We start from the raw sequence: 57671 nt of genomic DNA, 5'->3' as shown, positions 1-57671 counted from the left end.
ATTCCGTCATTAAAAATAGCATCAAACAATGTGTTTGGCTATTACATTGAAGTTAGAAATACGCACAAAGATAAAGTACCACAAGAATGGGTACGAAAACAAACCTTAGTAAGCGCAGAGCGTTACATTACTGAAGAGTTAAAAGAATACGAAGCAAAAATATTAGGTGCCGAAGAACGCATTTTAGCCATAGAGCAACAGTTGTTTGCTGAGTTGGTAAGCTGGATGCATCAATTTATCATCCAAGTACAGCAAAATGCGCAATTAGTTGGCCAGCTAGATTGCCTTTGTGGTTTTGCAAGCTTGGCAAAGAGTAATAACTATTCTTATCCTCAAATTGATGATAGTTTTGAGCTAGATATTAAGGAAGGTCGTCACCCTGTTATAGAAAAACAATTACCATTAGGTGAAGCTTATATTGCAAACGATGTCTATCTCGATAGAGAATCGCAGCAGATTATAATGATTACTGGGCCAAACATGTCTGGTAAATCGGCAATCTTAAGACAAACGGCATTAATTGTGTTACTAGCACAGATTGGAAGTTTTGTGCCAGCAGAACAAGCCAGAATTGGACTTGTAGATAAGATTTTTACACGTGTTGGAGCAAGCGATAATATCTCTATGGGAGAATCTACGTTTATGGTAGAAATGAATGAAACAGCTTCTATTCTTAATAATATATCAGACCGAAGTTTAGTCTTGTTAGATGAAATTGGGAGAGGTACAAGCACCTATGATGGTATTTCTATAGCATGGGCAATTAGCGAGTATTTGCACGAGCATCCTGCAAAGCCAAAAACACTTTTTGCAACACACTATCACGAACTTAATGAAATGACAGAAACCTTTGCCCGGATTAAAAACTTTAATGTGGCTGTTAAGGAATTAAAAGACAATGTGCTTTTTGTTAGAAAGCTCGTTGAAGGTGGAAGCGAACATAGTTTTGGTATTCATGTTGCAAAAATGGCTGGTATGCCAAAACAAGTGATAAGACGCGCAAATAAAATTTTAACCAAACTTGAAAAATCACATTCAAGTGAAGAACTAACGGATAAGGTAAAATCTCTAAAGGATGATGTGCAGTTAAGTTTCTTTAATTTAGATGACCCTCTTTTAGAGGAGATCAAAGACGAAATCTTACACACAGATATTGATACTTTAACGCCAGTTGAAGCTTTAATGAAACTTAATGAAATAAAACGAATGATGGTGAATAAAAAACAGGCTTAAAATAAATTGTATTTATTTTTAAAAAAGGCTTTGCTTTTATAAGATTTATTTTAAATTTGCATCCGCTTTTACAGCGAAATAGTTCTTAAAAAACTGCGAAAGTAGCTCAGGGGTAGAGCATCACCTTGCCAAGGTGAGGGTCGCGGGTTCAAATCCCGTCTTTCGCTCTACAATAATATATACCAATTAAGTTACAGTCTGTAACTTGGATGCTGAAGTGGTGGAATTGGTAGACACGTTGGACTTAAAATCCAATGGCCATTATGGCCGTGCGGGTTCAAGTCCCGCCTTCAGTACAAAAGAAAAGCCGAAACTCTAGTTTCGGCTTTTTGTTTTCCATTTTTTTAATTTTAGATCCTATTATATTAAAATCTCATTTTTTTTAATTATAAAAATCATTGAGAGTATTAATTATCTCACAAAAGGTTTAAACTTTTGTTCTCGAATGACATCTAAGAATAAAAAAGGCTTCTCAGTGAGAAGCCTTTTTGCTCAAAAAAACACTTAATAATTAGAGCTTGACTAACTTAGTTGTCATAGTTCGCTTGTTGTCATTTTCAACTTTCACAATGTACATTCCAGAGTTTAAGTTCGAAATATCAAACACATCTGTTCGGGTAAAACTACCGCTAAACGATTTTACAAGCTTTCCTGTTAAGTCATAAACCTGTACATCAGAAACATTAGCACCAATGCTAAAAGATGTACGAGAAGGATTAGGGTAGATAGTGAAACCATTAAGCTCATTATCTTCTATGCTTAAAACATTTGATGGTCGATTACCTAATATTCTAAACTGACCAGGTGGTATGGTAATAGATAGCGTTAAGTTACTTACAGTGGTGTTTCCAGTAGGATCCATAAGGTCATACCAAGTAGATGTAAGACCAAAAGGAAAATCAGTATTCATACTTGTTGTAGTTACACCAAAATTGGCATAAATGATAACATTTCTCAATTGATTAGTAGGTATTGATGTATCAAAAATATCGATTCTTTGTGTAAGGTTTCCGCTTCCTCCAGTAATACTATAATCACCTTCAAATACAGGTTCTTCAGTTTTTAATGTATGTAGTTTAGACCAATCATCATAAATTTGACTTCTTAATGCATCCGAAAGCCAATTCTCAGTCCATTGTGGTTGAGGTTTTGTGGCTAGCTTACAGCCATCATTTCCTACCTGAACAGTAACTCCATCTGAACAAGTCCATATTGAATCATCCATTCCTAGATCAGCAAAGTGCCAAATCATTTTAGGTCCTGGAATCATTGTTGATACAGCACCAATAGCAGAAATTCTCGAAAGAGCAGTATTTAAGTCTCTTACATTATGTGAAGCATTTGAGTTGTTTCCAAAGGTGACAGCTTCATACATTACGCGCTCTTCGTCATGACTTTCTGGATAACCGATCAAACGCGGGCCATTAAACCCACGACTCTCGTGTCCCATACGGTTGATACTGGCACCAAAACCTTGAGCTAAATCTGTATATTCACTTGTCATTTTGCCCCACATCATAATCCCCTTTGGGGTGGATTCATTTAAGCGATAATTTGCCCATTGTTGTTCTTCAAAATCTTGTCCTAAATGCTCAAAAATTACGTAGTGGGTTTCGTCTAAAGACCATGAATAATCTGCATAGGACCTAAGTACATCTACTCGATCTTGTTGATAACCATCTGTACAGCCTCCTGGAGACCCAGGACCACAATTTTGAGTAAACCCTTTTGTTAAATCCCAACGGAACCCATCAATTTTGTACTCTTCTATCCATTGACGTACCACTCTTTTCGTATAATCCTGAGTCAAAGTACTCTGATGGTTAAAATCGTTAAAAACATTGTAATCATGTTGGGCTTCAGTATTAAAATAAGGATTTTCAGAGCTGGGTCCTCCCCAACCGTCACCATCGGCATCGTCCATCCACATGCGTACTAGAGGATTTCGGCCTGTAGCATGATTAAGTGCAATATCTAATATGACTGCAATGCCATTTTGATGGCATAAGTCAACAAATTCTTTAAACTTATCTGGTGTACCATAATATTTATCTAAAGCCATATGAAAAGAGGTATTATAACCCCAGCTTTCATTACCATCATATTCCATAATTGGCATCAATTGAATAGCATTAATATTGAGATTTTTGAAATAGTCCATTCGGTCTATTAAGTCTTGATAGTTTCTATTGGCATCAAAATCCCTTATTAATACTTCATAAATAATAAGGTCTTCCTTACTTGGTTTATTAAAGTTAGTGACCTGCCAATTGTAAGGGGTTTGACCTGTTTGTAATACAGTTACTTCGCGTTCTTGACCACTTGGGTAAGCAGGAAGGTTTGGAAAGGATGACGCAGGTACACCACCATCATCAAAAGGAGACAATACCAAAGTAGAAAATGGATCAGCGGTTTTAACTAATGCAGGAGAATTGGCAATAGGTGTTTCATCGAGTACCCAGTATTGGTATGTTTCGATCTCTCCAGGTGTTAGACCAGTCAATTCCAACCAAAACTTAGTTGAACTAGGGTCTTTCTTCATAGCATACGTAGATGTAGGTTGCCAATCATTAAAACTTCCCGCTATATAGACAAAATCTTTAAGTGGTGCATCCAAAACAAGAGTAGCTTTTGTTGCATCCCCAGAGTTATAATTAATACCTTCACTTAGTCCTGCAGGTAGAGCGGCATTATTACTGCCTGGATTTACAATCGCAGAAAATGACTTAGTAATCGTAGTACTGTTTTGTGTTACATCAAGACTAAAAAACTGATTAGCTGTAATATTATTAAAATTATAATTGTAGCTCGATATATTGTTTTGAGTATCAATCACAGCTCCATTAGATGAAAGTACATAATCTGCATTACCATTAGTATTTGTTGCAGAGATTGAAATATTTGAACCGGAGGTAACAACCTGAGCTTCATTTTCAACGGGTGAGTTTAAAGTCACTTGAAATGAGCCAACCTCTACTAAAATATCCTGGCTTTTTTTGTCACCAGATCCATCTTTAGCCTTTATTAAAAATCCTATACGACCTATACCTGTTCTTTGATAGAACGTGGTAGGTACAAAGCTTATAGAATAAGTATCACTTCCACTATTGTAAGTGAGTACATTATCTTCACTAGAATTCGTCCAAGATCCATTTGTAGGGCAATCTTGTTCATTAGTATCATTAATGTCATAGGACCACGACCAAAGATATAATTGATTGTTTGTAATACCCCACAAACTTTCGTTGATAGAAGCACCATCGAAATTTAGCGTAATGACATCTGTTTCTTCAAAAGCTGAAGGAACTACACTATATGTAACTGTTTGTTGTTGCCCATATATAAAACTGGCAATAAGCAAACAGAAGATTTGTATAATTTTTTTCATAGTAAGTTTTTTAAAAAATTAATAAAAAGGGCTGTCGATTAAAACAGCCCTTTTAACAAAAAATATTATTGATTAATTAGGAACAATAACATAGCTACCATCTATGTCATTAAACCAAAAATCATAAGAGCCGGTAGGTGCAGTAAATGGGAAATTATCACCACTGCCAGCTAAATTTGCCTGACCATGAAGCTCTTCAGACCCTGTATATCTCCAAACACCATTACCCCAGTCATCATTTGGTCTTATTAAGAATTCTTGTCCATTTTCGAAACTCACATTCAAGGCGTACCATAAGTGAGGATTGTTAGGATCTTGAGTCAAGTCTATTTCATCTCCGTCTCCCCAACCACCGATAGCTGCACCAATTAATCCAATTAAGTTATATGTTGGATCGCTAGAAGCATCATATGGAGTTACTGTGAAACTACCTCCTTCACCTACAATGGTAAAATCGTAAGTATAATAACCTGCAGTGGCTACACTGAAAACATTAGGGTCTGAACCACCACCAGGATTTACAGCTAACGTAGAACCATCATTAGTTCCCCATTGTGGTTGCCATTGTCCTGGAGTTTCTAGAAGCTTAAATGCACCTGCATTAAAATATCCTGTGTAAACATAATTATTGGCAACATTTTGATTTCTAAAAACTACAGTATTGTTGTTATTGTTATTCCAACCTGGAGTAGTAGCGTCACCAACTAAGTATAAATTTGGAAATGCTACTGAGTATGGAGTAATAGAAACTGTAACAGATTCAGAAGTACGGGTATCTGTAGCTCCAGAACTATTAGTACTAATAGAAACTATTCTAATATCTACATCACTAGCTGTGTCAGATGCAAGACCTAAGCCAAGTGCAACGGCATTTAAATCACCATGAGTAGCTGATAGACTATTATCATCTGTAACACTTCCCAAAGGAACAGGACTTGTAAAATTTGTTCCAGAAACTGCTAGTTGTACCTCGTGAGTAGTAGAACTGGTATTTGAGTCTACCCAACTTACAGTAATCGCAGTATCATCTATAGTAGATAATGATAGAACGAAGCTATCATTTGCAGCTGGACCAGTAATTTCAGCACCATCAATAGGATAGGCTGTTACAGAAAAACCAATAACATTACTTAGAGTACCTCCAGCACTAATCCTAACATAAAGAGACACATTTTCTAATGAACTAGTTCCTAAAGAATTTAAAATTGAATTTAATTCGGAAGTAGAAAGAGAAAATGAATTAGTTGACGAAGTACCTACTGTGGAAGCATTGTTAAAATCCTCTTCAGTATCCACTTGCACATCATATGAGCTACTTCCCGTAATTTCATCGGTCCATGTCACTGTAAGAGCTGGGTTATCTGGTAAACCAAAATTCAATACTACACTAGTAGACGTTGGTGAGTCTAATACTAGCGCAGGATCCGGTTCAGTAATATTAACAGAATCATCTTCCTCACATGCTGTAAATGCAGCTGCAACAATAAAGAAGAATCCGATAAATTTATAAAGTTTATTTTTCATAATTATTTTTTTAGAGAGTTAATGGGATCATAATATAGTCACCAGTAAGGTCGCTAAACCAAACTTCATAATCATCACCTACAATAACAGGGATACTATCTGATCCCTCTGTAGCTTGTCCAGAAAACTCTGTAGTTCCTGCCCAAGTTGAACCTGTATTCGTCATAAACTGTAATTCACCAGGTACTAAGGTTATACTACTGATGTACCACAAATGAGAATCGAAAGATGATTGCTGCATACTCGTACTAGCTGATAGAGCAGAACCTTGAATTGTCATGCTTGTAAAATCTGCTGCGCCACTGGCATCAAAAGGATTCATGGTATAGGTCATAGCATCAAAGTCAATAGTAAAGGTGTAGAAACCGTCAGCATCAACTCCAAATCTTCCTGGATCGCTATCTTGAGTTGCAGGGTTACCAGCTATAGAACCTGAATTCTCAATATTATCTGATCCTTCGTCGGCAGAAACTCCCCATTGTGGTTGCCATTGACCGCGAGACTCTAGGACTTTAAAGCGGCCATCATTAAAACCACCACCACCTTTAGTAAAATAGCCTGTAAAGGTGTAGAAATCACTATCAACAGGATCTCTGAATAAAGCAGGATTATTATTGTTGTTATTCCAATCTGCAGAAGTACCATTACCAACTAAATAGAAGTCTTTAAACGAATAGTTGAAGAATGGTGTTACATTAAAACTGATTGTATTTGACACTACAGGTAATTGGCTTTGATCTCCTATTGACCCAATAACACGAACATATACTGGGCTTGACACTAGTGGTGCGAGACCAGCATTATCAGCTGTTGAATTGAGTTGACTCATAGTCATAGTTACAGAACTAGTACCGGCAGTACTCGTACCTTCAACTGGACTTGTAAAAGCTTGATCAGATGAAAACTCAACGGAATAATTTTCCACAACAGCTTCAGAAAAATCTGCATTAGTCCAATTAAAGGTTACTGCAGGATTATTTGGATTAGAACCATCAATTACTACATCAGAAATTGTCAAATCTTCTAGTGCAATAGGAGTACTATTTGAAGCTACAAATTCTGAATCTTCTTTTTCACAACTCGTGGTAACAAAAAATACAAGCAGTAATGACAGTGGTAATACTTTTATTAATTTCATTGTATTTATATTTAATTTTAGTTATAACCTGGATTTTGCTCTAAGTTAGTGTTGATACCTAAATCGGTCTGAGGTAAAGGCATCACATCTCTAAAGGCTTCAGTGGTTGTGCCTTGTTGTACATTACCTTTCCACTGCCAAACGCCATTACTAGAGAATTGATTAAATCGTATAAGATCCGTTCTTCTGTGTGCTTCCCAGTATAACTCTCTAGAACGCTCATCTAGAATAAAGTCTAAAGTAAGATCACCAGCAGAAATATTACCACTAGTATTTCCATAGGCACGCTCTCTTAATTCGTTAATATAATCCACAGCAGTACTTGTAGAGCCGCCGCCGCCGCGTAATACAGCTTCAGCATACATTAAATACACATCTGCCAATCTAAACATTGGGAAATCAATATCAGTGTGGTCACCAGAACTATCAGAACCTTGATTACCTAGTGTATCAACATTTCTGAATTTTGCAACAGCAAATCCTTCAGTAAAGGTACTAACGTCTGCAATATCTTTGTTTTGACCATCAGTATATAATAACTCTCTACCATCTAGAGAATTTTCTTCACCAGGAAATTGTTCAACGAAAGTAGGCGTAGTTCTAATACCAAACCATCCACCGTTGATACCAAAATCAGCAGGGTCCATAGTACCGCCAACGGGAGCATGTGTTAAAAACGTCATACCTCCAAAAGCCTGCGTTCTTAATCCATCAAAGGGAATAGTAAAAATCACTTCGTTTTGAGCACCGTTAGAATCATTATCCGCTAAAAATGAGAAGAAGTAAGGTACATCTGGTATAGAATAGCCAGCATTAATAATATTGTTAGTATAAGTAATAACATCTGCATAGCGCGATGTCCCAGTGTACACTTCTGCATTAAGATATATTTTTGCCAACACCATCCAAGCTGCAGCTCTATCTGCTCTACCATAATATGTAGCTGGATCTGCATTAGGTTCAGCTAAATCATCTAAGATATCTAAAAGTTCAGATTCTACGTAATTAAATAAATCAGCTCTTTGAATTTGAGGTGGAAGAAAAGCCCCAATAGGATCATCTTCCGTTACAAAAGGTGGATTCGCGTATAAATCCATGGCATGCCAGTACGATAAAGCTCTCATAAATCTGGCTTCTGCACGATATTCTTGAATTTCGGCACGTAAGTCACCATCAACACCTCTACCATCTAATTTAGAATCTGTAGTTTGTCTTAAAAATTCATTACATAATGCGACTTGGTACATAATACGACTATACATGGTACGTATAAATTCGTTACCAGCGGTCCATGTTTGTGTATGCAAATCTTGAATAGTACCATCATTCCATGCAATAAGCGCTTCATCAGTCGTTAACTCTTGCATTTTCCAATACAAACGCAAGTAATTTGAAAACCCTTCATCTAAACCAGCTAAATCTGCTGAACCAGAAGGTCCTTCTTGTCCACTCAGTGAAATCCCAGCATAAAGTTTTCCTAGAAATTCTTGGTAAGCTTCTGGATCTTCAAAAGCTGCATCGGCAGTAAGCCTTGCATCTTCAGGTTGTAGGTCTAGTCGGTCTTCACAAGATTGCATAAATAATACAGTTGTGAAAACAAACAAGACAGTTTTAATCATTCTTGTCATCATAGCTTTGTTTGTTTTTGTTATATAATTTTTCATCTTTCTTTAAAATGTAAAGTTCAAGCCTAAAACAACATCTCTAGTACGAGGATAGAAATTGTTCTCAATACCATTACCAATTTCAGGGTCTAAGCCATCATATTCAGTGATGACGAATAAGTTGGTTGCCGTTAAGGAAGCTCTTAAGGTCATTTTTTCAAAAGGTAAGGTATAACCTAATGAGATATTATCTAATCTAACAAAATCTGCACGCTCTATATAATGATCAGAAAATAATTGTTGATTTTCAAAACCAGTATCCAAGAAGCTAGCATGGGCGTTGGCTTGATAACCCGCTTGGTTGACTACGGCATTTATATTACCTGATTGAGAAGCACTGTTATTATACACATAGTTTCCGAAACTTCCTCTAAAGGTAAAGTTTAAATCAAAATCTTTGTATCTAAAATTATTGGTAAAACCAATAAAAGCATCTGGAGTCGCTTTTTTGAAAGGTTGTCTATCTGCCTCAGTAATTTGATTATCTCCATTAACATCAACATAAGCTCCTTCTATAGGATCACCATTACTATCATATACTTGGCGGAAGACAAAGAATGTTGTTGGGTCAAATCCTTCTCTTAGAATTTGAATGTTGTTTCCAACACCACCAGATATACCACCAGTTAAAATAAAATAGTTAGGGTCATTGTTTAAACTCAAACTAGTAATTTCTTGGTCTTGGAAAGTTAGGTTAAAATTGGCATCCCAACCAAAATCCTCTTGCTGAAAAATGACACCATTTAGAGTAAATTCTAAACCACGACTAGTAACCTCACCAACATTGGTTGTAAGTAAGTCAGTTAAATTTGAACCAGCAGCGGTAGGGATGGTGGATAATAAATCTTTTGTTTCCCTGTAATAGGCATCAATAGTACCGTTTAATCTATTATTAAAGAAACCAAAATCTAATGCAACGTTATACTGATCTGTTTGCTCCCATTTAAGATTTTCATCAAATCCTTCAGGACGTAAAGTTTGTATAAAGATAGGATCTGTTAAATCAACTTGTCCATTAACTTGGTTGTAGCCAAATTGTACATTGGCTGCATTGTTGCGCGAAGGAGTGTAAATTCCTAAATACCCATAATTACGATCATTAAGCTCTTGCTGACCCGTTTGTCCCCAACCTGCACGAAGCTTTAAATTAGAGAAGAACGAATCTTTTAAAAATGATTCGTTAGATAAAATCCAGCCAACAGATACACCTGCAAAATCACCCCAACGGTTATCTTCACTGAATCTAGAAGAACCATCACGTCTGTAAGTAGCAGAAATCAAATACTTATCAGCGATATCAAAACTTGCTCTTGCAAAATACGACTCTAAGGCGTTTCTATTGATATCGGTCTGGCTAATAGGCGCATTAGATACTCTATCAAAGAAACCTTCTATATAAAATTCCTGAAATGAGTGACCGGCTGTAATATCTATGGTTGTATTTAAAGATTCGATATTCTTTTTATAATTGAGATAGAAGTCTAATAAGGTATTTCTATTAAGACCAGAAGATACTTCATTTAAAGGAACACTATTATCTACATTTGGTCTTGCCTCTTCAAAACGGTGACCATTATTCTCAGCATAATCAATACCAGCATTTAAATTAAAACGAAGTTCCTTTAAAAACCAAAATTTATAATCAATGTTAAAGTTAGTGATAGCACGCTTAACGGTTTGTCTATCATTGTCATTTGCAGGATCTAAATACCATAATGGATTGACTGGTGCATTAGGATTCGAAGGATATTGTGTAAAATTACCATTCTCATCAAAAACCGATTGGGTTGGGTCAAACCTAACGGCACTTCCAATAGCACCTTGGTTAGCAAAATCAGACTCACTTTGAGTAAGATTAGATGTTAATGTTAACTTTAAATCGTTATCTAAAAAACGATGAACAAAAGCCATATTAGCACCAGTTTGTTCAAATAATCCATCTAAAGGACCTTCTTGAGAGGTGTGGTTAAGGTTAACCCTAAAATTAAAGTTTTCATAACCTTTGGATACCGTTACATTATGTATCATACCAACACCAGTCTGGTAGAGTTCGTCTTGCCAATCTGTGCTAGCATCTCCTAAAGTAGATGTATCAAAGCGTGGATCAGAAGCTAGAGCTCTGTACTCGCTTGCAGACAATACGTTTACCGTGTTTGCAACATTACGTACAGATGCTTGCAAGCCATATTCTACTTTAAACGGTTGGTTAGCCTGTCCTTTTTTCGTGGTAATTAAAATAACACCGTTAGACGCACGAGAACCATAAATTGCAGTAGCCGAAGCATCTTTTAACACTACAAAATCTTGAATATCTGCTGGATTAACCGAGTTTAGAGCATTGGTGATTCCTTGGGCTCCACCTCTTTGATCTATTGGTAAACCGTCGATGACAATAAGCGGATCGTTTGTAGCGGATAATGATGCGCCACCACGAATTCTAATTTCACCACCCTCTCCTGCGGCACCACCGCCAGTAGTAATACGGACACCTGCAGCTTTACCAGCGATTAGTTGTTGAGGAGCTACAATGGCTCCACGGTTAAACTCTTCGTCTCCTACCTTTTCAACAGCGCCAGTGGCATCTTGCTTCGTTGTAGAACCATAACCAATGAGGACTACTTCGTCTAATTGTGCTGCATCTTCTTCAAGTGCAATATCAAGATTAGATTGACCATTAAAGGTTACTTCTTGAGTTTTGTAACCAACATAAGAAACTACGATAGTTTCACCTTGGTTAACCTCTAAAGAGAACTTACCGTCAAAATCGGTAGATGCACCTCTAGAAGTTCCTTTTACCAGCACATTTACACCTGGTAAAGGCATAGCGTTTGCTTTATCTGTTACTGTACCCGAAACGGTTGTTTGTGCCATTAATGTGGCAGGGACCATTATTAAACAGAACAATAAGGCATTTAAGAATGTTTTCATACAATATTTTTAAGTTAATTGCTTAGTTAATTGATTTATATTTTCACTTCTTGGGTTAAATCTATGTAAAATTAGTGTGATTTGAGTGTTAAAAAATATGACATATGTCACGAAAACGTTTTCGTGTTAAAAACTTTTTAACAATCGTTAACATTTAAAGAAAAATACCAAAAAAATAAGAAATTCGCAATTACCTATAGTTAAAATTGAGAAGTTAAGAATTTAATTTATTTAAATAAGGTTATCTTCGCTTACTGATTTATAGCCTAAAAGATGAAAAGAAAAATAACATTAAAACAAATAGCCAGAGAGTTAGAGGTATCTATTTCTACAGTTTCAAAAGCATTAAGAAATAGCGCAGAAATAAGTGAAGATACTAAGCAGAAAGTGCAGGCTTTTGCAAAGCTATATAATTACAGGCCTAATAATATTGCCTTAAGTCTAAAGAACCGTAAAACTAACACTATAGGTATTATTATTCCTGAAATTGTACATCATTTCTTTTCTAAAGTTATTAGAGGGGTAGAGTTGGTTGCTAACAAAAGAGGCTATAACGTCATTGTTGGTCTTTCTAATGAGTCGTTTTCTAAAGAGGTAATTAACATGGAAATGCTGGCTAATGGTAGTATTGATGGGTTTATATTATCAATTTCTAAAGAAACACAACAATTGCAGGATTATCATCATTTTAATGAGACAATGAGTCAAGGAATGCCTATAGTAATGTTTGATCGTGTGGTGTCTGATATGAACTGCGATAAAGTTATTGTAGATGATTTAAATGGTGCTAAAAATGCCGTTGAAAAACTCTTACGTAATGGTTGTAAATCCATTGCATTAATAACTACTAAGGATTATGTAAGCGTCGGTAAATTAAGAACTCAAGGATATCTAGAAGCTTTAGAGAAACATCAAATACAACCTAAAGCGGATCTTATTCTGAAAATTGACGATACATTAGATTATGAAACACGTTTAGATGCCTTAGAAAATGAAATAAAACAGTTGTTTAAGGCTAATAATGGTATTGATGGAGTGTTCGCTGTAAATGAGTTGTATGCGCTATCTGCTATGAAAGTGGCAAGAAAATTAGGTTTAAATATTCCTGAAGATGTTCAGGTTATAGGCTTTACAGATGGTGTGCTTTCAAAACATTCTACTCCAAGCTTAACAACGGTCAGCCAACATGCGCAACAAATGGGCGAGAAAGCTGCGGATTTACTGATTAATAAATTAGAAAACAATATAGAAACTGAGGAAGAGTATTTTCAAACCGTTATCATTGCTACAGAATTGATCGAGCGCGAATCCACTAAATAGAAATTTAACATTGGTGTTCTAAAATCTTTTATATCTTTACCGACAATTCAAGACTTATATTTTCACTTCTCACAATAAGTTTTGATAAGCCTTGCTTGTCAGAATAGTATTAATTAAATATACTATTTTATGAAAAAGCGTATTCTCGGATTCTGGGAAATTTGGAACATGAGTTTCGGTTTCTTAGGTATACAGATGGGTTTCGCCCTTCAAAATGCCAATGCTAGCAGAATTTTACAAATTTTTGGTGCAGATGTTCACGAACTCTCATGGTTTTGGCTCATTGCGCCAATTATGGGATTAATCGTACAGCCTATTATAGGTCATTACAGTGACAATACCTGGACACGTTTTGGTAGAAGAAAGCCTTTCTTTCTCCTAGGTGCTGTGTTGGCTTCTATTGGTATGGTGCTCATTCCGCAAGCAGATTTTATGATTGCAATTCTACCTGCCTTATGGGTAGGCGCTGGTATGCTCATGATAATGGATGCCTCATTCAATATTGCTATGGAACCGTTTAGAGCTTTGGTAGCAGATAATTTGTCTGACGAGCAAACGACCAAGGGTTTTAGTATCCAAACAGCCCTTATAGGTATCGGTGCTGTTATCGGATCTTGGTTGCCTTGGATGCTTACCAATTGGTTTAATTTTGAAAAAACGTCACCAGAAGGCACTGTTCCCGAAAATTTATTATGGTCATTTATCATTGGTGCCATGGTGCTTATTGGTTCAATATTGGTAACCATATTTACAACCAAGGAATACTCGCCAGAAGAACTGCAACAATTTGAAAATGCAAAGCATATACAGGATGAAGCCGTAAAAATTGAAGGCGAACAGCCTAAAGCAAAGCTTACGGATATTTTTGAAGATTTTGTTAAAATGCCAGAGACAATGCGTCAACTGAGTTGGGTACAGTTTTTTTCTTGGTTTGCCCTTTTTGGTATGTGGGTTTTTGCAGTGCCAGCCATAGCACAGCACATTTATGGTCTGCCAGCAGACGATTCTAGTAGTGAACAATACCAAGAAGCAGGAAACTGGGTAGGTATTTTATTTGGTATTTACAACGGTATATCAGCAATAGTCGCATTTTTGCTTCCTATAGTTACCAAACGTATAAGCCGAAAAAAAACACATGCTTACGCATTATTTGCAGGTGGTTTAGGCTTAATTCTTATTTATTTTACATCTAACGAATATGGTCTTATTTTACCTATGGTTTTAATCGGTATTGCTTGGGCAAGTATTCTATCCATGCCTTACGCTATGTTAGCCGGATCTATATCTCCAAAAAAGATGGGTGTATACATGGGTATTTTCAATTTCTTCATTGTAATTCCTCAAATTATCAACGGAATTATAGGTGGCCCTTTGGTAAAGTATGTTTACGGTAACCAAGCTATTTTCGCCATTGTAATCAGTGGTGTAAGTTTAATTGTGGCTGGCTTGTTGTCTTTCAAAATTAACGATACAAAAGATAAAATTACAACAGTAAATTAATGAATAAAAAAGGCTTCATATTCGACCTAGATGGTGTCATTGTAGACACTGCAAAATACCATTTCCTAGCTTGGAAAAAACTAGCTAATGATTTAGGTATAGACTTTACCGAAGAAGAAAACGAACAACTAAAAGGAGTAAGCCGAGTAAAATCGCTTGAAAAGATTTTAGCTTGGGGAAATAAAACCCTTTCAGAAAAAGAATTTAATGCGCAAATGGCTAAGAAAAATGATGACTACTTAAGCTATATTGCTAAAATGGACGAATCTGAAATTCTTCCAGACGTGCCAAAAGTACTCAACTTTTTGAGTGAAAATAAGCAGCCTATATCCTTAGGTTCTGCAAGTAAAAATGCCAGAACTATTTTAGAGCGTGTTAACCTAAAAGAACAATTCGATGCTATTGTAGATGGTAACGATGTTACCAAAGCAAAGCCAGATCCAGAAGTGTTTTTAATAGCAGCAAAACTGTTAAATGTAGTGCCAGAGAACTGCGTTGTTTTTGAAGATTCAGTTGCTGGTGTAGAAGCGGCTAATGTTGCTAATATGATATCTATAGGTATTGGTAGCAAGGATGTATTGGGTCACGCAAATTATGTCTTCAAGGATTTTACTGAAATCTCAGAAGACTTCATAGAACAACTTATAAACAAATAAAAATTAAGCCTTTTTCTTGGCTCAAAAAAGAAATAAATGAACTTAGATTATATCATACCTAACGCTTGGTCAATCATAGAAGAAGGATTTGACCCAAACAAAGTAAAAGCTTCAGAAAGTATCTTCAGCTTAGGAAATGGTGCAATGGGACAACGTGCCAATTTTGAAGAGAGGTATTCCGGACCTTCGTTTCAAGGAAGTTACATCGCAGGTGTTTACTATCCAGATAAAACTCGTGTTGGTTGGTGGAAAAACGGTTATCCAGAGTATTTTGCTAAGGTATTAAACGCACCAAGTTGGATTGGTATCAACGTTATGATTAATGATGAGACCTTAGACTTGCATACCTGTAAAAAGATCGAAAACTTTAGGCGTGAACTTAATATGAAAGAAGGTTGGCTGTCTAGAAGTTTTACGGCAACACTTCAAAATGATGTAGAAATCGAAGTGAATGTAAAGCGTTTTCTAAGTCTTACTGAAGATGAAGTTGGTGCCATAAATTATGAAGTAAAACCACTAAATTCTGATGTTAAGGTAACCTTTCAACCCTATTTAGATAGCGGAATTACAAATGAAGATACCAACTGGGACGACCAGTTTTGGGATACGCAAGATGTGGTTCAAGATGGTGAAAAGGCATTCATCAAAGCCAAAACGATGAAAACGGAATTCCATACTTGTACGTTTATGGAATCTCGAATTTATCTTAATGGGACTTTGGTTGAAGCAAATGCAGAGGTTGATAAAACGTCAAACAAAATAACATTTACTTACGCACAAGATGCTAAACAAGGTGAGAGTGTTTCTATTCATAAATTTGGTGGTTATACGGTTGATAGAAACCACGATAAAGACCAATTAATCAATGCTGCAAGTTCAGTTTTAGATACAGCCGAAAATGCTGGTTTTTCAAACCTGTTAGAATCTCAAAAAGAAGCTTGGGCTAAGATTTGGGATATGGCAGATATCACTATAGATGGTGATTTAAAAGCGCAACAAGGTATTCGATTTAATATCTTTCATTTAAATCAAACTTATTTAGGAACTGACCCACAATTAAACATAGGTCCTAAAGGATTTACAGGCGAAAAATATGGTGGTAGCACCTATTGGGATACCGAAGCATATTGCATTCCATTCTATATGGCAACCAAAGACCAAAGTGTTGCCAGAATGTTGTTAACCTACAGATATAAGCACTTAGAAAAAGCCATTGAAAATGCCGAAAAATTAGGCTTCAAAAATGGTGCGGCTTTATATCCAATGGTAACCATGAATGGTGAAGAATGCCATAACGAGTGGGAAATTACCTTTGAAGAAATCCACAGAAATGGTGCGATAGCGTTCGCTATTTACAACTATTTCCGTTATACAGGAGACTTTAGTTATGTGCCAGAAATGGGACTAGAAGTATTAATCGGTATCGCAAGATTCTGGCATCAACGTGCTACATTTTCAACATACAGAAATAAGTATGTCATTCTTGGTGTAACAGGTCCAAACGAATACGAAAACAACATCAATAATAATTGGTACACCAACTACATTGCACAATGGTGTATAAAGTATACTGCAGAATGCATAGACAAGGTTGAAGCTGATTATAATACTGATTACACACGTATTATGAACAAAGCTAAACTCTCAAAAGCTGAAGTTAAAGAGTGGCTAGAAGTGTCAAATAATATGTACTTCCCTTATTCTGAAGAACACAATGTGTATTTACAACAAGATGGTTTCTTAGATAAGGAATTAATCACTGTGGCAGATTTAGACAAGTCGCAACGCCCAATTAACCAAAAGTGGTCTTGGGACAGAATTTTACGTTCGCCATACATTAAGCAAGCTGATACATTACAAGGATTCTATTTCTTTGAAGACCATTTTACAACCGAAGAATTAGAACGTCATTTCGATTTTTATGAGCCATTTACGGTTCACGAAAGTTCGTTGTCGCCTTGTGTACACAGTATACAAGCAGCGAAGTTAGACCGAATGGAGCAAGCATACACGTTCTACTTAAGAACATCGCGTTTAGACTTAGATGACTATAACCACGAAGTACACGAAGGGCTTCACATCACATCAATGGCAGGTACGTGGATGAGTATTGTAGAAGGTTTTGGAGGTATGCGTGTTAAGGATAATATGCTAACTTTTGAACCTCGCATTCCTGAGCAATGGGAAGGCTACTCATTCAAAGTGAATTTTAGACATCAAATCTTGAAGGTTATCGTTAATCAAGGTAAAACTCACTTTGAAGTTGACGGAGACCAAGATTTACAAATTGTAGTAAATGGTGAAAACGTAACCATTTCGCCAAACAACTTAGTAACAGTTTAAGCTGCTAAATTTTACAAGAACATTAAACTTATTATTATGAAGAAACTATCATTAGTTATTACACTTTTTTCAATCGTTTTAATGTGGTCTTGTAAAGAACAGGCAGAGTCTACTACGACTGAAACTGAAGACCAACCAGTAGTTGAAGCGAATGACATTGAGAAAATTGAACCGCCGTTTTGGTATACAGGTTTCAAAAATAAATCGCTTCAACTTTTGGTTAAACATCCAAATATTGGTAGTGCCAAAGTGGATATTTCAAAATCTGGAATTTCACTCAAAGAAGTTCATAAAGCCGATAGTCCAAACTATCTGTTTTTAGATTTAGAAATTGCTGAAAGTGCAAAGCCAGGAAAATTCAATATTGTTTTTAAACAGAAAGATGGTACCGAATTAACTCAAACGTATGAATTAAAAGCTAGAGAAAAATCAGCAGAAGACTATATAGGTTTCGATAGCTCAGATGCCATTTATCTTATTACGCCAGACCGTTTTGTTAATGGCATCACAGCAAATGACACACCAGCTGGTATTGAAGGGCAACCACAATTGCAAGAGCAGACCATTAATAGAAGTGATGATTATGCAAGACACGGAGGCGATATTGCTGGTATAACATCTCGAATAGACTATATCAACGATTTAGGGTTTACAGCAGTTTGGCCACAACCTCTATTAACCAACGATATGAAACGAGGGTCTTATCATGGTTATGCGGTAACAGATCTGTATCAAATTGATCCTCGTTTTGGAACGCTAGAAGAGTATAAAGAGCTATCTACTAAGCTTAGAGAAAAAGGAATGAAGCTGGTAATGGATCAAGTTGCCAACCATTGTGGATTATACCATTGGTGGATGAAAGATTTACCATTTAAGGATTGGGTAAATCTTCAAGAAAATTACGAGGAAAACATAGAAAATTGGGGCAACGATTTCAAAATTAATTCTAATCATAGACGTACAACAAATCAAGATATTTATGCTTCAAAAGCCGACCATGATGGCATGTCTCAAGGTTGGTTTGTAGCGACAATGCCAGATTTGAATCAAAAAAATCCTTTTATGGCCAAATACATCATTCAGAATAGTATTTGGTGGATTGAAACTGCCCAACTTGGTGGCATTCGTCAAGACACTTATCCTTATCCAGACAAGGATTTTATGAGCGATTGGGCAGGAGCGATTATGACCGAGTATCCAAATTTTAGTATTGTAGGCGAGGAATGGAGCTACAATCCGTTATTAATTGGGTATTGGCAAGAAGGTGCCAATAACAGAGATGGTTACGATTCTAATTTGCGTTCTACAATGGACTTTGCGATGCAAAAGCTCGTTGTTGATGGTATAAAGGAAGATGAAGCCTGGGACAAGGGTTTGGTAAAAATCTACGAAGGTTTGGCAAACGACTTCCATTATGCGAGTCCAAAAGACATTATGGTTTTTGAAGGTAACCATGATAAGAGCCGAATATTCACAGAAATGGAAGGTGATATTACCGATACCAAAATGGCAATGGCAACATACGCAGTATTGCCAAGAATTATGCAGATGTATTACGGAACTGAAATCTTAATGGACGATTTTGAAAAACCTGGTGACCATGGTTTAATCAGAACTGATTTTCCTGGTGGTTGGGAAGGAGATGCTGTTAATGCATTTACAGGAGAAGGCTTAACAGATGAACAGAAAGATATGCAGACGTTCATTAAAAAGCTCTTCAATTACAGAAAAAATAGTAAAGCCATTCACGATGGAAAAACAGTGCATTTTGCACCATTCGTAGGTACGTACTTTTTGTATCGTACATTAGGAGATGAAACCGTTGTTTTAATTTTGAACAAGAACGAAGATATAATCACAATCGACCTTAATTACCAAGAGGAAATGGGATTAAAAGGCAAGACGCTTAAAAATGTAATTACTGGCGAAACAATAAAATGGGGAGAGGTCATTGAATTAAAAGAGAAGGGAATTACACTTTTAACAACAAAGTTATAGTTATGAAAAGCTTTAATTCTCTAACTATATTAATTCTGTTGTTAATGTTTTCATGTAAAGAGAACACTAAAAATCATGAGACACTAACACCAGCCCTGGAAGCTGAAGAACAGTCTATGGTTGAATTCAAAACGGTTGAAGATGCTAAACTAGCTTCAGGAAGACTGTTGCGAGTAGAAGATTTTCTGTCAGAATACATCAAACCGAGACCAGTTGATGTTTGGTTGCCAGAAGACTATTCCGAAGACAAAAAATACAATGTACTATATATGCACGATGGCCAAATGTTATTTGATAGTACTTCAACTTGGAACAAGCAAGAATGGAAAGTAGATGAGTGGGCTTCAAAATTAATCTCAGAAGGAAAAACTAAAGACTTTATTGTTGTAGCAATTTATAACATTGCAAACATTCGATGGTTTGACCTTTTTCCAGAAAACGCTCACGAGTTTTTATCTCAAAAAGACAAGGATAACTTGAAAGCTAAAAATGGAGATGCTAAAATTAATTTTAGCGGGAATGATTATTTAAAGTTTTTGGTTGAAGAATTAAAACCAACCATTGATAGCACGTATTCAGTTTATAAGGATAAAGAACATACTTTTGTAATGGGTTCTAGTATGGGAGGTTTAATGTCTATGTACGCGATTAGTGAATATCCAGAAGTGTTCGGAGGTGCAGCCTGTATATCCACACATTGGGTTGGTGCAATGCCAATGGACAATAATCCATATCCAGATGCCATTTTTAAATATATGGAAGTCAATTTACCACAAGCTGGACAACACAAATTGTACCTCGATTACGGTAACAAAACTTTAGACGAACATTATCCAAAATACGCACCAAGAGTAGACGCTATTTTAAAACAAAAAGGATACACAGAAGACAACGCCAAGAACCTGTTTTTTGAAGGTACAGACCATTCGGAAAATTCTTGGAATGCAAGGTTAGACCAACCTTTATTGTTTTTGTTAGGAACTAATTAATCGGCTTTGTCATTCCACACTGTCCCACTGAGCGTAGTCGAAGTGTGATGCGGAATCTATTTTATTATATATGAAACATATCATCCTACACATCTCAATTTTCTTCATAACGGTTTCAATAGTTGCACAAAACCCAAACCGAAAATATCAATCACATAATGAAGAAAACGGAATTTTTTCGGTAGTCACTAACGATGGAACGTATAAGTTTCAGTTTTACACGTCAGAAATTATTCAAACAAGTTTTATTCCAACAAATGAAAAATATAACACAGACTCTCATGCTGTAACACTTCAACCTGAAGTAGTTAAAGCAAATTACAGTTACGTCGGTAATGACATCAAATTTGGAACGGAGGATCTTTCAATAAAAGTGACTACAGAACCTTTCCAAATCTCATACTACTATAAAGACAAATTTATCACTTCCGAAAAACGTGGTTACTACAAAAGTAAGCACGAACCAATGGATATGGTAAAAGGCAATATCGTTGCCGATTCCACTGAAAAAATAGAATTCAACCTGTCAAAAAATGAAGTGTTGTATGGAGGAGGAGCAAGAGCATTGGGTATGAATCGTAGAGGACATCGTTTGCCATTGTTTAATAGAGCGCATTATGGCTATGAAACGCATAGCGAATTGATGAACTACACAATACCAATCGTTCTGTCGTCCAATCAATATATGATTCACTTTGACAATGCGCCAATTGGGTATTTGGATTTGGACAGCAAAGGCGACAACACTCTAACTTACGAAACCGTTTCTGGTCGTAAAACCTATCAAATTATAGTTGGAGATACGTGGTGCGATATGTTGAATAATTACACCAATCTCACAGGAAAACAGCCAATGTTGCCACGTTGGGTTTTAGGTAATTTTTCGAGCCGATTTGGATACCATTCACAAGAGGAAGTAGAACAAACTATAGCTAAATTCAAAGAAGAAAAAATTCCCGTTGATGCTATCATTTTAGACTTATATTGGTTCGGGAAAGAAGTTAAAGGCACTATGGGAAATTTAGAAGTCTTCCGAGATTCATTTCCAGATTTTGAAGGCATGGTAAAACGCCTCAATGATAAAGGAGTCAAGACCATTCCGATTACAGAACCTTTTATATTGACGACCTCTAAAAAGTGGGATGAAGCTGTGGCTAAAAATATATTAGCTAAAGATTCTTTAGGAAATGATGCTAGGTACGATTTTTACTTTGGGAACACTGGCATAATTGATATCTACAAACCAGAAGGTGAACAATGGTTTTGGAATATTTATAAAGATTTAGCCAACAAAGGTGTGGCTGGTGTTTGGGGGGATTTAGGTGAGCCAGAAGTGCACCCAGATTGGGTACAACATCATACAGGTTCGGCTTCCGAAGTGCATAATACTTATGGTCACGATTGGGCGCGATTAATCCATGAAGGCTATCAACGCGATTTTCCAGAAACCAGACCATTTATTTTAATGCGAGCTGGTTATTCTGGTAGTCAGCGTTACGGCATGATACCTTGGTCTGGCGATGTTAACCGAACTTGGGGAGGACTGCAAATTCAGCCAGAAATTGCATTGCAAATGGGAATGCAAGGCTTGGCATTTATGCATAGTGATTTGGGTGGTTTTGCAGGCGCAAATTTAGATGATGAGCTTTATGTACGTTGGTTGCAGTATGGAGTATTCAATCCAATTTTTAGACCGCACGCTCAAGAAGATGTACCAAGTGAGCCAATTTACAGAAGTGAAAAAGCCAAGCGATTAGCGAGTTTTGCCATTGCAATGCGATACAGATTATTACCATATAACTATAATTTGGTGTACGAAAATCACAAGTATGGCAAGCCATTAATGCGTCCATTGTTGTTTGAAGAACCTAGCAATCCTAAATTATTCAATTATACCAAAACTTATTTATGGGGAAATGATATTTTGGTATCGCCAGTTTTAGAAGCAGGCAAAAAAGAGCAAAACGTTTACTTCCCAAAAGGTTCAAAGTGGTTTGATATTGAGACTGATGAGATTACAGAAGGAGGCACAACAAAAACCGTTCAGTTACGAGAAGATTTTATTCCCGTTTATGTAAGAGCAGGCGCTTTTATTCCATTAACCGATATGGTTCAGACTACAGAAGATTATGATGATAGTACGTTTCAATTACAATACTACCATGATGATTCTATTGCAGAATCTGAGCGAGAACTGTATTTCGATGATGGAAAAACAGCCAATCCAATTGCGAATGAAGCTTTTCAAATTTTAGAGTTTGAAGCTGAAGTTGATGGTAATTGGTTAGAAATAGAATTTGAAGCTGAAACTGGCAAAAACTATTCAGCTAAAACAAAAACGATTGCTTTAACTATTCACAACATTCAGAGCAAGCCTAATAAAATCAAAGTAGAAAAAGAAAAGGTTAATGGAACTTATAATTCAAAATATAAAACCTTAACGCTTAATGTGATTTGGAATACTACAACTGAAAAAGAAATTAAAATAAAGCTTAACAAATAGTATGCGTTCAAAATATATAATTGCTTTAATTTTACTAGTATCGCTTGTTTTTAGTTGCAAAAACGAGCCAAAACAAACTATAAAAACTGAAGAAACTAAATCAGTGATGAAAAAGAAAGAAGTCGTATATCAGGTGTTTACACGTTTATTCGGAAATACCAATATCAACAACAAACCTTGGGGAACTTTAGAAGAAAATGGAGTTGGTAAATTCAACGATTTCACGGATAAAGCACTTGCTGAAATTAAGGATTTAGGAGTGACACATATTTGGTACACAGGTGTACCACATCACGGTGTAATTACTGACTATTCAAAATACGGAATTTCTAACGACGATCCAGATATTGTAAAAGGTCGCGCAGGTTCGCCTTATGCGGTTAAGGATTATTACAATGTAAATCCAGATTTAGCAGAAAATGTTGAGAATAGATTACAAGAGTTTGAAGCCTTAATCGAGCGTTCGCACAACGCAGGTTTAAAAGTATTAATAGATATCGTGCCAAATCATGTGGCGCGTAATTATCAAAGTTTAACTAATCCTGAAGGCACAACGGATTTTGGAGCAGAAGATGACAAAACCGTGACTTACGCAGTTAATAACAACTTTTATTACAATCCAGGCGAATCGTTTAAAGTGCCCAATTGGGAAAACGGCTATCAACCGTTAGGTGGCGAAAATCATCCCAAAGCTGACGGAAAGTTTGAAGAAATTCCTGCAAAATGGACAGGTAATGGTTCAAGAGCGTCGCAGCCCAATATGAACGATTGGTACGAAACAGTAAAAGTTAATTATGGAATTAATCCAGAAGGTCAAAAAGATTTTGATGAATTACCAGAGGGTTTTGATAATGAAGATTACAAAGCACATTATAACTTTTGGAAAGACAAAACAGTGCCTAGTTCTTGGGTAAAGTTCAAAGACATTGCCCTGTATTGGACAGCCAAAGGCGTGGATGGTTTTCGATTTGATATGGCAGAAATGGTGCCTGTGGAATTTTGGAGTTATATGAATTCGCACATCAAGATGCAGAATCCTGATGCGTTTTTATTGGCTGAGGTTTACCAACCACATTTATACAGAGCTTACATCAAAAAAGGAAAAATGGATTATTTGTACGACAAGGTACAATTGTATGATACCTTAAAACACGTAATGCAAGGTCACGGAAGCACGTACAACATTCCGCCAATCCAAGAGGATTTAAAAGATATTGAGCATCATATGCTTCACTTTTTAGAAAATCACGACGAGCAACGTATTGCAAGTCCAGATTTTGCTGGTAATGCTGAAAAAGGAAAACCAGCAATGGTCGTTTCTGCAACCATAAGCACATCACCAACAATGGTGTATTTTGGTCAGGAATTTGGCGAAAAAGCGGAAGAAGACTTAGGTTTTGGTGACCCAACACGAACGTCGATTTTCGATTACGGAAGTGTGCCGAGCGTTGTACGTTGGGTAAACAACAAACAATTTGATGGAGGCCAATCTACCGAAGATGAAAAATCATTGAGAGATTTCTACAAGCGCTTGTTAAACTTCACGATTACTAGTGATGCCTTAATGGGAGACTATCAAGATTTGCAACACTATAATCAGCAACATACAGAATGGTATAATGATAAAGTCTTGAGTTTTGCACGTTGGAGTGAAGATGAAAAACTTATTATCATTTCAAACTTTAATGCAGAAAACACTTATGGTTTTGAGTTGCAATTACAAGAAGATTTGGTTTTAAAATTAGGTTTGAAAGATGGAGAATACCAAGTGGAAGACCAATTATATAAAACATATACATCTACTTTAAAAGTTGAAAACGGCAAAGCCCAAGTGAGAATAGATATAAAACCTTTAGAATCATTAATACTTAAAGTAAAGTAAACATGAAAAAACTAATATTTGCATTTTTTGCAATTGCGCTGTTTGCAAGTTGTAAGGAAGAAAAAAAAGAAACTAAAATAGAAGACGAGCCAAAAACGAGTGTTGAAATTGAACCGATTTCAGATGAAATTTTAGAAACGGCAGTAATCTACGAAGCCAATATTCGTCAATATTCACCAGAAGGTACGTTTGATGAATTCACCAAAGATATTCCAATATTGAAAGAGTTGGGTGTAAAAGTAATTTGGTTAATGCCTGTATTTCCAATTTCGGAAACCAAAAGGAAGGCTGAAGGCGGAAAGTTTGCTTCAGAATTCCCAGAAGAAGAACAAGCTAAATATTTAGGAAGTTATTACGCAGTAACAGATTTTACTAAAATCAACCCGGAATTTGGTAACAAAGAAGATTTTAGGGAATTAGTTAAAACAGCTCACGATAATGGTATCTATGTCATTTTAGATTGGGTTCCAAATCACACAGGTTGGGACCACGAGTGGTTAAAAAATCATCCAGAATATTACACCCAAAATGAAAAAGGGGAAATCATTCACCCAGAAGGTACCGACTGGACAGATGTTGCTGATTTAAACTACGACAATCAAGAAATGCGAAAGGAAATGATTGAGGATATGTTGTATTGGGTAAAGGAAGAAAATGTTGATGGCTTTAGATGTGATGTAGCGGGTTCTGTGCCATTGGATTTTTGGGAAACAGCTATTTCTAAATTAAGAAGTGAGAACGATGTATTTATGCTAGCAGAAGCTTGGGAACCAGAATTATTGGATGGTGACTTATTTGATATGGCTTATGCTTGGGATGGTCATCATACAATGAATGGTATGGCTAAAGGCGAAAAGTCAGTTTCAGATTTTGATGCTTACATAGCTAAAATCAACAAAGACTATGATGAAGACGATATCTTAATGAACTTTATAACCAATCACGATGAAAATTCGTGGAATGGTACAATAAAAGAAAGAATGGGTGATAAAAAAGAACTCTTTACTGCTTTAATTTATACTAAACCAGGTATGCCATTAATTTACAGTGGGCAAGAGTACGATATGGGCCATCGCCTTAAGTTTTTTGAAAAAGATTCAATTTCTAAAAGAAAAGGTGCATATTTTGATTATTTAAAGAAACTAGGCGAATTAAAAAACACCAATTCTGCTTTAAATGGTGGAAAAAATGCAGCATCTTATAAACGATTGGATTCTGAGAAAGATGTTTTAATGTTTGAGCGTTCTAAAGATGGACAGTCGCTATTGTTTGTTGGTAATTTTTCTGATAAAGAAAGCTCAATAACTTTACCAAAAGGCATTTATTTAGATTATATAAGAAACACAAAAGCAGAATTAAAGGGTGATCCCTTTAAAATAGGTCCATGGCAATATCATATTTTAATAAAATAAAAATGCAAAATACAAGATGGGTTGTACTTATCATTTTAGCAATGGTAAGCTGTAAAAACAATCAAAACTTAGGTTTAGCAGATGCTAATACTAAAGAAAAAACTATCAAACAAACGCCTTTTGATTGGGAAGGGGCTAATCTTTATTTTCTCTTAACCGATAGGTTTAATAACGGTGACACATCTAATGATATCAACTTCGACAGAACTAAAGAAACAGGAAAGCTTCGAGGTTTTGAAGGTGGAGATATCAAAGGCGTCACTCAAAAAATCAATGAAGGCTATTTTACTGATTTGGGTATAAATGCCATTTGGATGACACCAATTGTAGAGCAAATCCACGGCGGAACTGACGAAGGGACAGGAGTCACTTATGGTTTTCACGGTTATTGGACTAAAGATTGGACAAGTATAGACCCAAATTATGGCACAAAAGAAGATTTACACGAGTTAGTAAAAGCTGCTCACAATAATGGTATTCGCGTTGTTTTAGATGCTGTGATTAACCACACAGGTCCTGTTACTGAAAAAGATCCAGTTTGGCCAGAGGATTGGGTAAGAACAAGCCCACAGTGTAAGTATGATAATTACGAAAATACAGTGACGTGTACGTTGGTGAAAAATTTACCAGACATTAAAACCGATAGCAACAAAAATGTAGATTTACCGCCTCAGTTAGTAGAAAAATGGAAAGCAGAAGGACGTTATGAACAAGAGGTAAAAGAATTAGACGAATTTTTTGAAAGAACAGGTCATCCAAGAGCACCACGTTTTTATATTATGAAATGGCTTACAGATTACATTACTGAGTTTGGTATAGATGGCTACAGAGCAGATACCGTAAAGCATACAGAAGCATATGTTTGGGAAGAATTCAAAAAAGAATGCGATTATGCCTTTACACAATACAAAAAGAAGAATCCCGAAAAAGTTTTAGACGATAATGATTTTTATTTGGTTGGCGAGGTATACAATTACGGTATAAGCGGAGGAAAAATGTTTGATTATGGTGATAAAAAAGTGAACTATTATGATGATATGTTTACTGAGCAAATCAATTTTGAATTCAAATGGAATGCTAAGGAAAGCAACTACGAAACACTTTTTAAAAGATATTCTGATATACTGAATACTGAATTAAATGGCTTCGGTATTTTAAACTATTTAAGTTCTCATGATGACGGTAATCCTTTTGACCCTTCAAGGGAAAAGCCATTTGAAACAGCCAATAAACTTCTGTTGTCACCAGGTACATCGCAAGTATATTATGGTGATGAATCCGCCAGGTCTTTGATTATTGAAGGGACGGAAGGCGATGCAACTTTACGTTCGTTTATGAATTGGGAAGCTGTAAATTCAGATGAACAAACAAAAGCAGTTCTAGAGCACTGGCAAAAATTAGGTAAATTTAGAGAGCGTCATCCTGCTATCGGAGCTGGCATGCATCAAATTATAACTCAAGAACCGTATTTGTTTTACAGAAGCTATCAAAAAGGAGACTTTAAAGACTTGGTGGTTGTAGGTTTGGATTTACTTAAAGGAAAAAAAGTGATTGATGTGTCCAAAATTTTTGAAGAAGGTGATAAACTTCATGATGCATATTCAGGTGTAGAGGCGAATGTGAAAAACGGAAAAATAACCATAGATTCTGAATTTGATATTGTACTTATTGAAAAGTATTAAAACAAAAACACATAAAGTTTAATTTTGAAATTTTACAGTGTAAAATCAAAACATACCATCATGAAACAAAGACTTTTATTAATTGCAATAGCATTTCTAATCGTTGCTTGTAGTTCATCACTAAAAAAAGCAAGCATTAGTTCTCCAAATGAAGCAATAACGGTTAATTTTAATTTAACTGAAAAAGGCGAACCAACATATCAAGTACTATTTAAAAATAAGGTCGTAGTGGACACTTCTTTTTTAGGATTTGAGTTTACAGATGCAGAACCGCTTAAAGACAATTTTGAGATTAAAGCTTTTGGTACGGTTTCAAAAAATGACCCTTGGGAAATGCCTTGGGGAGAACAGCTAAAAGTAGAAAATGAGTATAACGAACTGATTGTTTTTTTAATTGAAAAGGATACAGAAAGATCTGTTAATGTTATATTTAGAGTTCATGATGATGGTATTGGTCTTAGGTATGAATTTCAACAACAAGATGGTTGGACAGAAGCTTTAATAAAAGAAGAAAAGACGCAATTCAATCTTACCCAAGATTACAAAACATTTTGGATACCTGGAGATTGGGATATTTATGAACACTTGTATAACACAACAAAGCTCTCCGAGATAGACGCCTTGCAATTTGCAAATCATAAGGATTTAGCTCAAACAAGTATTCCAAATAATGCTGTAAATACACCTGTAACTTTGGTTGGTGATGATGGACTGCATTTAAGTTTTCATGAAGCAGGTTTAGTTGATTATTCAGGAATGACGCTTGGTGTAGATACCGAAAATCTAAGTTTTGAAAGCATCCTAGTTGGTTCTGATAATACAGAATATAAAGTTAAACGTCAAATACCTTTTAAAACCCCTTGGAGAACTATTCAGATAACAGATAATGCCCCAGATTTAATTGCCTCTAACTTAATTGTAAATCTTAATGAACCAACTAAAATACATGATATGTCTTGGTTTACACCAATGAAGTACACAGGAGTTTGGTGGGAAATGCATTTAGGGAAATCGTCTTGGGATTACGGAATGACTCAAAATATGAGCACATGGACAGACACAGGAGGAGCACACGGAAAGCATGGCGCAACGACTGAAAATGTAAAACGCTTCATAGACTTTTCGGCAAAAAATAATATAGGAGGAGTCCTAGTTGAAGGTTGGAATACAGGCTGGGAACATTGGATTGGTTTTGAAGATCGAGAAGGGGTATTCGACTTTGTAACACCGTACCCAGATTACGATTTAGATGGAGTTACAAGATACGCCAAGGAAAAAGGTGTAGAAATCATAATGCACCACGAAACTTCTTCAGCTACTGAAACTTATACCAAGCAGATGGACACTGCTTATGCTTTAATGCAGAAATACGGCATGCATTCGGTAAAGTCTGGTTATGTTGGTAAGATACTTCCTAAAGGTGAATATCATCATGGACAGTATATGGTAAATCATTATAACAATGCTGCGATAAAAGCAGCTAAATATCAAGTTGCAGTTAATGCACACGAGCCAATAAAAGCAACAGGTCTCCGAAGAACCTATCCAAATATCATTTCTCGCGAAGGCTTGAGAGGTCAAGAATTTAATGCATGGTCAAGCGATGGTGGAAATCCACCAGAACACTTACCAATAGTTGCTTTTACAAGAATGTTAGCAGGTCCAATAGACTACACACCAGGAATTTTCAATATTAAATTTGACGAATACAAACCAAATAACCAAGTAAACACCACAATTGCGCAGCAATTAGCTCTTTATGTGGTTATTTATAGCCCAATACAAATGGCAGCTGATTTGGTTGAGCATTATGAAGCTAATCCTGAGCCATTTCAATTTATAAAAGATGTTGGAGTAGATTGGCAACAAACAAAAGTCTTAAATGGCGAGGTTGGTGATTATGTAACCATAGCAAGGCAAGAGCGAGAAACAGGTAATTGGTTTGTTGGAGGTATTACAAATGAAAATGCAAGAACCTTAGATATAACTTTCGACTTTTTAGATGAGAACCAAAAGTATGAAGCTATTATCTATAAAGATGGCGAAAACGCTCATTGGGATGATAATCCGTTAGATATCATCATTGAAAAAATTGACGTAAATAAAGGTTCTGATTTAAGTGTAAAATTAGCAGAAGGTGGTGGCTTTGCAATTAGTATAAAAAAGCTTGATTGATTTACCTTTTATGTAACAAACTGTATGTAAGGTAGTCTAAACATAAACGACTACTTTAAATATTTGTAACTTTGCGTATAGAAAAAAATTACGGTTTGGACATTAACGACAACATTGATTCACCCTTTATAATTAAGGTAAGCTTTAATAAGTTGCTTAATCAGTATCAAAAATTAGTTGAAACTGATAACCATTTTATTGCCGCTAATGCACGTCGTGTTCTAGAAATTGCCGATAATAATCCTGTATTAAGAGAAGGGTTTAGTGACCTAACATTGCTCAAAACTTACGAGGAAGAGATTGAAGGTATTCTCCAAGATGCGTTTAGTCCTGTGTTAACGCTTAACGAAATAAAAACTGCGTCTGTACCTTTTCAGGATATAATTTTCAATTCTTCAGAACGTTTTCAGTCTATTTTAAAAACCGCAGGAGAAGGGTTTGAATTACAAATAAAAAATATGCCTGATGACCAGAGGTATATTATTGCATGTACCATAATCCTTAATTTTTGTTACGGATATAACTTAAATTTTAAGCGTCCTTTCTTTTATGAAATTCCCGATGCTAACGGTATAACAAGATTTTATAAAATCCTATATAATGCAGATTTTGTTGAAATTATACCAAAAGATAATGCGCCAAAAATCACTTACGAAGATTACGAAGAATTATTAGATAATTTTGAAAATTTAGAACTTTGGAAAGAGAAGTTTCCTCCTAACAGTTATGAGTTTAAAGGTTTCGTTATTTCAAATATTTTTGATGTAACGGATGACCAGTCTATTTCTAACATAAAATCCTCTTTAATAGCAGAAGATAAGCGTAAAGATGAAAGTTTTATGCAAGGGTTTTATGAAATTTTCAGATCCTTGTTTGGCTTTAAAAATATTGAAGTAGGTTTTTCTATTTACAATGAAGAAGAGGATGCTTTTGAGCGTGTTTATGGTGCGGGTATGAATAGCTTCTTATTGCATAAAGAAGAACGAGTACCATGTGAAGATGCGCTCTGCAAATGGTCTTATAACAGGTTGTTAACGGAGAACACGTACTTTTCAATTTCTGATGTAGAAAAAATATATAAGCGTTCTAAGGGCAAAGCACCTCATATCAAAGTATTACACGAGCAAGGTTATAAAAGTGCCATTTTTGCTCCAATTGCAAATGACGAAGGTTTAATGGGAATTTTAGAAATTGTGTCTAAAGAACCTAAGGTATTAAACAGTATTAATGCAAATAAGCTTATTGATGTAATGCCTTATATTGTTTCTGCTGTAGAACGCTCTAAAAACGAAGAGGAGAATTTAATAGAGGCAATTATTCAAAAAGAATGTACATCTATTCATCCAAGTGTACATTGGAAATTTGTCCAAGAGGCCAGAAACTACATAAAAGTTGAGTATAATACAGGTGAATCACCAACATTCAAAAAGATTACTTTTGATAATGTATATCCACTCTTTGGGCAAATAGATGTCAAAGGTTCATCTAATGCTAGAAATGAAGCAACACAAAAGGATTTGTCGCTTCAATTAAATTTAGCAGAGAAAATATTGAATAAAACACTTCAAAAGAAAAGTTTACTCATACTAGAGCAAATTAGGTTTCAGGTTAACGAATATTGTAATGATTTAAAAACAAATTTTAAAGTAGATAGCGAGCATGCAATTACTGTGTTTTTGAGAGATGAGGTTAAACCTGTTTTTGAGTTGATAGCACAAACCGAACCAGAACTTAAAGAAGATATAGAAGATTATTTCAGCAAAATAGATGAAGACTTAAATGTTATTTATTTTTACCGAAAGCATTATGACGATACAGTAAAGCTAATAAACACAAATATGTCTTCTTTGCTTGATGAGAAGCAAGCCGAAGCTCAAAAAATGTATCCTCATTTCTTTGAACGTTTTAAAACTGATGGAGTAGAGCATAACATGTATATAGGTGAGTCCATTACAAAGCAAGATAGCTTTAATATGATTTATCTCTACAATTTAAGATTGTGGCAATTACAGGTTATGTGCGAAATGGAAAATTCGTATTATCAAAATCAGCATGAATATCCTATAAGCCTAGATGTTGCATCAATGGTATTAGTTTTTAATCAGCCACTTTCAATTCGTTTTAGAATGGACGAAAAGCGCTTTGATGTAGATGGTACTTACAATGCACGTTACGAGGTTGTAAAGAAGCGAGTAGATAAAGCATTTATTAAAGGAACTGAAGAGCGTATTACCGAAAAAGGGAAGTTAACTATTGTATATTCTCAAAAAGAAGATGAGGATGAGTACAAAAGATATATTAGCTTTCTTCAATCTAAAAACATTTTAGATAAAGACTTAGAGGTTTTAGAGCTTGAAGATCTGCAAGGTGTAACAGGTTTAAAAGCGTTAAGGGTAAGTATCTTATATCATAATGAAAATGACGATAAAAATTTCTACACCTACGACGACTTAATGGATACCATTAAATCATAAGGTTAATACCGCTGTCTTTTTTTGAATTTATAAAACCTGTCTCAGTATTAGTTTCTGGTATAACATCCTCAATATCTACGTTAGGATTATCTTTTACCGCAATGGCAAAGGATATTAAAGAGATGATAATTCCTATCATAAATACAGTATAGGTAATCCGTAATAGTCTATATTTTCGTTCTAAAACTTTACCTAAAAAATAAAGATCTTTTGTGAGTGCCTTATAGATATAATCTTTGTCTTTTACCATTTCTCCAATAGCCCACTCAAATTCTTTTAGCTCCATTTTGTGGAAATTACCAAAAAAGCTGAGATTTACCTCTTGGTTTTCAACATCCTCTTTAGTAAACTCACCACTTGTTACGTTTGGTCGTGTAGCAATAATTGAAAGTACCATTGAGATAACACAAAACGATAAAAATATAATGGTAGGCCACGTTAAGTAGGGATTCGTATCTAACTTAGAAATAAGATTAGCAAGTACAACGGAGATAATAATCGCATTAACTGATAGTAGTATATTAGCCTTTGTGTCGGCAATATCACTAAGTTTAATATGATTTCTCAGAGCTGTTCTGTAAAAGGTTTGCACACCACGTTCTGGGCTTTCGTTTTTATATTGCGCTTTGTATTTAGCCTTAAGTTTTTCAACATCAAGTTTCTTTTTGCGTTTTTTCTTTTTGCCCATTAATTTGGCTAGGTTCTTTTCCTTTCTAGGCTGCCAGTTTTTTAGAGCATGTTCAGTGTAAAAATTATGTTCTGTTAGAACTTTAATATTTTCCGCGCGCCATTCAGCTGGTGAGTAATTTTTAATATTACGCAACTCAAGCTCTTTTCTAAGAAATTCACTAGCCTCATCAAAGTACTTTTTACCAAAGTGAGAAGCATCAGCATCTCTTATAATTTCTTCTAGTTTATTGGTTGGCTCTTCATCAAATTTAGTAGCCATTATACAGTCGGAAACAGCTTTTATGATGTTGTCATCAACACCTTTTTCTTTTAAGAAAGCTTCTGCAAGTTTTACACTTTCTTCCTCGTGGTTTTCAGAACTCACAGTGTAACCAGTGTCATGCAATAAAGCTGTAAGTTCTAATATTTCGGCTTCTTCCTTGGTGATTTCAGAACTGTCTATGAGCTCTTTTGTACTTTTTAATACACGTTGCGTATGTGTATAGTTATGGTATATAAACGTATTTGGGAGCTTATCGGTTAACAGGTTAAAAACATATTCTTGTGTGTCTTCAATAAGAGACTTTGCCATAAATAAGATGAATTGTTTAATTAGGTCTAAATTACGAAAATTACAAGACTTAACATTTAATTAGTGCGGTTAGTGCTTGCTAAGTTGTATTTTTATACTGAGATATTATAATAAGTCGTAACAACCAACATTACATTTCAGGCTTAAGTGTCTTCTTATCGTCTATATGAAATTAAAAATTGCAGATACTTTTAATAAAGAATTACCTTCTGGTACTAATTTAAGTAATACCAGAAGAAAAGTATTTGGTGCCATGTACTCTTATGTGAAACCCAGAGTACCGTCATCACCAAAGCTAATTCATGCATCACAAGAAATGTGCAAAAATTTAGGAGTTAATGCTGAAGAAGTTACTTCTAATGAATTTTTAAATATTTTTTCTGGAACTAAAATCTATCAAGATACACAACCATATGCTATGGCTTATGCAGGTCACCAGTTTGGTAATTGGGCAGGACAATTGGGAGATGGTAGAGGCATTAATTTGTTTGAGATAGAGCACAACACAAAACGTTGGGCATTACAGCTTAAAGGAGCAGGAGAAACACCCTATTCTCGGCAAGGCGACGGCTTGGCAGTTTTAAGATCTTCGGTGAGAGAGTATTTGTGTAGCGAGGCAATGTATCATTTGGGAGTGCCAACAACAAGAGCATTAAGTCTTATGCTTTCTGGAGATGACGTTTTAAGAGATATGCTTTATAATGGTAATGCAGCTTACGAAAAAGGGGCTATTGTTTGTAGAGTGGCACCAACATTTATTCGTTTTGGTAATTTTGAATTATTTGCTTCTAGAAACGATACAGAAAATCTTAAAAAGCTTACAGATTACACTATAAAGCATTTTTATCCAGAGCTAGGTTTACCATCAAAAGCAAATTATATTAAATTTTTTAAAGCGGTTACAGATAAGACTTTAGAAATGATTATTCATTGGCAACGTGTCGGTTTTGTACACGGCGTAATGAATACTGATAATATGTCAATTTTAGGATTAACAATAGACTATGGACCTTATGGCTGGTTAGAAGGTTTTGATTTTGGCTGGACACCAAACACTACAGACAGAGAGCATAAGCGTTATCGTTATGGTAATCAGCCCAATATTGCACTTTGGAATTTACTACAACTTGCCAATGCTTTGTACCCTCTAGTTGAAGAGGCGGAACCGTTTGAAACAATTCTAAATCAATATCAAAAAGATTTTGAAGTTGAATTTTTAGAAATGATGCGTTTAAAATTGGGATTAGATATCAAAACTGAAGGTGATAAACAATTAATTGAAGATTTAGAAGATTGCCTTTTACTTTCAGAAACGGACATGACGATGTTTTATCGTTTATTATCTAATTATGAGAAAGGTAGTGTTGATGAGGGAATAAAAACCGTTAAAGATGCCTTTTACAATCCACAAGAAATAAAGGAAGACAAGAAAAAAAAATGGGAAGTATGGTTTAATACATACGATAAAAGATTAAATTCAGAATCATTAACAGATTCCGAGCGACAATTAAAAATGAATGCTGTAAATCCTAAATACGTACTTAGAAATTATATGGCACAGTTGGCAATAGATAAGGCCAATGTAGGAGATTATGATTTAATTGACGACTTGTTTAAAATGTTGAAAAATCCATATAACAACCAACCAGAATACGAGAAATGGTTCGCCAAGAGACCAGAATGGGCAAGGCATAAAGTAGGATGCTCTATGTTGTCTTGTAGTTCTTAGCCTTAGAATGAGTTTATTTTTTTAGATATAATGATATACATGAAACATATATACAAAAGAATTACAATCCTAGTTTTAATACTTTTAAGTCATGCTTGTGCTACATACAAGGCACAGTATGCTGAGGAGGATTTTATAATTCAAAGTTTACCTAATAAACCAATAGATAACGTATTTTATTTAGTTGGTGATGCAGGAAAATCACCAATGGGTGGTTACTCAGATGCTTTAATGGCATTTAAAAAACATCTTCAAACTCAAAAAAATTCAAAAGAAGATTATACACTATACTTAGGTGATAATATTTATCCTGCTGGCTTGCTTAAAAAGGATCATAAAGATAGAGCAGATGCAGAAAATGCACTTAACGCACAGGTAGGAGCAGTTAACGAATTTAATGGAAAAACTATTTTTATACCAGGAAATCACGATTGGTATGCAGATGGTTTAAAGGGAGTAAAGCGACAAGAAAAATATATAGAAGATGCTTTGGGTAAAAACACTTTTCAACCAGAAAATGGTTGTCCTTTAGAGAGTATTGATGTTAGTGAAACCGTTCAACTAATCATTATAGATACGCAATGGTACTTAGAAAACTGGAACAACAACCCAGGAATAAATGATGAGTGCGAAATAAAAACACGAGAACGTTTTTTTCTCGAAGTAGAAGGCGAACTAAAAAAAGCGCAAAACAAAACTATTGTATTTGCAATGCATCATCCTATGTATACCAATGGAGTGCATGGCGGCCAATTTGCAGCTTCAAAACATTTGTTTCCTGGGCAAAAGAAAATACCTGTGCCAGGTTTGGCAACTATAGTTGCACAAATTAGAACTCAAGGAGGTGTGTCTATTCAAGACCGTTATAACGAGCGTTATAATGAATTAATGAAACGATTAGAAACCTTGGCCGTAGATAGCCCAAAATTAGTATTTGTATCTGGTCATGAGCATACGCTACAATATATTGAAGAAGGTAGAATAAAGCAGATAGTGTCTGGATCTGGTGCTAAGGAATCTTATGCTACATTAAGCGATAATGGTCTGTTTTCTTATGGTAAGCAAGGTTTTGCAAAGTTGGTTGTTTATAAAGATGGAAGTTCATGGGTGCAAATTTTTGGAGCAGAAAATGGTGAACCAAACGTTCTATACCAAAAACAAATTATTGAACCAAATAAGCCAGATTTTGATACTTCAACATTGCCAGATAGCTTCCCAAACACAGTAGAAGTTTCTATTTATTCTAAAGAAGAAACAGATAAATCTGGTTTTTTTGAAGCCATTTGGGGAGAAAATTATAGAGATGTTTACAGCAAAAAAATTACAGCAAAAGTAGCCACTTTAGATACGCTGTATGGAGGTTTGGAGGTTGTACGTAAAGGAGGAGGACATCAAACCCGTTCTTTAAGACTAAAGTTAAAAGACGGTAGAGAATTAAACATGCGCGCACTTAGAAAGAGTGCTACACAATACATACAGACTGTAGTATTTAAAGATAATTTTGTTGAAAATGAATTTGACGAAACCATTGTAGAAGATCTCATTTTAGATTTTTACACAGCAGCGCATCCTTATGCGTTTTTAGCCATTCCAAAATTATCAGATGCAGCTCAAGTATTACATACTAACCCTAAATTATATTACATACCAAAACATAAGCATTTAGGTAAATATAATGATGAGTATGGTGGCGAATTATATATGATAGAAGAACGCCCAGAAGATAATTATACCAATGATAAAAATTTTGGATATGCTGATGACATTGAGAGCACACACGATATTATTGAAAAAATAAGAAAAGACGAAGAATATAAAATAGATGAAAAAGCCTTTGTAAGAGCACGTCTTTTTGATATGCTTATTGGAGACTGGGATCGACACCAAGATCAATGGCGCTGGGCACAATTTGATCAACCTAATGGTGATAAATTATATAGAGCTATACCCAGAGATAGAGATCAGGTGTTTTCAAATTTTGATGGTACTTTGTTAGATATTGGCAGAACAATATCTAGTGCAACCAATCAGCTTCAGGTCTATGATGCAGAACTAAAAGATATAAAATGGATGAATAGTGCAGGTCATAAGTTAGATAAAGCACTAATAAAACAATCCGATAAGTCAGTTTGGTTAGAGCAGGCTCAGTTACTTCAAAACGGGATAACAGATGAGGTTATTGAAGAGGCATTTTCTAATTTACCAGAAGCGATTCAGGATGAGGTTATAGAAGATATTAAAACTAAACTAAAAGGAAGACGTGATAATCTAAAGGATATAGCAACACGCTATGCAAATTATTTAGATGAGTTAGTGATTTTAACAGCTACTGATAAGGATGATTTTATTGAAATTACAAGAACTGCAGATAAAGAAACGAGAGTTCAAATATGGCGAAATAAAGGTGGCGAAAAAGCAGATGTAATTGTAGACAGAACATATCATAGAGATGTTACTAAAGAAATTTGGGTTTATGCCCTAGATGACGACGATATTATTGAAGTTAACGGTAAGGCTAATAACTTAATTTATACACGCATAATTGGTGGGCAAGGCAATGATATTTATAAAATTAATAATGGTAGACGTATAAAGGTATACGACCATAAATCTAAAAAGAATACAGTTGAAGTTAACAAGGGTGGACAGCTTAAGTTTACTGATAATTACACGTCTAATCTTTACGATTTCCAAAAGTTTATACAGAAAACTAGTGTTGTAACACCAAGTGTTGGTTTTAATCCTGATGATGGATTTAAAGTTGGTATTAGCTTAACAAAAACAAAAAAAGGGTTTGAGCGTAACCCATTTTCACAGCAGCATAAATTTAGATCAGGTTATTATTTCGCTACCAAAGGTTTCGATTTAAGATATAATGGGCAATTTGCTAATATTTTTGGTCAGTGGAATCTAAAGTTAGGTGGTGTATTTACAAGTGCCAACTTTACAAATAACTTCTTTGGGATTGGAAACGAAACGGTAAACAATGATGATGATTTAGACTTAGATTATAATCGTGTTAAGACAAGTATTTTTGGTGTGAATGTAGGAGCTGTTAAAAACTCTGGTTATGGTAGTGAGTATGGTTTTAGAGCAGTTTTTGAAGGCATAGAACTAGATGCTACAGAAAACAGATTTATTACAGATTTTATTCCTGCTACGAATGAAGATTTCTACAAAAGACGCTTTTTTACAGCACTAGAAACTGAGTATGATTACCACAGTGCAGATGACGAAATTGCTACCTCAAGAGGAATGGACTTTAATATTGTTGCAGGTGCAAAAACAGAAATAGAAGAGTTTAATAACATTTTTGGCTATGTTAATGCACATTTAGGATTCTATAACGCTTTAAGTGTTAACAGAAAACTGGTTCTTAAGACAGATATTAGAACGCAATTGCGTTTTGGAGATGACTTTTTATTTTATCAAGGTGCAAATATTGGAGATGGTGGTGCCGGACTAAGAGGTTACCGTACAGAACGATTTACCGGTAAAAACTCTTTAGTTACTAACGCAGATTTACGTTATAGTTTTAATACTTTTAAAACAGGTTGGTTCCCTATGCAAATCGGTGTTTTTTCAGGTGTCGATGTGGGTAGAGTATGGGTGAAAAATGACAATTCTAGAAAATGGCATAACTCTTATGGTGGAGGATTTTGGGTAGCAGCAGCAGAGTCTGTAGCAGGTACGTTTAACTTCTTTACTGGTGAGGACGGTTTAAGATTTTCTTTTGGTTTTGGGCTTAATTTTTAAGACTTAGTAATAACATAATATTTTAATAACTTCATTTTTAGCTTAAGCAATTAATTTTGCAAAATGTCTGATATAAAATACTTTAATAGAGATTTAAGCTGGCTTTCTTTTAATGAGAGAGTGCTTCAAGAAGCCAAAGATAATTCTAATTCGCTCAACGAACGGCTTAAGTTTTTAGCCATTTTTTCTTCTAATTTAGACGAATTTTACAGAGTGCGTGTTTCAAAATTACGGAACTTTAGAGCGCTGAAAAAAAAGTCTCCAATTCGTAAAAAGACAAAGCCTAAAAAAGTCTTAAAAGCAATACAGAAAAAAGTAGATGTATTGCAACAGCAATTTGGGAGTATCTTTAAAAATAAAATATTGGTAGATTTAGAAAGTGATAATGTAAAGCTAATAGACGTTTCTCAGTTTAGTTCAGAACAAAAACTTTTTGCTCAAAAAGAATTTCAGAATAATATAAAACCAAAGCTCAAAATTTATCCATTAAACAAAGATTTAGATATTTCATTTGTTCAAGATAAGGCGCTCTTCTTTTACGTAAAAACTACAGAACCTTACTTAATTAATATACCAACTGATGATTATGAGCGATTTATTGTTTTTAAAAATGAAGGCAAAACAACATTCATTACATTCTTAGATGAAGTAATTAGAGCTAATATTTCGGTCTTAATTCCAAATGCTAAAACTAATGACCTTTATAGTATTAAAATAACCAGAGATGGCGAGTTGTATTATAACGAGGACGATGACGCAGAATTGGTAGAACTTATAGAAAAAAGTTTAATACAGCGTAAATCCGGATTGCCAACACGTATACTATATGATGCGGCAATCCCTAAAGAAGATTTAAAAATTATAAGAAAAGCTTTAGGTCTCAAAAAAACAGATTTAATGCCAGGTGGACGCTTTCATAATTTTAGTGATTTTTTTAATTTTCCAGAAATAGAAGGTAGAATACAGGGAGCTTCAAACAAGCAATTAAGGCATCATGCATTAGCCAACATTAAAAGTATCATAAATCACCTGTTAAATAAAGATGAATTATTGTGCTTTCCTTATCATAGCTACAATCCTATTTTAAATCTGTTAGATGAGGCTGCTGTAAGGGAAGATGTAACGGAAATAGCCATTACACTCTATAGAATTTCTAATGATTCTGCTGTGGCACAGCGCTTATTAACGTGTTTAGAAAACGGTAAAAAGGTTACTGTTTTTGTTGAAGCTAAAGCTAGGTTTGATGAAGAAAACAATATTGAATGGGGACGTAAACTAGAGCATCTTGGTGCACAGGTGCTATATAGCATGTCAAATTTAAAAGTACATTCTAAAATATTAAGAATTCAGTTAAAAACATCAGCTATAGCGTATATTGGTACAGGTAACTTTAATGAAAAAAGTGCTACAGTTTATGCGGACTTTGGGTTGTTAACATCGAAGCAATCTATTACCAACGATTTAAACGAGGTCTTTAAATTTCTTAAAGATACGTCTTACAAGCCTGAATTATCCAAAATTTGGATGTCACCTTTTGTAACAAGATCTACACTTTTTAATCTTATAGATAAAGAAATTGAAATTTCTAAACAAGGAGGAGAAGGTTTTCTGTTTTTTAAAATGAACAGTTTAGAAGACAAAGCAACTATTCAGCGGTTATATGAGGCATCAAATGCAGGTGTAAAATTCAATTAATAGTAAGAGGTATTTGTTGTCTTATTCCTGGTGTTGACGGTTTGAGCGAAAACATAGAAGTAATAAGTGTGGTTGGTAAATATTTAGAGCATGCTAGAGTATATTTCTTTGGAAACAACGAGGAAAACAACCTGTTTGTTGGCTCAGCAGATTGTATGGAGCGCAATTTAGACAGACGTGTAGAGGTCATAGTGCCAATTGAAGACGATGAAATCCGCAACACAATCTTAACTTGCTTAGATTTACAATGGCATGATAATACTAAAGCCAGAGTTATAGATAGGAAACAAATCAACAAATACCAAAGCAAAGGAAAATCACCTATTAACGCTCAATTAGACTTTAAGACATTTCTAGAGGAAAAGATCTCCTCCTTAGTTTAATTTAAAAGTGTAAATATTACCACCTTCACCACCATTACGTTCGTCTGTAATATAGATTGAAGTACTGTCTTTAAAACAAACACCCTCTTTTTGCGAGTTATGATCAAATGGTAACGCTTCGATATTACCAGAGAAGAAATCATCATTTTTAAAGTTAGTGATTTTCCAAACTTTATCGTGATTTAAAAGCAAAATACTTTTACCGTCATCACTAATGTCGGCAGCAGTAATTTTATTGTTTTTACCATCTAAATTAAAATCAGATCTTAACACGGCTTCATGTTTGCCTGGTGAGTTAGGTACTTTTAAGGTGATGAATTTCTTCGTTTCTTTACTAAAAATATAGAATGAATTATTATGCAAAAAGAATGCTTCAAAGTCTTTAGAATACTTCTTTTTAGGTACAGTAAAGTCAATAATTTCAGCTTCAGCAGTATCGTTATCTAAGTCGTTGTGATTTATTTTTAAAATCCTAAAATGCTTTCGCTTTTCATTGTTGTTTCCAAAGTCACCAATGTAAATATTACCTTCCTTATCTGAAGTTAAATCTTCCCAATCAATATTGCTGGCATTAGTTATTGCTACTTTTTTTACAATTTTCCCACTAGAGTCTAATCCGAATAAGTCACTGTCATTTCCAGAGTCTTCAATAGTCCAAATTAAATCCGACTGAGGTGTGGTTTCTGCAGCAGAAGCCTCTTTTATAGAATTATTAATGCTACCTTCTATTTTAAGTTGACCAGCAGATTGACAAGAAACCGCAATCAGCGTTATTAATATTAATCTTTTAAAGTGTATCATTGTAAATATTTTCATAGGTTAAGAATAACTATAGGAGTTAATTTTAACAAAGATTTACTCATAAAATCTTCTTAAATCATAATTTTTGAACGCACAGAAAGACATAATTGTTATTGGTGGAGGTGCAGCCGGATTTTTTGCTGCAATAAACATAGCGGAAAAACATCCTGAATTATCAGTTGCAATTTTAGAGCGTGGTAAGGAAGGTCTGCAAAAGGTGAAAATTTCAGGTGGTGGACGTTGCAATGTTACATATGCAGAGTTTATACCTTCAGAGTTGGTGCAAAATTATCCAAGAGGCGAAAAGGAATTGCTTGGTCCATTTCATACTTTTATGACAGGTGATACCATTGCTTGGTTTGAAGAGCGTGGTGTAGAATTGAAGATAGAGGAGGATGGCAGAATGTTTCCAATCTCCGACTCTTCTCAAACCATAATAGATTGCTTTTTGTTTGAAGCTAAAAAGCATAAGGTTGAGGTGTTCTATAATCATTCTGTAAAATCAATAAAACCAGTTGATAACGGATTTACGGTTAACACATTGCAAGGAGACATTGAGGTCAAAAAGATAGTTTTGGCCACAGGAAGCAACCCAAAAGTATGGAAGCTATTGGAAGATATGGGTCATACCATTGTTCCGCCAGTGCCATCACTATTTACCTTTGATATAAAAGACAAACGCATAAAAGATATACCAGGTGTTGTGGCACAAAATGTAGAAGTGAAAGTTTTAGGAACAGATCTTTTTTCAGAAGGGCCTTTACTTATAACACACGTAGGCATGAGTGCACCAGCAATCTTGAAATTATCGGCTTATGGAGCTGTAGAACTAGCAAAGCTTAATTATAATTTTGAAATAGAAATCAACTTTATAAAACAAGATTTTGAAAATTGTATAAATCAATTAAAAGATTTAAAACAAGAATTAGCCAAGAAACAGATTTGTGGCACTGCGCAGTTCGATTTACCAAAGCGACTGTGGAGGAAACTAGTCTTAGCTTCAAATATTTCTGAGAACGAACGTTGGGCAGATCTCAATAAAGAGCAGCTGAGTGCACTAGCAGCGCAGTTAACACAAGCAGTTTTTCAGGTAACAGGCAAAAGTACCTTTAAAGAAGAATTTGTTACAGCAGGTGGAGTAGACTTAAAAGAAGTAAACTTTAAAACGTTTGAAAGTAAGTTAATACCTAATTTATTTTTTGCAGGAGAGGTTATTAATGTAGATGCGGTAACAGGAGGGTTTAACTTTCAGAATGCTTGGACGGGAGCCTATATTGTATCCCAATCAATAGCAAATACATGAAAACATATGTAGCTTTACTAAGAGGGATTAACGTTGGCGGACACAGAAAAGTGCCAATGGCTGAGTTGAGAGATCTGCTAACCAATAATGGTTTTTCTAATGTAAAAACCTATATACAAAGTGGTAATGTGATTTTTAAAGTTGCAGAACCTGATGCCCAAAAGATAGAAAATTCTCTTCAAAATTTAATTGTCGACTATTTTGGTTTTGAAGTTTCTGTAATAGTAAGAACAAGGCAGCAATTACAAAAAATATTTGACGATTGTCCCTTTCCCGAAGCCAAAAAATTAAGCAGTTATTTTGCAATATTATCTCATTTGCCACAAGAAAATTTAGTGCAAAAAGCTTACGAAAAAGTCTATGAGAAAGAAGAATATAAAATTATAAATGATTGCATTTATTTCTATTCAGACAAGGGTTACGGCAATGCAAAATTCAGTCTCATTTATTTTGAAAGAAAACTAAATGTCAATGCCACAGCAAGAAACTACAAAACAATGCTAAAGTTGCTATCTTTGTCGGCAGAAAATTAGATTATGATAGTCGAAGATTTTATTCTTAAAAATTATAACGCTCACATAGAAAGTGGCTCAGTAAAATGGGAGTCTCCAAGTAATATAGCATTGGTGAAATATTGGGGAAAGAAGGAAAATCAAATTCCAGAAAACCCATCAATAAGCTTTACGCTTTCTAATTGCAAGACTATTACCGAGCTTACCTACACTAAAAAAGACTTTTCAACTGCGCTCAAGGTGTCATCAGATTTTAGTTTTGATGTGTATTTCGAAGGAGAAAAGAATGAAGCCTTCAAACCAAAAATTCAAACATTTTTTGAGCGTATTGAAGCATATGTACCATTTTTAAGAGATTATCATTTCAAAATTGAGACCTCTAATACCTTTCCACATAGCTCAGGTATTGCATCTTCCGCATCAGGTATGAGTGCTTTGGCATTGTGCTTAATGAGTATTGAACAAAAATTAAGGGAAGATGTCACCTTGAGCGCAGTCGAAAGGTCTTCTGAAAAAAACTACTTTAAAAGAAAAGCATCCTTTCTGGCCAGATTAGGTTCTGGTAGTGCATGTAGAAGTATTGAAGGTGAGTTGGTAGTTTGGGGACAAAATGAAAGCACAGAAAGTTCAGATCTGTACGGCATTAAATTTGATGGTGAAGTACATCCTAATTTCAAAAATTATCAAGACACTATACTTTTAGTAGATAAAGGCGAAAAGCAGGTGAGCAGTACAGTTGGTCATAAATTAATGTTTGGTCATCCTTATGCAGAGCAACGTTTTAACCAAGCGCATGATAATTTGGCTAAACTCAAAAGCGTTTTAGCATCAGGTGATTTACAAACTTTCGTTAAAATAGTTGAGAGTGAGGCTTTAACCCTTCATGCTATGATGATGACCAGTATGCCTTACTTCATTTTAATGAAGCCCAACACGTTAGAAATAATAAGCAAACTTTGGAAGTACAGATCGGAGAATAGTTCTAATGTTTGTTTTACCTTAGATGCAGGCGCCAATGTACACGTTTTATATCCTGAAAATGAAAAAGAAAGCGTGCTAAAGTTTATAAAGAATGAATTATCTACATTTTGCCAAAACGGTCATTTTATTACAGATTTTGTAGGTAAAGGTGCGCAGTTAATTAAAAATTAACTTAGGCTTAAGTGTTGATTGCAAACTAAATAGTAGATTTATACGTATATTTGTTAAAAGAAATTGTTTAATACCAATATGAAAGGACCTCTTTTCTACTCAAAAATTCTACTCTTTGGTGAGTATGGAATCATTAAAGATTCTAAGGGTTTATCTATACCTTATAATTTTTATAATGGAGCTTTAAAGGTTGATGAAAATCCATCCGAAGAGGCTCTCAAGTCCAACGAAAGTTTAAAACGCTTTGCATCTTATCTAGAAAGTTTAGATGAAGATTTAGTGTCTTTTGATACTGAAAAGCTAAAGGAAGACGTAGAGGCTGGTATGTACTTCGACTCATCCATACCACAAGGCTATGGAGTAGGTAGTAGTGGAGCTTTAGTAGCTGCAATTTATGATAAGTATGCTACCGAAAAAATTACCGTATTAGAAAACCTTACACGCGAAAAACTATTAAAGTTGAAAGCTATTTTTTCTGAAATGGAATCATTCTTCCACGGAAAATCATCTGGTTTAGATCCTTTAAATAGTTACTTGAGTTTACCAATACTAATTAACTCTAAAGATAATATTGAGGCTACAGGCATACCATCTCAAAGCACAGAAGGCAAAGGAGCTGTGTTTTTACTAGATAGTGGTATTGTTGGAGAAACAGCACCTATGGTTAGCATTTTTATGGAAAACATGAAGAATGAAGGATTCCGTAGTATGCTAAAAGAGCAATTTATAAAGCACACAGATGCGTGTGTTGATGATTTCTTAAAAGGAGACATTAAATCATTGTTCAGAAATACAAAACAGCTCTCTAAAATTGTACTGAATAATTTTAAGCCTATGATACCAAATCAATTCCATGAGTTATGGAAAAAAGGTATCGAAACTAATGACTACTACCTTAAACTTTGTGGTTCTGGTGGTGGTGGCTACATCTTAGGTTTCACAGAAGATATAGAAAGAGCTAAAGAAGCCTTACAAGGTCAGAAATTAGAAGTTGTTTACAACTTTTAAAACTAAAAATATTACATTTAAGCCTCACAGATTCTAGTAATTTGTGAGGTTTTTTAATTTATCTATATGCTAACAAGACAGCAGAAACATATTCTGTTAAAATTTTTCAGCCTGTTTTCGGTAGTGCGTGGTTACAATATTTTGGTTGTAGTTATCGCACAATACTTAGCATCAATTTACATTTTTGCACCCGATAAGCCTTTAAAGCAAGTTTTATTTGATGTTAACTTGCTAATGTTGGTTTTAGCGTCCTCAGCTACCATAGCTGCAGGTTATATCATTAATAACTTTTATGACTCAGAAAAAGATTTAATCAATAGACCTAGAAAAACAATGCTAGATCGCTTGGTAAGTCAAAATACAAAGCTGTCATTTTACTTTGTGTTGAATTTTTTAGCAGTGGTTTTTGCAAGTTATGTTTCATTTAAGGCTGTGCTATTTTTTGCACTTTATATTTTTGCGATTTGGTTGTATTCGCACAAATTCAAAAAACAGCCAATGACAGGTAACTTAGTATCAGCCATATTAACTGTAACTCCATTTTTCGCCATTTTTATTTATTACAAAAATTTTGAATTGGTAATTTTTGCGCACGCAATTTTTTTATTTCTCTTGGTATCCATGCGTGAGTTGACGAAGGACTTAGAGAATATCAAAGGTGATTTAGCTCTAGATTATAAAACGGTTCCTGTAGTTTATGGTGAAAAAACTTCCAAATTAATGCTTACTGTTTTGGTTATTCTAACCATTATATCAGGCGTTGTAATAACACTGTTCTTCAAAATAGGACATATGTATTATTTCTTTTATTTAAGTGTAATGTTACTCCTGTTTTTTCTACTTATTCTATGGAAATCTAATAAAAGAATACACTATTTAATACTTCATAATATTTTGAAGTTTATTATAGTTGCAGGTGTATTTTCCATTTTGTTAATAGATGTTTCAGTTGTATTAAATCGTTTATAGAATGAATTCCAAACTAAAGATTGCCATGGCACAAATATCACCTGTATGGTTAGATAAAAGAGCTACTATTAAAAAGATTGAAGCCTCAATTAAAGAGGCTGCAGAAGAAAAATGTGAACTCATAGTCTTTGGTGAAGCTTTACTACCAGGTTATCCTTTTTGGTTAGCATTAACAGGTGGCGCAGAATGGAACACAGATGTTAATAAAGAATTACATGCACATTATGTAAATAATTCCATTTGTATTGAAAAAGGTGAATTAAATACAGTCTGTCAGTTAGCAAAAGACAATAGTATAGCCATTTATTTGGGTATAATTGAGCGACCATTGGATAGAGGCGGACATAGTATTTATGCATCATTGGTTTATATTAATGAACATGGAGAAATAAAATCTACACATAGAAAACTACAACCAACGTATGATGAGCGTTTAACTTGGGCGCCTGGTGACGGTAACGGTTTGCAGGTTCATCCTTTAAAAGCTTTTACGGTTGGTGGTTTAAATTGTTGGGAAAACTGGATGCCACTGCCAAGGACAGCATTGTACGGTCAAGGAGAAAATTTACATATTGCAGTCTGGCCAGGAAGTGACCATAATACCAAAGACATTACACGTTTTATTGCACGAGAATCTAGGTCTTTTGTTGTTTCCGTCTCAAGTTTAATGTCCCGAACCGACTTCCCAAAAGATACACCGCATTTAGATAAAATTTTAAAAAACGCACCAGACACTTTAACAAATGGTGGTAGTTGTATTGCAGGTCCGGATGGCGAATGGCTCGTAGAACCTGTTTTGAATACTGAGGGCTTAATTATTCAATCTATTGATTTTAATCGTGTACTTAAAGAACGTCAGAATTTCGATCCTGTAGGACATTACTCCAGACCAGATGTTACAAAACTTATAGTGAATAGAGAACGACAAACAACTGTAGAAATAAAGTCGTAAGTATTAACTAATATCATACCTTTGCCAAAAATTTTAATATGAGCAGACATCAAGATAGCAAAGGAAGAGGGAAAACTTCAGGAAGAGGACAGGCTAACAGCAAATCTAAAAGTTTTGCAAGAGGTAATGCTCCTTTCAAAAAGAAATCAAAACCAAAAACAGCATCAAATCCAGACGAAATACGCTTAAACAAATACATAGCCAATTCTGGTATTTGTTCGCGTAGAGAAGCCGATGAAAATATTGCCATTGGCTTGGTAACTGTAAACGGAAAAGTAATAACCGAAATGGGTTACAAAGTAAAGCGTACAGACGATGTACGATTTGATGGACAGCGTATTGCGCCAGAACCTAAAGTCTATGTATTACTTAATAAGCCTAAAGGGTTCGCCACAACTACAGCAGAAAGCAAAGGTAGAACAGTTATGGATCTAGTAGCTAATGCAACCAATGCTAACATTAGACCAATAGGACGTTTGGGCAGAAATTCGCTTGGTCTTTTACTGTTTACCAATGATGACAAAGTAGTACAAAAGTTTACCAATTCTAAAAATGGTGTAGCACGCTTGTTTCAGGTAGAGTTGGATAGAAATTTGAAGTATGAAGACTTAAAAAAGATTCAAGAAGGTTTTAATGTAGATGGCAATTTAATCACGGTTGAAGAGATAAGTTATATTGAAGGAGAACCAAAAAACAATATTGGTATTAAGATTAAAAACACTGGAAACTCAATACTTAGAACCATTTTTGAAACGCTTAAATATGATTTGGTAAAGATAGATTGTGTAGCAATTGGGCACTTAACCAAAAAAGATATTCCGCGCGGACATTGGAAGCATCTTACCGAACAAGAGATTAACACCTTAAAGATGTTGTAATCATCTTTTAACCTCTATAGTATACGTAGAAATTAAATCATCATCAATATACAGATGCACATCATAAAATCCTGTTTGGTTAAACTGATGCTCAAATTCTAGAGATTTATCCTTAATAGAAATTGAAGTAGGTTGGTCTTTCCATGTGCTAAAACCGTTGTCAAAACCAAGTTTTACACCCTTGGCATTTGTATGGTCTTTTAACTGATATTTAAAAATTACTTTTTCATATGGCTTAATAGTATGATGCATTTGCTGAGGAGCATTATGTAGCTCTAGATATTTATAGGCATTGCCATACAACACTGGCGCTTTTAAAAAAGTATCAAATGAAGGAATTTCACTATCATCTAATAGCCACCAACGTTTATCTATAGGAAAGTGATTTACAGCAAATAGCTTTGGGTTTGCCAAAAAGAAGCCATCGTTATACTGAAAACTAAATTTATTGGTCTTTGGGTTGGGAATACCACTAGCCCAAGTAGGATCGCACAGATACCATTTGCTATTGAGGTTTACGACATTCCATGAGTGATTGGGTAAATCTAAAGTTTCAATATTTGTGGTACTTACACGCCCAAAACCTTGCACAATCTCACACTCAAGATTGGCAAAATCGGCTAAGCTTTTTACCAAATAGGCATAACCTGTGCAAATAGTTCGTTTTTTCTTAAGCAGCCTACTAAAAAGCTTAGTTCTAAATTTTGTGTTCCAGGTATCAAGCTTTAGGCTATCGTCTTTATAACGTTGTCGCTGTCTGTCGTTTTTTAGATAGAGCGAATAATCATTAGCAATATTGTCGCAAACCCATCTGTAAATCGCTCTAAACTTTTCCGCATCTGTATTTAGTGTATTGGTAAGTTTAAAAGAAAGTTCAGGTAGATTTGTAAGGTTTTCACCTTTTAAACTTAAGGCAATACTATCTGCTTTTTTAAAATTTATAGGATCAAAATCCGAGATTTGAGCATTAAGCCTACATAAACTTAAAAAAAGCAGTAATAGTAATAAAGATGTCTTCTGCAAAGCTTAAATTTAATTCTTTTTGCGTTTAGATTTGTAGGGTTTATTAGTGTCTATAGCACCAATCATTTCTACCATATCTGGTGTAAGTTCTAAAGTAATAAAGCTTGTTTTGTCTGTAATTGATACCTTTTGGGTTTCGTAACCAAGATAGCTAAACACCAATACATCTCCAGTTTTTAATTTTTTAGGAAAGGTAAACTTACCTTCATCATCTGTTACAGCACCAACTATTGTGCCATCTAATGTAATGTTAGCACCTGGTAATGGACCATCTTCGTTAGATACGAGTCCTTTTATGGTACGCTCTTGTGTAACTTCTGTAGTTTGACTAAAAGCGGTATTAAACGTAAATAAGCTCATCATTAAAATCAATGCAAAACCAAAAGTTTTGAATGTCTTGTTCTGTGTAACTGTTTGTGTTTTCATAATATCTAAGTTTTGTTTACCACTAAATTAAGGCGTTTGGTTAAAGATATAAAATACGCCTGAGTTATTAATGTGTTCGGTTGAGTAAAGTGCCAATTATGGTGAGGGAGTAGTATTTGTGTTAAACAGCAAAACCTCTTAATAGTCTAAAAAATTTGATAAGTAAGCCAGTTTGTTCAGCTTTTCGCTGAATGTGTGTAACGGTCTCGTGTATGATTACGTTACGTTGGTTTAGCGACTAATTTACCTAAAAATTAATGGCATTAATTCAGCGCGAGGATTTTCCGAAAGGAAAATCAGGATTGCCATATGACGAGAACTTTGTTTCAAAATTAGCGTGAAATTACTTGCTTTTTAACTCAGTTCTTTGTTGTAGCCAGTTTTTCTCGGTACTGTTGTTCTATAACTCTAGTAAATTCTGCTTTATCCCGTCTTAATAATTCTATACCACCTTTATTTACAATAGTTGGATTAAAGTCTCTTAGATGATTGTCGCTCCAAATTCCCAATTCAACAATAATTGGTGTCATTGCCAAACCTTTCTCGGTTAAAAGATAGATGTTCGATTTATTATTGTTTGGAAGTTTTGTTTTAGTAATAATTCCAAACGCTTCAAGCTGTTTCAATTTTGTGGTCAGTATGTTGGTCGCAATTCCTTCATCACTTTCTGTAAAGTCCTTAAAGGTCTGTTTGTTTTCCATTAAGATTTGCTTCACAATCACCAACATCCATTTATCGCCTAGAATATCTAAAGCCGAAGTAAAAGGGCAATTGCATCTAAATTTTGTTTCCATTCTCTTTTATTCCTCTTAAAACGCACAAAGATAACAAAATATAATTTTCACTTGCACTTTGCAATTTATTTAAAATATTACTTGCATAATAAAAGTATTGTTATAATTTTGCTTGTGTTATGCAAGTAATATATAAACGCACTAAATGAAAAAAGTATTAATGGTAGTAATGTTCGCAAGTGTATTTGCAAGTTGTAATTCAACTAAAACAAATTCAAATAGCGACAAATCAACACAAACTTCTAATTCAAAAACATTAAAAATGAACAAAAAAGAAACCGCTGTGGCTTTTGTACAAGCCGTAACCTCGCAAGATGTAGATAAAGTAAGAGCACTAGCCAATCCAGATTACATTCAACACAATCCATTTCTTCCCACAGGATTAGAACCTTTTATTCAACTGTTTCCTATGCTAAAAGAAAATGGAACCAAAGCCGAAGCAGTTCGTGTCATCGAAGACGGAAATTTTGTAGTGCTACATCAATTATGGACAGGTGCCAAGCCTTTTGGTGCAGATAAAATGGTGTCTTTCGATATTTTACGATTTGATGAGAATGGTAAAATAGCCGAACATTGGGATGCCCTGCAACCTTTTGTAGCACAAACAGCAAGCGGAAGAACTCAAGTAGATGGTGCAACTGATATTGTAGATTTAGACAAAACCGAAGCGAACAAATCCTTGGCAAAATCTATGGTAGAAGATATTTTAATGGGCAAAAATCCGAATAAAATTACCGATTACATCAGTGCCGAGCAATACGACCAACACAATCCTGCCATTAAAGATGGATTAAATGGAATAGTGGAAGCTGTTCAGTACCTCACTTCGCAGAATAATATGTTTCAATACACTAAAATCCACAAAGTATTAGGTGAAGGTAATTTTGTACTCACCGTGAGTGAAGGAAACTGGAATGGAACTACAAATGTATTTTACGATTTATTACGTTTTGAAAATGGTAAAGCCGTAGAGCATTGGGACGTTATACAAGAGATTCCTACCGAAAATTTAGCGAATGATAATGGAATGTTTGGATTTTAAAAACGAAAATAATTATGAAAAAAGCACTTATTATAAATGCACATCAAGAATATCCTTTTGCCAAAGGTGAATTGAATAAAGAAATCGCCAAGCGTATTGGAAACTATCTAAAAAGTATTGGCTACGAAATTAAAACTACTACAATGAAAGACGAATGGAATACAGATGAAGAAGTGGATAAACATACTTGGGCAGATGTCGTTGTTTTACAATCACCTACCAATTGGATGGGTTTTCCTTGGATTTTCAAGAAATATATGGATGAAGTTTACACCGCTGGTATGTTTGGTAAAATGAGCCAGAATGATGGAAGAACAGCAGAAAAACCAAAGAAAAATTATGGGGCTGGTGGATTAATGCAAGACACCAAATATATGCTGTCATTAACTTTCAATGCTCCAGAAGAGTCTTTTAACGACAAAAACGAATTTCTATTTGCAGGTAAATCGGTGGATGATTTATACTTTGCACAGCATATGAATTTCAAGTTTTTTGGTATGCGACCATTGCCAACTTTCGCTTGCTTTGATGTAATGAAAAATCCAAATATTGATAATGATTTCAAAAGGCTAGAATCACATCTTGAGATTAATTTTAAAGAGTAGTTAAGATATCGTTTGATTAAAATACAAAATCACAAGGGTCTAGGTTCTTGTGATTTTTTTATCCGAAATTTTTGGTCAAATTGCACACAACGTGTTTGTGTATGATTTCGTTACGTGTTTAAGCAACTAATTTAGCAAATAAAAACCGAATAGAAAATCCGCGAGGACTTTCGTAAATAGGCTATAACCAGCAATGAATTATACACGGTGTTACCCAACGTTTATTTCAGTTTCTAAATCGGTTTAATATTAGATCTTATACGTTCAATACTGTATTTTTGAAACGTTTACCACAGTGCTTAAAACTCATCATTTTTGAACCTAAAATATTTGAGTTTGCTTAAATTTAATTTGTACGTCTTGATATTTTCTGAAAATAAAAGTGATATACTCATATTAATCCATTAATAAGACGTTTCTTTACACAGATTGCATAATATTTACCTATAACTTCCCTTCCTAACCAGATTTTGTTACTAGGTTAATTTATGTTTTTCATAACAGAAAGTTCCTTTGAAAATGGTGGCTCATTATTATTCGGACGATTCAATAAAACCTTGTTTTAAATGAAATCACTAAAAATAACTGAGCAAATTACAATTAGAAATGAAGAATCACTTAATAAATACTTAAATGATATTAGTAAAATTAGCTTAATATCATTAGAGAGAGAAGTTGAGTTAGCAATACAAATCAAAGCAGGTAATAAACGTGCTTTAGATGAACTCACAAGAGCTAATTTAAGATTTGTAGTATCAGTTGCAAAACAATATCAAAATAAGGGTTTATCACTTCCAGATTTAATAAATGAAGGCAATTTAGGTTTGTTAAAAGCTGCTAAGCGATTTGATGAAACTCGTGGATTTAAATTTATATCTTATGCTGTGTGGTGGATTAGACAAGGTATAGTGCAATCTTTATCAGAAAACTCAAGAATGGTTAGGTTGCCACTAAATAAGATAGGCGTTATTAACAAAATAAAAAAAGCAGTAACTTTTTTTGAACAAAAACAAGGTCGTAAACCAACTTCATACGAAATTTCTAAAATTATTGAAGTATCTGTTGAAGAGGTTGATATTTGCATTAAGAGTTCAGCATATGGTGTTTCTATAGACGCACCTTTATCTCCTGAAACAGATATTAATATGCAAAATATTATTATTACAGATATGTATCCTCCACCAGATAATGTGTTATTATTAGACTCGCTACATACAGACTTAGTAGCTGTATTGAATTCTCTATCAGAAAGAGAATCAGACATCATTAAGCTTCATTATGGTATAGGTTTTGAATCGGCAATGACCTTAGTGGAAATAGCTCAATTATTTGGAATAACACGAGAACGAGTTAGACAAATCAAAGAGTCTGCAATTTTAAAAATCAAAAAATCAAATAAGTCTCATCTATTAATAAAATATTTGGGATAACAACAATTATTAATTAAAACAAGAAATTATGATAAAAAGATTTATAAATAAATTAATGAATACTAATAAAGTAACTATTATGAAAGAAGGTACAGTAAAATTTTTTAACAATGCCAAAGGGTTTGGTTTTATTACAGTAAAAGACTCTGAAGAAGAAATATTTGTTCATACATCAAATCTCATAGATCAAATAAAAGAGAATGACAATGTAACGTTTGATGTGGAAAAAGGCGAAAAAGGCTTAAGTGCTATAAGAGTAAGTGTAGTTTAATTTACATAAGTCTAAAAGGAAAAAAACCATCTAAATAGATAGTTTTCTTATATAATCAACCTAAATGATATAAAAGAAATTAAGATTGTAAAGTTATAGTATAATGAAATTATATATCAAGTACATGGTAAGTTTAAGGTGCAAACTTATGGTAAAACATGAATTAGAGAAACTTGGATTACATTATATAACTGTCGAACTTGGTATGATTGAAATAAGTGAGGACATTTCTGAATCTCAAAAACAAGAACTCAAATCAAACTTAGCTGTGTCAGGTTTGGAATTATTAGATGATAAAAAAAGTATTCTGGTTGATAAGATAAAAAACGTGATTATAGAAATGATTCATTATTCGGATGAAATGCCAAAAACTAATTATTCAGATTATATAACAGAAAAATTGGACTATGATTATACATATTTATCTAATCTTTTTTCTGAAGTTAAAGGAATCACTATTCAACATTTCATTATTAAGCATAAAATTGAAAGAGCGAAAGAGTTGATTCTATATAACGAACTTAATCTCACCGAAATTGCTTATAAACTGAATTATAGCAGTACAGCACATTTATCTAATCAATTTAAAAAAGTGACAGGTCATACAGCTTCTTACTACAAAAAGATAGGTGAAAAAAGAAAACGTAATCTAGAGAATCTGTAAAATGTGTAATCTTATAAGCCACTTTTGTAACAGGCATTAAGACATAAGTCCTCATCTTTGTAATAATGCAAATACGCATTAGGTTAAATACAATATTATGGAAACCAAGAACAAAGAAGGTGAGAGAAAGTCTAGTGAGTTATTTAAATTTAGTGGTGATTGGGACAAGCAATCCAAAGCATTAAAAGCAAAATTTCCTAAACTTACATCAGAAGATGTAAAATTTGAGAGTGGTAAAGAGTTAGATTTGATAAAGCGTTTAGAAAACAAGTTAGATAAAGACCGTAATGAAGTGGTTGGGATTTTAAAATCAAACTATGCAACAGTTTCAAAAGCAATCTAATTTAATTAATGTCAAAATTTATTTAAATAGCAGTTTATTTATAACCTGTTCTTTTTTTTAATTATTAAAATCCGTAATATCTATAAATAAAGGTATTTATTATATAACGAAATTATTGTAATTGATAACGATATTTGTAATGTTATTAATCAATTAGGGAAGTCCAAGTAATAAGTTTATTTGGCATTAAAAAGCAGACTGATTAGTCTGCTTTTTGAATTTGTACCACTAAGACAATCTGTGATGTATGTAACTTATTTAGTTTTTATTATAACATAATAAAAGGTATTTATATTAACTTAAGGCGAACACATTAAATAATTAAAAACAATGTCTAGAGAGGAAAAAGGGAAACAAAAAAACGGAAAAACTCCAGCTGCTAAAACTGCCAAAGAAAAAAGAGCAGCCAAAATTTTGAAGAGAAATTTAAAAAAACATTCAGAATAGAAAAGGAAGATGAAAAATGGTGAGTTTGAGGAAAACGTTACATTTAACCTGTCTGAAATAGTACAATATATTTCTAATAATATTGTAGTTAAAAATATATTGGTTAGAAATACGTGTGTTATTCAAGTAATGCTCTTTGATTTCGGAAAAGTTCAAATATATAAAAAGTCACCGTTCTCAAGATTTATTTATATAATCGAAGGTAAAGCTGAAGTTGTAATTAACAACAATTCAACTTTTATGCAAAAAGGTGATTCAATTCTTATACCAGGTACGGTTAACAGTTCAATTGAGGCCAACCAACCGTTTAAAATGATTTGTACTACAATTAAGAACGATTAGAAAATACGCAAAAAATAAAGTTTAAAAATTATTATGGAAAATAAATTTAAATCTGGTGACATAGTTTGTGCGAAAGTTAATCCAACAACTCCTTTAAAGGTTAGGGTTTTTGCTCGTAAAGTTTATTATTGTGATGTGTTAGATCAGCCAGATGAAAAAGAAAAAGTTTACTTTGAAAGAGAAATCAAATTATATAGTACTAAAGATTAAATTTTAAACAGTTTTTTGGAAATGTTGGGTAACATGGTTGTATATGAAAAGTAGCGTATATCTTCTCATATAGACTTGTTGTTGAATTAGTTTTTATAAATACTTAAGAAATGTCGCAACCGAAATTAACTTTTCATAATTTTCGGATTGTTCAACTTCTTTTCTGAAATCAGATTCAGACATTATCTTATTATGGGTTATATGAAATATTTGGTTCGATTTTGATAGTATTCTTTTTTTTAGAGTTTCGAGATCAATTTTTTTTCCAGAATTTTTGAATTCAAACGTTACTTTACTTCTTGGTTCAAATATTGATGAAAGAAAACTTTTCTTCCTTTCCACAATTTTAGGATTCGAAACAGTTACCAAAAATCCATTTCCATCAACTATTTCTCTTTCAAAATGTTTTTCAATTTGCGATTCTTTCACGTGATGAATTTCTCCAATTTCAGATTCGAGTATTTCAAAAAATACTTTTTCCTTTTCGAAAATCCATTCAGATAATTCTATAAGTGGAAATTTTAGGCGAGAATCTGCGTTCATTTTTAAATTATGGCTAACGGTCTTGTGTATGGCTCGTTGCGTGCAAATTAGCGATTATTTTCGGTTGAGCCACAAGCCAGATTTTTAAATTTTACTATTTATCTTTTTTGTTGGAAATCGTCAAATTTAAAAATTTGGCGACTTTCCAAATACGCCTTAACTTTGGTTTAAGCAACTGAATAGCAATGAGCTATACACGTCTTAAGTTTACAATCCATTATATTTAGAAGATTAACCAGAAAGCACAAAAGAGAGGATTAAGATTAGTATACACGGTGAAGCTGTAACTTCGACAACAATGATAATCCCCTCTCTTTTCTACT

41 protein-coding genes, 2 tRNA genes and 1 pseudogene (1 of these 44 running past the window's edge) are annotated in these 57671 nt (G+C 34.4%); 33 read left to right on the top strand and 11 right to left on the bottom strand.

Translation table 11 applies throughout. The annotated features are described in order from the left end of the window. The 3 genes from mutS to FC091_RS14320 form a co-directional block, all read left to right on the top strand. Positions 1-1233 carry the end of a DNA mismatch repair protein MutS gene (gene mutS / locus FC091_RS14330; protein WP_246035956.1) on the top strand. 1404 nt of this gene lie to the left of the window's left edge, so the window shows 1233 of its 2637 coding nt (coding positions 1405-2637); its start codon lies off the left edge, out of view; the stop codon is at positions 1231-1233. 95 nt (positions 1234-1328) lie between these two features. Next, positions 1329-1400: transfer RNA gene (locus FC091_RS14325), tRNA-Gly, on the top strand. A 44-nt stretch (positions 1401-1444) separates the two neighbouring features. Then, a tRNA-Leu gene (locus tag FC091_RS14320) sits at positions 1445-1529 on the top strand. A gap of 215 nt (positions 1530-1744) precedes the next feature. Here FC091_RS14320 and FC091_RS14315 read toward each other — a convergent pair. The 5 genes from FC091_RS14315 to FC091_RS14295 form a co-directional block, all read right to left on the bottom strand. Continuing rightward, positions 1745-4621: an alpha-amylase family glycosyl hydrolase gene (locus tag FC091_RS14315; protein ID WP_138434947.1), complete on the bottom strand. Its 2877-nt coding sequence runs from the start codon at positions 4619-4621 to the stop codon at positions 1745-1747. 72 nt (positions 4622-4693) lie between these two features. Next, positions 4694-6145 (bottom strand): SusE domain-containing protein, encoded by a 1452-nt coding sequence (locus FC091_RS14310; RefSeq protein WP_138434945.1) that lies wholly within the window; start codon positions 6143-6145, stop codon positions 4694-4696. 10 nt (positions 6146-6155) lie between these two features. Then, positions 6156-7283, bottom strand: coding sequence for a SusE domain-containing protein (locus FC091_RS14305; RefSeq protein ID WP_138434943.1), 1128 nt, complete (start codon positions 7281-7283; stop codon positions 6156-6158). 17 nt (positions 7284-7300) lie between these two features. Next, complete coding sequence (locus FC091_RS14300; RefSeq protein ID WP_138434941.1) at positions 7301-8947, bottom strand: RagB/SusD family nutrient uptake outer membrane protein; 1647 nt, start codon at positions 8945-8947, stop codon at positions 7301-7303. A gap of 6 nt (positions 8948-8953) precedes the next feature. Continuing rightward, positions 8954-11875 (bottom strand): SusC/RagA family TonB-linked outer membrane protein, encoded by a 2922-nt coding sequence (locus FC091_RS14295; RefSeq protein ID WP_138434939.1) that lies wholly within the window; start codon positions 11873-11875, stop codon positions 8954-8956. 273 nt (positions 11876-12148) lie between these two features. On the opposite strand from FC091_RS14295, the gene FC091_RS14290 reads away from it, so the two are divergent. The 12 genes from FC091_RS14290 (at position 12149) to FC091_RS14235 (ending at position 32809) form a co-directional block, all read left to right on the top strand. Continuing rightward, positions 12149-13195: a LacI family DNA-binding transcriptional regulator gene (locus FC091_RS14290; protein ID WP_138434937.1), complete on the top strand. Its 1047-nt coding sequence runs from the start codon at positions 12149-12151 to the stop codon at positions 13193-13195. 129 nt (positions 13196-13324) lie between these two features. Then, positions 13325-14695 carry an MFS transporter gene (locus tag FC091_RS14285; protein ID WP_138434935.1) on the top strand — a complete coding sequence of 457 codons (1371 nt, stop codon included), beginning with the start codon at positions 13325-13327 and terminating at the stop codon, positions 14693-14695. Continuing rightward, entirely contained in the window at positions 14695-15351 is a 657-nt protein-coding gene (gene pgmB / locus FC091_RS14280) for a beta-phosphoglucomutase (protein ID WP_138434933.1), read from the top strand. Before FC091_RS14285 ends, pgmB begins: the two co-directional genes overlap by 1 nt. 36 nt (positions 15352-15387) lie before the next feature. Beyond that, positions 15388-17694: a glycoside hydrolase family 65 protein gene (locus FC091_RS14275; protein WP_138434932.1), complete on the top strand. Its 2307-nt coding sequence runs from the start codon at positions 15388-15390 to the stop codon at positions 17692-17694. 36 nt (positions 17695-17730) lie between these two features. Then, positions 17731-19692, top strand: a complete 1962-nt coding sequence (locus FC091_RS14270) for a glycoside hydrolase family 13 protein (protein ID WP_138434931.1) — start codon at positions 17731-17733, stop codon at positions 19690-19692. Positions 19693-19736: 44 nt separating this feature from the next. Next, on the top strand, positions 19737-20681 hold the full coding sequence (locus FC091_RS14265) for an alpha/beta hydrolase (RefSeq protein ID WP_246035954.1): 945 nt from the start codon (positions 19737-19739) through the stop codon (positions 20679-20681). Positions 20682-20751: 70 nt separating this feature from the next. Further along, on the top strand, positions 20752-23184 hold the full coding sequence (locus FC091_RS14260; protein ID WP_138434929.1) for a TIM-barrel domain-containing protein: 2433 nt from the start codon (positions 20752-20754) through the stop codon (positions 23182-23184). A gap of 106 nt (positions 23185-23290) precedes the next feature. After that, positions 23291-25066, top strand: coding sequence for an alpha-amylase family glycosyl hydrolase (locus FC091_RS14255; RefSeq protein WP_394344072.1), 1776 nt, complete (start codon positions 23291-23293; stop codon positions 25064-25066). 2 nt (positions 25067-25068) lie between these two features. Then, positions 25069-26478 carry an alpha-amylase family glycosyl hydrolase gene (locus FC091_RS14250; protein WP_138434927.1) on the top strand — a complete coding sequence of 470 codons (1410 nt, stop codon included), beginning with the start codon at positions 25069-25071 and terminating at the stop codon, positions 26476-26478. A 2-nt stretch (positions 26479-26480) separates the two neighbouring features. Next, positions 26481-28160, top strand: a complete 1680-nt coding sequence (locus tag FC091_RS14245) for an alpha-amylase family glycosyl hydrolase (RefSeq protein WP_138434926.1) — start codon at positions 26481-26483, stop codon at positions 28158-28160. A 60-nt stretch (positions 28161-28220) separates the two neighbouring features. Beyond that, positions 28221-30335 carry a glycoside hydrolase family 97 protein gene (locus tag FC091_RS14240; RefSeq protein WP_138434925.1) on the top strand — a complete coding sequence of 705 codons (2115 nt, stop codon included), beginning with the start codon at positions 28221-28223 and terminating at the stop codon, positions 30333-30335. A gap of 95 nt (positions 30336-30430) precedes the next feature. After that, on the top strand, positions 30431-32809 hold the full coding sequence (locus tag FC091_RS14235) for a GAF domain-containing protein (protein WP_138435011.1): 2379 nt from the start codon (positions 30431-30433) through the stop codon (positions 32807-32809). Here the strand turns inward: FC091_RS14235 and FC091_RS14230 are convergent. Continuing rightward, positions 32799-34070, bottom strand: a complete 1272-nt coding sequence (locus FC091_RS14230) for a Pycsar system effector family protein (protein ID WP_138434924.1) — start codon at positions 34068-34070, stop codon at positions 32799-32801. The two genes, FC091_RS14235 and FC091_RS14230, sit on opposite strands and share 11 nt — an antisense overlap. A gap of 166 nt (positions 34071-34236) precedes the next feature. On the opposite strand from FC091_RS14230, the gene FC091_RS14225 reads away from it, so the two are divergent. The 3 genes and pseudogenes from FC091_RS14225 to ppk1 all read left to right on the top strand — a co-directional run bounded on the left by FC091_RS14225 (position 34237) and on the right by ppk1 (position 41633). Further along, positions 34237-35799, top strand: a complete 1563-nt coding sequence (locus tag FC091_RS14225; protein ID WP_138434923.1) for a protein adenylyltransferase SelO — start codon at positions 34237-34239, stop codon at positions 35797-35799. A gap of 39 nt (positions 35800-35838) precedes the next feature. Beyond that, positions 35839-39555 (top strand): metallophosphoesterase, encoded by a 3717-nt coding sequence (locus tag FC091_RS14220; RefSeq protein ID WP_138434922.1) that lies wholly within the window; start codon positions 35839-35841, stop codon positions 39553-39555. Between the two features lie 63 nt (positions 39556-39618). Next, positions 39619-41633 (top strand): annotated as a pseudogene (gene ppk1, locus FC091_RS14215) (polyphosphate kinase 1). Here ppk1 and FC091_RS14205 read toward each other — a convergent pair. Beyond that, a complete protein-coding gene (locus FC091_RS14205) occupies positions 41625-42434 on the bottom strand; it encodes an SdiA-regulated/phytase-like domain-containing protein (protein ID WP_138435009.1) in 810 nt (269 codons plus the stop codon). The pseudogene ppk1 and the gene FC091_RS14205 overlap by 9 nt on opposite strands. Positions 42435-42519: 85 nt before the next feature. Between FC091_RS14205 and FC091_RS14200 the strand changes: the two genes are divergently transcribed. From FC091_RS14200 to FC091_RS14170, 7 genes are all read left to right on the top strand, one after another. Beyond that, positions 42520-43737 (top strand): BaiN/RdsA family NAD(P)/FAD-dependent oxidoreductase, encoded by a 1218-nt coding sequence (locus FC091_RS14200; protein ID WP_138434919.1) that lies wholly within the window; start codon positions 42520-42522, stop codon positions 43735-43737. Continuing rightward, positions 43734-44270, top strand: coding sequence for a DUF1697 domain-containing protein (locus tag FC091_RS14195; protein ID WP_138434918.1), 537 nt, complete (start codon positions 43734-43736; stop codon positions 44268-44270). The genes FC091_RS14200 and FC091_RS14195 overlap by 4 nt, the downstream gene beginning before the upstream one ends. 3 nt (positions 44271-44273) lie before the next feature. Then, a complete protein-coding gene (locus FC091_RS14190; RefSeq protein ID WP_138434917.1) occupies positions 44274-45401 on the top strand; it encodes a diphosphomevalonate/mevalonate 3,5-bisphosphate decarboxylase family protein in 1128 nt (375 codons plus the stop codon). A 78-nt stretch (positions 45402-45479) separates the two neighbouring features. Then, the gene (locus FC091_RS14185; protein ID WP_138434916.1) at positions 45480-46409 is read left to right on the top strand and encodes a mevalonate kinase family protein; all 930 of its coding nucleotides are present in this window, start codon (positions 45480-45482) and stop codon (positions 46407-46409) included. 66 nt (positions 46410-46475) lie between these two features. Further along, positions 46476-47378 (top strand): geranylgeranylglycerol-phosphate geranylgeranyltransferase, encoded by a 903-nt coding sequence (locus tag FC091_RS14180; protein ID WP_138434915.1) that lies wholly within the window; start codon positions 46476-46478, stop codon positions 47376-47378. Position 47379: 1 nt separating this feature from the next. Continuing rightward, positions 47380-48330, top strand: coding sequence for a carbon-nitrogen hydrolase family protein (locus FC091_RS14175; RefSeq protein ID WP_138434914.1), 951 nt, complete (start codon positions 47380-47382; stop codon positions 48328-48330). A 38-nt stretch (positions 48331-48368) separates the two neighbouring features. Continuing rightward, complete coding sequence (locus FC091_RS14170; protein ID WP_138434913.1) at positions 48369-49208, top strand: pseudouridine synthase; 840 nt, start codon at positions 48369-48371, stop codon at positions 49206-49208. Here FC091_RS14170 and FC091_RS14165 read toward each other — a convergent pair whose 3' ends face one another. From FC091_RS14165 to FC091_RS14155, 3 genes are all read right to left on the bottom strand, one after another. Continuing rightward, the gene (locus tag FC091_RS14165; RefSeq protein ID WP_138434912.1) at positions 49209-50231 is read right to left on the bottom strand and encodes a transglutaminase domain-containing protein; all 1023 of its coding nucleotides are present in this window, start codon (positions 50229-50231) and stop codon (positions 49209-49211) included. 9 nt (positions 50232-50240) lie between these two features. Beyond that, positions 50241-50657 carry a carboxypeptidase-like regulatory domain-containing protein gene (locus FC091_RS14160; RefSeq protein WP_138434911.1) on the bottom strand — a complete coding sequence of 139 codons (417 nt, stop codon included), beginning with the start codon at positions 50655-50657 and terminating at the stop codon, positions 50241-50243. A 359-nt stretch (positions 50658-51016) separates the two neighbouring features. Further along, positions 51017-51451: a winged helix-turn-helix transcriptional regulator gene (locus FC091_RS14155; RefSeq protein WP_138434910.1), complete on the bottom strand. Its 435-nt coding sequence runs from the start codon at positions 51449-51451 to the stop codon at positions 51017-51019. 145 nt (positions 51452-51596) lie between these two features. Between FC091_RS14155 and FC091_RS14150 the strand changes: the two genes are divergently transcribed. The 8 genes from FC091_RS14150 to FC091_RS15245 all read left to right on the top strand — a co-directional run bounded on the left by FC091_RS14150 (position 51597) and on the right by FC091_RS15245 (position 56805). Further along, positions 51597-52493 (top strand): nuclear transport factor 2 family protein, encoded by an 897-nt coding sequence (locus tag FC091_RS14150; protein WP_138434909.1) that lies wholly within the window; start codon positions 51597-51599, stop codon positions 52491-52493. 14 nt (positions 52494-52507) lie between these two features. Next, positions 52508-53098, top strand: a complete 591-nt coding sequence (locus FC091_RS14145; RefSeq protein ID WP_138434908.1) for an NAD(P)H-dependent oxidoreductase — start codon at positions 52508-52510, stop codon at positions 53096-53098. Between the two features lie 566 nt (positions 53099-53664). Beyond that, entirely contained in the window at positions 53665-54528 is an 864-nt protein-coding gene (locus tag FC091_RS14140) for a sigma-70 family RNA polymerase sigma factor (protein ID WP_138434907.1), read from the top strand. A gap of 28 nt (positions 54529-54556) precedes the next feature. Beyond that, positions 54557-54799 carry a cold-shock protein gene (locus FC091_RS14135; RefSeq protein WP_317128746.1) on the top strand — a complete coding sequence of 81 codons (243 nt, stop codon included), beginning with the start codon at positions 54557-54559 and terminating at the stop codon, positions 54797-54799. Positions 54800-54902: 103 nt separating this feature from the next. Further along, positions 54903-55463 carry a helix-turn-helix domain-containing protein gene (locus FC091_RS14130; protein ID WP_138434906.1) on the top strand — a complete coding sequence of 187 codons (561 nt, stop codon included), beginning with the start codon at positions 54903-54905 and terminating at the stop codon, positions 55461-55463. Positions 55464-55560: 97 nt separating this feature from the next. After that, positions 55561-55806, top strand: a complete 246-nt coding sequence (locus FC091_RS14125; protein ID WP_138434905.1) for a hypothetical protein — start codon at positions 55561-55563, stop codon at positions 55804-55806. Between the two features lie 456 nt (positions 55807-56262). Next, positions 56263-56595: a cupin domain-containing protein gene (locus tag FC091_RS14120; RefSeq protein ID WP_138434904.1), complete on the top strand. Its 333-nt coding sequence runs from the start codon at positions 56263-56265 to the stop codon at positions 56593-56595. 33 nt (positions 56596-56628) lie between these two features. Further along, positions 56629-56805, top strand: a complete 177-nt coding sequence (locus tag FC091_RS15245; protein WP_171032529.1) for a hypothetical protein — start codon at positions 56629-56631, stop codon at positions 56803-56805. A 93-nt stretch (positions 56806-56898) separates the two neighbouring features. Here FC091_RS15245 and FC091_RS14115 read toward each other — a convergent pair whose 3' ends face one another. Further along, the gene (locus tag FC091_RS14115; RefSeq protein WP_138434903.1) at positions 56899-57348 is read right to left on the bottom strand and encodes a hypothetical protein; all 450 of its coding nucleotides are present in this window, start codon (positions 57346-57348) and stop codon (positions 56899-56901) included. Positions 57349-57671: the final 323 nt, after the last annotated feature.

Source organism: Winogradskyella algicola (genome assembly GCF_005869935.1).
Taxonomy (GTDB): Bacteria; Bacteroidota; Bacteroidia; order Flavobacteriales; family Flavobacteriaceae; genus Winogradskyella; species Winogradskyella algicola.
The sequence above is the reverse complement of the archived record's forward strand: the minus strand, read 5'-3'. Positions and strand labels throughout refer to the sequence as shown.

What these genes read in the sequence shown, in the direction of transcription:
- FC091_RS14315 (WP_138434947.1), bottom strand. Translation starts at nt 4,621, where the DNA reads ATGAAAAAAATTATACAAATCTTCTGTTTGCTTATTGCCAGTTTTATA.
- FC091_RS14310 (WP_138434945.1), bottom strand. Translation starts at nt 6,145, where the DNA reads ATGAAAAATAAACTTTATAAATTTATCGGATTCTTCTTTATTGTTGCA.
- FC091_RS14305 (WP_138434943.1), bottom strand. Translation starts at nt 7,283, where the DNA reads ATGAAATTAATAAAAGTATTACCACTGTCATTACTGCTTGTATTTTTT.
- FC091_RS14300 (WP_138434941.1), bottom strand. Translation starts at nt 8,947, where the DNA reads ATGAAAAATTATATAACAAAAACAAACAAAGCTATGATGACAAGAATG.
- FC091_RS14295 (WP_138434939.1), bottom strand. Translation starts at nt 11,875, where the DNA reads ATGAAAACATTCTTAAATGCCTTATTGTTCTGTTTAATAATGGTCCCT.
- FC091_RS14290 (WP_138434937.1), top strand. Translation starts at nt 12,149, where the DNA reads ATGAAAAGAAAAATAACATTAAAACAAATAGCCAGAGAGTTAGAGGTA.
- FC091_RS14285 (WP_138434935.1), top strand. Translation starts at nt 13,325, where the DNA reads ATGAAAAAGCGTATTCTCGGATTCTGGGAAATTTGGAACATGAGTTTC.
- pgmB (WP_138434933.1), top strand. Translation starts at nt 14,695, where the DNA reads ATGAATAAAAAAGGCTTCATATTCGACCTAGATGGTGTCATTGTAGAC.
- FC091_RS14275 (WP_138434932.1), top strand. Translation starts at nt 15,388, where the DNA reads ATGAACTTAGATTATATCATACCTAACGCTTGGTCAATCATAGAAGAA.
- FC091_RS14270 (WP_138434931.1), top strand. Translation starts at nt 17,731, where the DNA reads ATGAAGAAACTATCATTAGTTATTACACTTTTTTCAATCGTTTTAATG.
- FC091_RS14265 (WP_246035954.1), top strand. Translation starts at nt 19,737, where the DNA reads ATGTTTTCATGTAAAGAGAACACTAAAAATCATGAGACACTAACACCA.
- FC091_RS14260 (WP_138434929.1), top strand. Translation starts at nt 20,752, where the DNA reads ATGAAACATATCATCCTACACATCTCAATTTTCTTCATAACGGTTTCA.
- FC091_RS14255 (WP_394344072.1), top strand. Translation starts at nt 23,291, where the DNA reads ATGAAAAAGAAAGAAGTCGTATATCAGGTGTTTACACGTTTATTCGGA.
- FC091_RS14250 (WP_138434927.1), top strand. Translation starts at nt 25,069, where the DNA reads ATGAAAAAACTAATATTTGCATTTTTTGCAATTGCGCTGTTTGCAAGT.
- FC091_RS14245 (WP_138434926.1), top strand. Translation starts at nt 26,481, where the DNA reads ATGCAAAATACAAGATGGGTTGTACTTATCATTTTAGCAATGGTAAGC.
- FC091_RS14240 (WP_138434925.1), top strand. Translation starts at nt 28,221, where the DNA reads ATGAAACAAAGACTTTTATTAATTGCAATAGCATTTCTAATCGTTGCT.
- FC091_RS14230 (WP_138434924.1), bottom strand. Translation starts at nt 34,070, where the DNA reads ATGGCAAAGTCTCTTATTGAAGACACACAAGAATATGTTTTTAACCTG.
- FC091_RS14225 (WP_138434923.1), top strand. Translation starts at nt 34,237, where the DNA reads ATGAAATTAAAAATTGCAGATACTTTTAATAAAGAATTACCTTCTGGT.
- FC091_RS14220 (WP_138434922.1), top strand. Translation starts at nt 35,839, where the DNA reads ATGAAACATATATACAAAAGAATTACAATCCTAGTTTTAATACTTTTA.
- FC091_RS14205 (WP_138435009.1), bottom strand. Translation starts at nt 42,434, where the DNA reads ATGATACACTTTAAAAGATTAATATTAATAACGCTGATTGCGGTTTCT.
- FC091_RS14195 (WP_138434918.1), top strand. Translation starts at nt 43,734, where the DNA reads ATGAAAACATATGTAGCTTTACTAAGAGGGATTAACGTTGGCGGACAC.
- FC091_RS14190 (WP_138434917.1), top strand. Translation starts at nt 44,274, where the DNA reads ATGATAGTCGAAGATTTTATTCTTAAAAATTATAACGCTCACATAGAA.
- FC091_RS14185 (WP_138434916.1), top strand. Translation starts at nt 45,480, where the DNA reads ATGAAAGGACCTCTTTTCTACTCAAAAATTCTACTCTTTGGTGAGTAT.
- FC091_RS14180 (WP_138434915.1), top strand. Translation starts at nt 46,476, where the DNA reads ATGCTAACAAGACAGCAGAAACATATTCTGTTAAAATTTTTCAGCCTG.
- FC091_RS14175 (WP_138434914.1), top strand. Translation starts at nt 47,380, where the DNA reads ATGAATTCCAAACTAAAGATTGCCATGGCACAAATATCACCTGTATGG.
- FC091_RS14170 (WP_138434913.1), top strand. Translation starts at nt 48,369, where the DNA reads ATGAGCAGACATCAAGATAGCAAAGGAAGAGGGAAAACTTCAGGAAGA.
- FC091_RS14160 (WP_138434911.1), bottom strand. Translation starts at nt 50,657, where the DNA reads ATGAAAACACAAACAGTTACACAGAACAAGACATTCAAAACTTTTGGT.
- FC091_RS14155 (WP_138434910.1), bottom strand. Translation starts at nt 51,451, where the DNA reads ATGGAAACAAAATTTAGATGCAATTGCCCTTTTACTTCGGCTTTAGAT.
- FC091_RS14150 (WP_138434909.1), top strand. Translation starts at nt 51,597, where the DNA reads ATGAAAAAAGTATTAATGGTAGTAATGTTCGCAAGTGTATTTGCAAGT.
- FC091_RS14145 (WP_138434908.1), top strand. Translation starts at nt 52,508, where the DNA reads ATGAAAAAAGCACTTATTATAAATGCACATCAAGAATATCCTTTTGCC.
- FC091_RS14140 (WP_138434907.1), top strand. Translation starts at nt 53,665, where the DNA reads ATGAAATCACTAAAAATAACTGAGCAAATTACAATTAGAAATGAAGAA.
- FC091_RS14135 (WP_317128746.1), top strand. Translation starts at nt 54,557, where the DNA reads ATGATAAAAAGATTTATAAATAAATTAATGAATACTAATAAAGTAACT.
- FC091_RS14130 (WP_138434906.1), top strand. Translation starts at nt 54,903, where the DNA reads ATGAAATTATATATCAAGTACATGGTAAGTTTAAGGTGCAAACTTATG.
- FC091_RS14125 (WP_138434905.1), top strand. Translation starts at nt 55,561, where the DNA reads ATGGAAACCAAGAACAAAGAAGGTGAGAGAAAGTCTAGTGAGTTATTT.
- FC091_RS14120 (WP_138434904.1), top strand. Translation starts at nt 56,263, where the DNA reads ATGAAAAATGGTGAGTTTGAGGAAAACGTTACATTTAACCTGTCTGAA.
- FC091_RS15245 (WP_171032529.1), top strand. Translation starts at nt 56,629, where the DNA reads ATGGAAAATAAATTTAAATCTGGTGACATAGTTTGTGCGAAAGTTAAT.
- FC091_RS14115 (WP_138434903.1), bottom strand. Translation starts at nt 57,348, where the DNA reads ATGAACGCAGATTCTCGCCTAAAATTTCCACTTATAGAATTATCTGAA.